Source organism: Kitasatospora purpeofusca (genome assembly GCF_042691725.1).
Taxonomy (GTDB): Bacteria; Actinomycetota; Actinomycetes; order Streptomycetales; family Streptomycetaceae; genus Kitasatospora; species Kitasatospora purpeofusca_B.
On record NZ_CP170483.1, the window covers coordinates 6,283,307 to 6,335,708 of the forward strand.

Consider the following 52,402-nt stretch of genomic DNA (forward strand, 5'->3'; position numbering starts at 1 on the left):
CAGGAGTGGTGGCTGCGCAGGTAGTGCTCGGCGGAGTGGACCTGCATCGGGCGCTGGGCGCGCAGCGCGGCGGCTATGCCGTTGGTGCCGACGCGCTCCTCCACCCAGCGGGCGCCGGTGAAGAAGCCGATCCGGTCGGCGCTGCGGCGCAGGCCGCGTTCGCCCTCCTGCCAGAGGATGTGGCCGTCGGCGTCGGCGATCGCGAGGATCAGCGGGGGCTGCTCGCCCTGCTCGACCAGGGTGCCGCGGAGGATGGGGAGCAGCGGGTCGAGGCCGCTGGCCCGGCGGCGGTGCTCGATCTCGGCGGGGCCGAGGTGGACGGCGGCGGCGCCGGCGTCCGGATCGAGGCCGAGGCGGCGCAGGCGCTCCCAGGAGTCGCCGATCTCGGGGCGGGGCTGCAGGAAGGGCGGGTCGTCGGGGGCGGCGGAGTCCCGGGCGGCGCTGCGGGCGGCGGCCTCGGCGAGGGCGCGTTCGTGGACCCTGGCCAGTTCGGCCGCGCTCTGCGGGATTCGGCGTTCGGGCCGTCGGGTCTGCCGTCCTGGCTGCCGCACTCGTGTCGCTCCTCGCCGCCGTTCGAGGGCGCGCCGGGGCCGACGCGCTGACGAAAGAGTACGGGCGCTACCGGTTCCTGGGGATGGGGTCTGCCAACTCGGAATACCAGGCGGTACGAGAGTGATCATGCCAATGAATGGCGGCGGCCGGTGCCCCGTGACGCCCTATCGGGCGCCGGGTTGCTGCTGGGCGGCCTCGACGCTGTGGTGGAGGTCGGCGGTGGCATCGAGGCTGGTCGCGGCGGTGAGGGCGAGGCAGCCGGCCAGGGCCAGGGCGGCGGTCCGGCGGGCGGCGACCGTCCCGGCGGGGCGCGGGTGGAGCAGGGCGGCGACCCGGCGGGGGACCGGTCCGCCGTGGGCGGCCGGGGCGTGCCGGGGCCGGCCCGGCCAGGGGACCGGCCGGCGGCGAGGGCGGCCCGGCCCACCGCGCGGGCGGTCACCGCGCGGTCGCCGACCCGGGCGGCCGCGGACTCGTCGGCCCAGCGTTCGAGGTGGTAGCCGAGCGGCGCGCGCAGGGCCCGCAGGGCCGGGTGGGCGACGGCCGCGTGGGCGGCGAGGGCGAGGAAGAGGTGGTGGCGGGCGGTCAGGTGGGCGCGCTCGTGGGCGAGCAGCGCCGCGCGCTCGGGGGCGTCCAGGGCGCGCAGCATGCCGGCGGTGACCACGATCCGGCCCGGTTCGACGGGGCGGCCGGGGCGGCGGAGGCGGCCGGGCAGGGCGAAGGCGTCGGCGTGCTCGTCGGGCAGGACGGCGAGTTCGGTGGCGGGCGGAGTGGTGAGCAGCTGCTTGGCGCGCTGGGTCCACGGGGTGCGCGCCCGGCGCATGGGTGCGCGCGGGGGGCGCGTGTCCGGATGCTGGTCGTGCGGGCGGCCGGGTGGACGTTCGGACGCCCGGGCCGGGGCTTCGACGGTGGCTTCGAGGGTGGCCTCGACGGCGGTGCGGGCGGTGCCCAGGTCGCGTCGGTGGCGGCGCGCGGTGCGCAGCGCGAGGGCCGTGAGGACGGCGAGCGCCAGCGCGGCCGGCCCGGCCGCCGCCACCGGGGTGCCCGGTGTCCCGGCGGCGAGCCAGTGCGGCGAGAGGTGGCCGAGGGCGGCGACCGGCGGGAGCCGGAGCAGCCCGGCCGCGGTGAGCAGGCCCAGCGAGCAGAGCGTGCCGCCGGCCAGCACGGTCGCGGTGGCGGCCAGCGTCCAGACGGCGGCGCGCGGCGGCAGCGCCTCGGCGAGCCGGCGGGCGGGCAGCACGGCGAGGAAGGGCAGCAGCAGGGGGGCCCAGACCGCGACGATCACCGGGCGGGGTCCTCGTCGCCCAGCAGGTCGCGCAGCAGGCGCTCGTCCTCCGCCGAGAGGTCGGAGACGAACCGGGCGAGCACGGTCGAGCGGTCGGACTCGCGGCCCAGCTCGGCGTGCATCCGGCGGGCGGCCAGTCCGGCGGGGTCGGCGACGGCCGGGGTGTAGGCGTAGCCGCGCCCGGAGCGGGTGCGGTGCACCGTCCCCTTGTCGTGCAGCCGGGCGAGGATCGTCGCGACGGTGGTCCGGGCCAGGCCGTCGCCGAGGGCGCCCTGGATGTCCTGCGGCGTCAGCGGCCGGTCCGCGGCCCAGAGGGCGGCGAGCACCTCGGCCTCCAGCTCCCCGGCGGGCCGGCGGGCGGACGGTACGTCGGACATGGCGGGGGTTCCTCCAGGTATCGTCTACAGTCGTGTAGACCGTCTACGCGATTGTAGACAGTCGGGTGCGCCCTGCGGTGCCGCCCACCAACGTACGGGAGGTCCGCCGGTCATGGTCCAGTCCTTCGCCGCACCGGTGCCCGCCGCCCCGGGTGTGCTCGGTGCGCTCGGTGTGCTCGCCGGGTCCGTATTCGGTCCATTTGTGACCGATATCGACCGTTACCTGTCGCTCACCCTTGTTCTGGTAGTAGTTGTCTCCATGCTCCCGATTGTTCTCGAAGTGTTCCGCGCCCAGCAGGTCCGCCGTCACGGCGGTGACCTCCGGTGACGGCGTCCAGCGAGCTGGCCGCGTACGACGGCAGCGGCATCGACGGCGGCCTCTACCGCCGGGTGGTCGACTGGGCGGACGCCGCGCCGCACTGGTTCAACCAGATCGTCGAGGTGTGGTCGCTGCTCGGCCTCGGCCTGTTCGCGCTGCTGATGCTGGCCGCCTGGTGGCGGGCGCGCGAAGGCGGGCCGGCGGTGATGGCCCGGGTGCTGGCCTCGCCGCTGATCGTGCTCGTCGCCTACGCGGTGAACTCCGGGTTCAAGAGCCTGGTGGAGGAGGTCCGGCCGTGCGCCCAGCTGCACGTGCGCGACACCCTGGAGGCCTGCCCGGGCGCCGGTGACTGGTCCTTCCCGAGCAACCACACCGTGATCGCCGTCGCGGCCGCCGCCGCGCTCTGGTTCGCCGACCGGCGGATCGGCGCGCTCGCCGCGGTGGCCGCCGTGCTGATGGGCGCATCCCGGGTCTGGGTCGGGGTGCACTACCCGCACGACGTGCTGGCCGGCGCGCTGGTCGGCCTCCTGCTGGCCGTCCCGCTCGCGCTGGCGGCCGGCGCGGCGGGGCCGGCGGTGGAGCGGGCGCGGACCGGTCCGCTGCGGCCGCTGCTCGGCGCGGGTCCGCAGGCGCCGGCGGCGCGGTCCGGTCGGCCGGTCGGCGCCCGGCGGGACTGACGGGCTCGACGACGAGCAGGCCGGACGCCGTCCCGACCCTTGTGTGGCCGGGGTGGCGGGGAGAGCATGTGAGCCGGGCGCGGCTGCCCCCGAGGGGAGCACCCGCCCGGCTCAGTCGTGCCAGGGCGCCGCGCGCGCCGGGCGTGCCAGTGGAGGGAAGTGCTGCCCATGCCGTACCGACTCGACATCACCCAGGGGGACTGGCCGGCCGAGGAGCTCGGCAAGGGCGTCGAGGGGCTGCTGGCCGAGGCGATGGTGCTCACCCTCGCGACCGCCGGCCACGAGCACGGCCCGCACGCCAACCTCGCCTTCTTCGCCTACGACGACGACCTCGTCCTCTACTTCGTCAGTGAGCGCGCCACCCGGCACAGCCACCACCTGGCCGAGGAGGCCCGGGCGGCGGCCACGGTCTTCCTGCCGCCGCCGGTCTTCGGCGAGCAGTTGCGCGGCCTGCAGCTGACCGGCAGCGCGGGCGAGGCGTGGGGGCGCCAGGCGCAGGCGGCGCTGGCCGCCTACCAGGGGCGCTACCCCGCCTTCGCGCAGGACGACGAGGTCCGGCGGCAGTTCCTGACCGGGGGCGGGGCGGCGGCGCTGTACCGGTTCCAGGTGGAGGAGCTGACGGCGGTGGACGAGCCGAAGTTCGGCCGGCGGCACTACCTGCGGGCGGCCGTGCGGCGCTGAGCCGCGGGCCGGTCGGCGGACTGGCCGCCAGGTTGTCTGTACAACTTATCGGCCGGTTCATCTGTGGGCCGTCGCTCGGACGCCCCTCGGACACCTCGCGGCATCAGCCTGGCCGCATGAGAGTCATCGTCGTAGGAGCGGGCGTGCTCGGCACCATGCACGCCTGGCAGGCCGTCGAGCGCGGTCACGAGGTCGTCCACCTGGAGCGCGAGGCCGAGGCGCGCGGCGCCTCGGTGCGCAACTTCGGCCTGGTCTGGGTCAGCGGCCGGGCCCGGGGCGAGGAGCTGGACACCGCGGTGCGGGCCCGCGAGCTGTGGGAGCGGATCGGCGGGCAGGTGCCCGGCCTCGGCTTCCGTGCCAACGGATCGCTCACCGCGATCCGCACCGAGGCCGAGCTCGCGGTCGCCGAACAGGCGCTGACCCTGCCCGACGCCGAGCTGCGCGGCTACCGGCTGCTCGACCCGGAGCAGACCCGGGCCCTCAACCCGGCCCTGCGCGGCAAGCTGCTCGGCGCCCTGCACTGCGAGCGGGACGCCGCCGTCGAGCCGCGCGTCGCCCAGCCCGCGCTGCGCGCCGCGCTGGCCGCCACCGGCCGCTACACCTTCCTGCCCGGCCGCGAGGTCCGCGACGTCGTCGGCGAGAACGCCGTCCGCGACGACCACGGCGACGTCCACACCGGCGACCTGGTCGTCCTGTGCACCGGCGCCTGGCTGGGCGGCCTGGTCCGCGAGCTGGCGCCCGAGCTGCCGGTGCGCAAGGTGCGGCTGCAGATGATGCAGACCGACCCGCTGGGCGAGCCGCTGACCACCTCGGTCGCCGACGGCGACTCCTTCCGCTACTACCCGGCCTTCGCCGGGACCGCCCTGGACCGCCTGCGCGAGGTCCAGCCGCAGCCGCCGGTCGCCGCCGAGCACAAGATGCAGCTGCTGATGGTCCAGCGCCTGGACGGCGGCCTCACCATCGGCGACACCCACGAGTACGACCAGCCCTTCGGCTTCGACGTGGTCGAGGGCCCGTACGACCACCTGGCGGGCGTGGTCGAGGACCTGCTCGGCCGCCCGCTGCCGCGGATCCGCCGCCGCTGGGCCGGCGTGTACGCGCAGTGCGTCGACACCACCCGGGTCGTCCACCGCGAGCGCGTGCGCGACGGCGTCTGGCTGGTCACCGGCCCCGGCGGCCGCGGCATGACCTGCTCGCCCGCCATCGCCGAGACCACGGCGAATCTCGCCAACCTGTAAGCCCGTCGGAGGAACTGAACATCATGTCGTACGACATCCGCCTGGTCGTCCTGGACATGGCCGGCACCACCGTGGCCGACGACGGCCTGGTCGAGCGCGCCTTCCAGGCCGCCGCCGGCTCGCTCGGCGTCGAGGCCGGCAGCCCCGAGCACGCCCGCATGCTCGACCACGTCCGCGCCACCATGGGCGAGTCCAAGATCTCCGTCTTCCGCCACCTGTTCGGCGAGGAGGAGAAGGCCCGGCGCGCCAACACCGCCTTCGAGGCCGCCTACCACGACCTCGTCGACGCCGGTCACTGCGAGGCGCTGCCCGGCGCGGCCGAGGCCATCGCCGAACTCCGCGGCCAGGGCCGCAAGGTGGTCCTCACCACCGGCTTCTCGCGGGCCACCCAGGACCGCATCCTCACCGCCCTCGGCTGGGAGTCGATCGCCGACCTCACCCTCTGCCCCGCCGAGGCCGGCCGCGGCCGTCCGTACCCGGACCTCGCGCTCACCGCGCTGCTGCGCACCGGGACGGACGCCGTCCGCCAGGTCGCGGTGGCCGGCGACACCGGCTACGACATGCTGACCGGCTCGCGCGCCGGGGCCTGCGTCGTCGCCGGCGTCCTCACCGGCGCCCACGGCGAGGAGCGCCTGCGGGCCGACGGCGCGACCCACGTGCTGGCGTCCGTCGCCGGGCTGCCCGCGCTGCTGGCGGGCTGAGCCGGGGGCCGGCGGCGGGGCGGGCCACCGGGATCCGCCCCGTCGCCGGCGTCCCCGGGGCCGGGCTCCTGTGAACGGGTGGGCCTGCGCGTTCGCGCGGTTGCGCCGCGTCCCCGGCCCGCCAGACTGGGGCCATGGAGACCATGGTGACCGTCGCCGGCGGCGAGCTCTGGGCGGAGGACACGGGCGGGGAGGGGCTGCCGCTGGTCCTGGTCCATCCGGGCGTCGGGGACTCCACGATCTGGGACCCGGTCCTGCCCGCGCTCGCCGCGCGGCACCGGGTGATCCGCTACGACTGCCGCGGCTACGGCCGCTCGCCCGCGCCCACCGCCCCGTACTCCCAGCTCCGGGACCTCCTGGCGGTGCTCGACCGCTTCGGGCTGGAGCGGGCGGTGCTGGTGGGCAACAGCAACGGCGGGGCCGTCTCGATCGACCTGGCCCTGACGGCCCCGGAGCGGGTGGCGGGCCTCGCCCTGCTCGTCCCCGCCGTGAGCGGCCACGACCTCACCGGCGCCGAACTGTCCCGGGAGATGGGGCGGTTGGCCGAGGCCGGCGACCGGGAGGGCATCGTCCGGCTCGGGCTGAGCCTCTGGGGGAAGGCCGGCGGCGGCACCCCCGAGGCCGATCCGGTCGCCGCCGCGCACCTCAGGGCCGTGCTGCCGGCCTGGTTCGCCAACGTCGGGTACGTGCGGGGCGAACCCGCCGCCTTCGACCGGCTGGGCGGGATCACCGCGCCCACCGTGCTGGCCCTGGGGGAGCTGGACCGGCCGGTGGTCGTGGAGTTCAACGAGCGGACGGCGGCCCGGATCCCCGGCTGCCGGCTGGTGCGGCTCACCGCCTCCGACCACTACCCGACGCTGCGCGAACCGCAGGCCGTCACCCGGCTGATCGAGGAGCTGTACGCCGACGTGGCGTGAGGCGCGCGTGGTTGCGGCCGAGGGTTCAGCGGGCGGCTCCGTGCGCGGCGAGCAGCGCCGGGAGTTCACGCATGTCCTCGAAGACGACCGTGCCGGGCCCGGCCAGGCGGGCGGCGGGGGTCAGGCCTCCGGCGTAGCCGAACGCACGCATACCGGCGGCGCGCGCGGCCTGCACGCCGGGCGCGCTGTCCTCGACGACGGCGCACGCGGACGGCGGCACGCCCATCCGCCGGGCCGCGTGCAGGAAGAGGTCGGGCTCGGGCTTGCCGCGGGCGACCTCGGTGGCGCTGAAGATGCGCCCGGCGAAGCGGTCGAACAGGCCCGTGCGGCCCAGGGTGTGCGCCATCTTCTCGTGCGAGCCGCTGGACGCGACGCAGGTCGGCAGGGCGATCGCGGCGAGCGCCTCGGGCAGGCCGTCGACGGGCTCCAGTCCCGCGTCCACCTCCACCTCGTGGCGCCGCACGAACTCCGCCCACCACCGGTCGGCGCTCGCCCGGCCGAGCCGGGCGGCGACCTGCCCGTCGATCGAGGCCATCGAGCGGCCGATGAAGCGCTCGACCACCTCCTCCTCGGTCAGCGGCCAGCCGAGTTCGGCGCCGAGCGCGATCTGGACGCGGGCCGCGATCCGCTCGCTGTCCACCAGGACGCCGTCGCAGTCGAAGATGACGAGCCGTATCGCTTCGGTTGGAATGATCACGCCCGAAGGATAGGCACGGGGCCCGCTTGTTGACGAGCGGAAACCTGCGGCCGGATATCCGACATGACGCGGAAACAAAAGCGCCCGGGTATTGCCAGCGTTCGCCGGGAACTCCTACAGTCGCACGCATGGCAGCTGGAGAGTTCCTGGCTGCTCGCCGGCACGTCGATTTCGGACGGCTCGCGAGCGCCCTCTGTACGGCCGCTCCGGCGTGACTCGGCGGCGGGCCCCCGGACGGGTGGGCGGGGGCCGCCGCAGTACGCCGGACCTTCCCGGGGTGGCTCGCCCCCGCACCGTTCGTGCAGGTCGGTGAGGTGCCCCTCGTTCTTCGCCGCGGATCCCCGGTGGACCGCCACGCCGTGAACGCCGTCCGGGAGGCGGGCGCGGCCGTCGTGCGGGCCGGGTGGACCGCTTCCCCGTGAATGGTTCCGGCGCCGCCCCCGGTATTTCCCGGGGCCGCCGCGCCCGGAATCACCGAAAAGCATGGAGGGAAATTCATGAGCGAGATCGGCGATTCGGAAACGAACGGTTCGCCCCGGGTCGGCCGGCGCGGCTTCCTCGCCGGCGCCGCGGCCGCGGCGGCCACCGCCGCCGCCCCGGCGGCGCTCCAGCTCGCGGCCGCGCGCCCCGCGGCCGCGGCCGGGACCGGCGCCACCCGGCCCAACATCCTGCTGATCGTCACCGACGACCAGCCCAAGCAGACCGAGTGGGCCACCCCGCAGATCGTGGACTGGATCGCCGGCCACGGCGTCCGCTTCACCCGAGGCCACGTCACCACGCCGCTCTGCGCGCCCTCGCGGTCCTCGGTGTTCTCCGGCCGCTACGCCCACCACCACGGCGTGCGCAACAACGGCGCCTCGCACAGCCTCGATCAGCACACCACCGTCCAGCGCTACCTGTCGCAGGCCGGCTACCGCACCGGCCAGTTCGGCAAGTACCTCAACTCCTGGGCGGTGGCGGACAACCCGCCGCACTTCGAGGAGTGGGCGCTGCTCCAGCCCGCCTACAACAACGCCACCTGGAACATCAACGGCGACGTCCAGACCCTCACCGGCTACACCACCAACATCATCAAGAACCGCACCCTGGCCTTCCTCGACAAGGCCGCCACCGACCCCCGCCCCTGGTTCGCCTACGTCACCCCGTACGCCTCGCACGAGCCCAACGTGCCCGCCCCCAAGTACGCGGACACCGTCGTCCCGCCGTGGAACGGGCGCCCCTCGGTGCCCGAGGCCGACCGCAGCGACAAGCCCGGCTACATCCAGAACGCCACCGCCACCCTCGCCGACGCCCAGGCCGTGCGCACCCGCCAGCTGCGCACCCTGCTCTCCGTCGACGACGCCGTGCAGGCGATCCACGACAAGCTGGTGGCGCTCGGCCAGTTGGAGAACACCCTGGTCATCTACCTCGGCGACAACGGCTACACCTGGGCCGACCACGGCTGGCTCAAGAAGTCCGTGCCCTACTCCCCGGCGCACGAGGTGCCGTTCTACCTGTCCTGGCCGGCCGGCGGCCTCGGCGCGGGCACCACCGACCACCGGATCGTCGCCAACATCGACGTCGCCCCGACCATCCTCGACGCCGCCGGCATCACGCCCGACACCCCGCAGGACGGCCACTCGCTGCTCACCGCCGCCGACCGCGACCACCTGCTGGTGGAGTGGTGGAAGCAGGGCACGGCGGCGGGCGGTCCGCCCACCTGGTCCTCCTACGTGGCCGCCGACCAGCAGTACACCGAGTACTACGTGCTGCACACCGACGCGAACGGCACGGTGTCCGGCACGGGCGAGGTGAAGTTCCGCGAGTACTACGACCTCGCGGCCGACCCCTACCAGCTGAGCAACCTGCTGTACCAGGCCACCCCGCAGCAGGAACAGGCGCTCGGCATCCCGGCGTTGGCGGCGCAGCTGGCCGCCGACCGGGCCGCCTGACCCTTCCCCAGCGGTCCGGGGGCGGCGGCCGGCCGCCGCCCCCGGACCCCGACCCGAACGAGGAACCACCGTGTCCACCACCAAGCCCTGCTGCACCCCCGGCCGCGACGGCGACGGGCCGGCCGCGCCCGTCGCCCTCACGCTCGCGGCCCCGGGGACCGCCCCCAGGGCCGTCCCGCGGGTCGCGCGGCAGCTCACCGGCCTGCCCGGCGGACGATTCCTGATGGGCACGGACGACCGGGAGGGCTACCCGGCCGACGGCGAAGGGCCGGTGCGCGAGGTCGGGTTGAGCCCGTTCCGGATCGCGCCGACCACGGTGACCAACGCCGCCTTCGCGACCTTCGTCAAGGCCACCGGCCACCGCACCGAGGCCGAGACCTTCGGCTTCTCCTACGTCTTCGAGGGCTTCCTGCCGGAGCGGCTGGCCGCCGCGTCCCCGCAGGTGGCCGCCGTGCCGTGGTGGCGGGCGGTCGCCGGGGCGAGCTGGCGGGCGCCCGAGGGGCCGGGCTCCTCGGTCACCACCCGTCAGAACCACCCCGTCGTGCACGTCTCGTGGCACGACGCGCAGGCGTACTGCGCCTGGTCGGGCACCCGGCTGCCCACCGAGGCCGAGTGGGAGTACGCCGCCCGGGGCGGCCTGGAGCAGGCGCGCTACCCGTGGGGCGACGAACTCACCCCGGGCGGGCGGTACGCGTGCAACATCTGGCGGGGCGTCTTCCCCACCCTGAACACGGCGGCGGACGGCCACCGGGGGACGGCCCCGGTGACCGCCTTCCGGCCGAACGGCTTCGGCCTGTACAACACCGTCGGCAACGTCTGGGAGTGGTGCGCGGACTGGTTCAGCGCGGACTTCCACCGCACCGGCCCGCGCCAGGACCCGCCCGGCCCGCCGCAGGGCGCGGCGCGGGTGATGCGCGGCGGCTCCCACATGTGCCACGCCTCGTACTGCCACCGCTACCGGGTGGCAGCGCGCAGCTCCAACACGCCCGACAGCTCGGCCGGGAACATCGGCTTCCGGGTGGCCGCCGACGCCACCGCTTGACCTTGACACGGTGGCAAGGTCTTGACTGCGGCCGAGGAGGTGGTCCCGATGACCGTGCCGCAGAAGGAAACGACCATGACGCGAGCGCTCCGCGGGCTGGAGCACGCCGACGCCTCGGTCCGGCTGCAGACCGCGCTGGCGGTCGGCACCACGCCGGACCCGAGGTTCGTCGGCAAGCTCGTCGAGCGCTGTGCGATCGAACCCGAGTTCTCCGTGCGGGAGATGCTGACCTGGGCGCTCACCCGCCACGCGCCGTCGGCGACGGTCCCGGCGCTCGTCGGCGAAGTCGGCTCGGAGCGCGCCCAGGCCCGGAGCCAGGCCCTGCACACGCTCTCCAAGATCGGGGACCGGCGGGCCTGGCCCGCGATCACACCGGCGCTGCTGGCCGACGCCGACGACGAGGTGGCCCGGACCGCCTGGCGGGCGGCGGTCGTCCTCGCGCCCACAGGTGAGCGGCCCGGGCTGGCCGTAGAGTTGGCGAAACAGCTCGGCCGCGGCGAGCGGGAGACGCAACTGAGCCTCAGCCGGGCGCTGATCGCGCTCGGGGAGACGACGCGGCCGGCCCTGGACGCGGCCGCCGGGGCTCCGGACCCCCGGGTGCGGGCGCACGCGCTCGCGACCGAACGGCTGTGGCGCGACCCGGACGCCGGCTTCGAGTTCGCGATCGAGGAGGCGAAACGCGTCGTGGCCCTGGGCGGGGCCGGCGGGGAAGGCGGGTAGGCCGTGTTGATCGGCGAGGTCGCGCGACGCTCCGGGGTCAGTGCCCGCATGCTCCGGCACTACGAGTCGCTCGGCCTGGTGCGGCCGACGGGGCGGACCGACGCCGGCTACCGGGAGTACACGGACGGGGACGTCCGGCGGATCTTCCACATCGAGAGCCTGCGGTCCCTGGGGCTGTCGCTGCGCGACGTCGGGCGGGCGCTCGACGACCCCGGCTTCGCGCCCGCCGAACTCGTCGACGACCTCATTCGCGGGACGCGGGAGCGCATCGCGGCGGAGACGGAACTGCTCACGCGGCTGCGCCGGATCGGGGCCGCGGAACCCGCGGGCTGGGAGGACGTCCTGCGGACCGTCGCGCTGCTCCAGGCGCTGGGGTCGACGAGCGCGAGGACGCGCCACCGGGCGGCCCTGTCCGCGACCGAGGACGCCCCGGCGCCGGTGGAGGCGCTGGTCGAGGCCGTGCTGGGCGAGTCGGACCCCAACGTCGCCGGAGCGCTCCGCTGGGCCCTGGCGCACTCGGGGCAGGAGGCGTCGGCCCTGCTGGCGAAGGGCCTCGGCTCGCCCTCGGCCAAGGTGCGCAAGCGTGCCGTCCAGGCCCTCGCCGAGCTGCGCGACGCCGGGGCGACCGCCGTGCTGCGGGAGGCCCTCGCCCACCCCGACCCGGTGGTCCGCGGCCGTGCGGTGCTGGCCCTCGGGGTGCGGGGAGCGGCCGACGCGGTCCCGCCGCTCATCGGCCTGATCGTCGAGGGAACGAACGACGTCGACGCGGCCGAAGCCCTGGGCGCCCTGGCGACCGACGCGGCGTCGGCGGACCGGATCGCCGCCGCCCTCGTCGAGCGCCTCACCCCGGGCACCCCGGGCACCCCGGGCACCCCGGACACCTTGGAAGCGCCTTCCCGTCGCCGCCTGACCCAGGCCCTCGTGGACATCCCGGGCCCCACGGCGACCCGCGCCCTGACCGCCCTGACCCACGACGAGGACCGCGCCGTCGCCCTCACCGCCGCCTACGCCCTCCGGCGGCGCGGCTTCCCGGCCGGCTGACTCAGGGGCCCTGGTCGCCGAAGGCGGCCGCGAACGCCTCGGCGATCAGCCCGGGGAGCGGCGTCCGTCCGTCGCCCTCGGCCCAGCGGACCAGGGCCGTGTGCAGGGCGGCCAGGCAGGCGCCGGTGGCGGCCTGGGTGCGGAAGGTGTCGTTGCCGTCCCCGAGGGCGGTGACGATCGCCTGCTGGAGGGCGTACTGGTTGTCGAGGTGCTTGGCCCGCAGGGCCGGCGTGGTGATCATCAGTCGGAGGCGGGCGAGCAGGAACCGGCCGCCCGCCGTCAGCTCGTCCCCGTCACCGGTCAACTCCGTGGCGGCGTCGACGAGCGCGCGGCCGATGCGGCGGACCAGGGGCTGCTCGGCGGGGGACGCGGCGATCCGCTCGGCGACCAGCCGGGCGTGCTGGTCGGCCAGCACCAGGTCCTCCTTGGTCGGGAAGTGCCGGTAGACCGTCATCGGCGACACCCCCGCCGCCCCCGCGACGTCGGTCACGGCCGTCGCGTCGTAGCCGCGCTCGGTGAACAGCCGTACCGCGTGGGCCTGGATCAGGCGTTGCGTCTCGGCTCGGCGTCGGGCTCGGAGTGTTGAGGGCTGATCGGTCATGTGGTAGACCCTACCTGAATGGTAGTCACTACCAAGTCTGGGGTGATGGGAATGAAGACGGCTCTGGTGACCGGGGCGTCACGCGGCATCGGCCGGGCGATCGCGATCCGGCTGGCGGCCGACGGAGCGGCGGTCATCGTGCACTACGGCACGGACGAGGCCGGCGCGGCGGCGACGGTGGAGACGATCGAACGAGCCGGCGGGACCGCGTACGCCGTGCGTGCGGAGCTGGGTGCGGACGAAGACGTCGACACACTCTTCGCCGGAGTGGAAGCGGCGCTGGCCGGGCGGCCGCTCGACATCCTCGTCAACAACGCGGCCGCCCCACCCGCCGGCCCGCTCGGCGTCACGACCCGGGAGGAGTTCGACCACCTCTTCGCGGTGAACGTGCGGGCCCCGTACTTCACCGTCCAGCGCGCGCTTCCCCTGCTCCCCGACGGCGGCCGCATCGTCACCATCTCCTCCGTGGCGACCCGGATGGCCAACCCCGCCCAGACCTCCTTCGCGATGACCAAGGGCGCGGTCGAGACGATGACCCTGACCCTGGCCAACGACCTGGGCACCCGCGCCATCACGGTCAACGCGGTCGCCCCCGGCGCCACCCGCACACCGACCAACGCCCCGGCCTTCGCAGCCCCGGGCCTGGTCGAGTCGATCACCCGCTCGACCGCCCTCGGCCGCCTGGGCGCCCCGGAGGACGTCGCCGACATCGTCGCCTTCCTCGCCTCCGACGCCGCCCGCTGGATCACCGGCCAGATCATCGACGCCACCGGCGGCCTCTTCCTCGGCCCCCGCGCCTGAAGGTCGCACGACGACCACGAATCCGAGCCGCCACCCGTTGGGGTGGAGCCTGTCCTTCGCGCAGAACGTCGTCTCGTCACCGGTTGACCGGAGGAGAACTGACGATGTGTCAGGACGTGGGCCCGCCGGGAAGCGGGACGGGCCCGGACGGGCGCTCAGTGGCTGCTCTTCAGGTTGAGGACGACGACGCCGACGATCACCAGGGCTATGCCGAGCCACTGCAGCCGGCCCAGGGACTCGCCGAAGGCGACCACGCCGATGCCGGCCACGGCCGCCGTGCCGGCGCCGGACCAGACGGCGTAGGCGACGGAGACCGGGATGTGCTTCAGGGCGCGGCCGAGCAGGACGAACGAGAGCACGTAGCCGATGGCCACGCCCACGCTCGGCCAGAGCCGGCTGAAGCCCTCGGTCAGTTTGAGGCAGCTGGTGGCGCAGACTTCGCTGATGATCGCGAGGGCGAGGAGTACGTAGGGCATGGGGGGTCAAACCCCGGGGGCGGCGGTGAGCTTCCCGAGGAGGGCCAGGTCCGCGTGCTCCAGGCTGTCCAGCAGGGTGACCCGGGAGCTGCCCGGGATCGGGACGTCGCTGGAGGGGACGGCGAGCACCGCGCAGCCGGCGGCGGTGGCGGAGGCGACGCCGGTCGGGGTGTCCTCGACGGCCACGCAGGTGGCCGGGTCCAGGCCGAGCAGGGAGGCGGCGGCCAGATAGGGGTCCGGGGCGGGCTTGGTGCGCGGGGTGTCCTCGGCGGCGAGGGTGACGGCGAACCAGTCGCGGCCGATGGAGCCCAGCACCATGTCGACGACCCGGCGGGGGGAGGCCGAGACGAGGGCGGTGGGCACCCGGGCGTCCCGGAGGGAGGCGAGCAGGGCGAGGGCGCCGGGGCGGGGGACGGTCTGCGCCGCCACCTTGCCGGCGAAGGAGTCGCCGAGGCGGGTGGCGAGTTCGGACTCGCTCAGCGCGGTGCCGCTGACCCGGTGGAGGTGGGCGGCGGTGTGCTCGATCGCCTGGCCGAGGACCTCGGGGGCGTCGGCGTCGGTGAGGCAGTGGTGCAGTTCGTCGGCGAGTTCGGCGGCGGCCTGCCACCAGAGCTGCTCGGTGTCGACGAGGGTGCCGTCCATGTCGAAGAGGACGGCGGCGGGTGGGGGAGTGTGAGGCATGGCGGTACCTTCGCGGCGGTTCAACAGGACGGATCAGACCGTACGACGGTCGACCAGGACCGGCCGTTCCGGGAGGGTCAGGGCGGCGCGCGAGCCGATCGGCAGGGCGGCGGCGGCCTCGGTGGGCAGGTCGGACTTGACCTCGGTGCCGTCGTTCAGGCGGACGGTGAGGCGGGTCACGGCGCCCAGGAAGGACGCCGAGACCACCAGGGCGGCCCCCTGCTCGTCGGGGCTCAGCCGGACGTTCTCCGGGCGGACGAGCACGTGCAGTTCGCCGTCGGCGGGCAGGGCGCCGTCCACGGCGTGGCGGCGGCCGAGGACCTCGACGCCGTCGCCGGAGCGCTCGCAGGGGATGCGGCTCATGGTGCCGACGAACTCGGCGACGAACGCGGTGGCCGGCCGGGCGTACAGCTCGGAGGGCGTGGCGCACTGCTCCAGGCGGCCGGCGCGCAGGACGGCGACCCGGTCGGCCATCGACAGCGCCTCCTCCTGGTCGTGGGTGACGAACAGGGTGGTGATCCCCAGCTCCTGCTGGAGGCGGCGGATCTCCTCGCGCAGCGACAGCCGCACCTTGGCGTCCAGCGCGGACAGCGGCTCGTCGAGCAGCAGCACCCGCGGCTGAAGGGCGAGCGCGCGGGCGAGCGCGATGCGCTGCTGCTGGCCGCCGGACATCTGGTGCGGGTAGCGGCCGGCGTGCTGCGGCAGGCCGACGAGCTCCAGCAGCTCCTGGGCGCGCTTGAGGCGCTCGGCCTTGCCGGTGCCGCGCATCCGCAGGCCGAAGGCGACGTTGTCGGCGGCGGTCAGGTGCGGGAAGAGGCTGTACGACTGGAACACCATGCCCGCGTCGCGCTTGTGGGCGGGGATCGCGGTGATGTCCTGGCCGTCGACCAGGACCTGGCCCGAGTCGTGCTGCTCGAAGCCGGCCAGGATGCGCAGCGCGGTGGTCTTGCCGCAGCCGGAGGGGCCGAGCAGGGCGAGCAGCTCGCCCGGGTGGACGGTGAGGTCGAGGCCGTCCAGCGCGGTGGTGGCGCCGAACGCGCGGCGCAGCGAGCGGAATTCGACGGTCGCGCTGCCGGGGGCGAGGGGGACGCCGGTGACGGGGGCGGTGGCCGTGGTCATGATGGGTGACTCCGGGGGTTCAGGAGGTGGCGGGCTTGTGGCGGCGCTCGCGGCCGACGGTGGCCAGCAGGAGCAGCAGCAGCCAGGTGAGCAGCAGGCTCAGGATGGAGACCGCGACCGACATGTGGGCCTGGCTGTTGCCGACCGAGTAGATCCAGACCGGGAAGGGCTGGAAGCCGAGGATCGAGGCGGCGGTGAACTCGCCGAGCACCAGGGCCAGGGTGAGGAAGGAGGCGTTCAGCAGGGCCCCGCGCAGGTTGGGCAGGACGACGGTGAACACCGCGCGCGGCCAGCTCGCGCCGCAGTTGCGGGCGGCCTCGACCAGGGTGCGCACGTCCACCGAGCGCAGGCCGGCGTCCAGGGCGCGGTAGGCGAGCGGCAGGGCCATCAGCACGTAGGCGATGACCAGCACCAGCGGGAAGTCCGGGTCCTGGACGAACACGAAGGTCTGGAAGAACGGGGTGTCCATCAGGTAGTCGGGGCCCCAGCGCAGCACGCCGATCAGGCCGGCGGTCAGGGCGACCGGCGGGACGACCAGCGGCAGGGTGCAGAGCACGTCGATGACCGGGCGCAGCTTCGGCGAGCCGAGCCGGACGGCGATCAGCGCCGGGACGAGCAGGAGCAGCAGCACCAGGACGGTGACGACGGCGAGGCCGAGGGTCAGCCAGAGGCTGTCCAGGAAGCCGGGGGCGGAGAGCAGCCCGGTGTAGGCCTCGAAGGAGATGCCCTGCGGGTCGTCGATGGAGAACCAGAAGGAGGCCGCGAGCGGGACGACGAAGTACACGCCGGCGAGCAGCAGGACGGCGCCGCGCCACCAGCGCACGGTCCGGCGCCCGGCGGGAGCGGGGGCGGGGGTGGTCAGCTGAGCCATCGGGCGCTCCGGCGCTGGAGGGGGAGGTACACGGCCATCACCAGGACGGCCACGACGATCATGTTGAGGCTGAGGGCGAGGGCGAGGTTGCCCTGGCCGACCAGCACGTTGCCGGAGAGCGCGTCCGCGATCGAGCGGCTGACCAGCGGGACGGTCGCGCCGACCATGGCGGCGGCGGTCGCGTAGGCGGCGAAGGCGCTGCCGAAGAGCAGCACGAAGCCGCCGAGCAGCGAGGGCAGCAGGATCGGCAGGGCCACGTGGCGCCAGTACTGGACGGTGGTGGCGCGGTTGTTCTGCGCCGCCTCGCGCCACTGGGTGCGCAGGCCGTCCAGGGCCGGGGTGATGGTGAGCACCATCAGCGGGACGAGGAAGTACAGGTAGACGACGGTCAGGCCGGTGAACGAGTACAGCGACCAGCCGTGGTCGGTGAGGTGCAGCAGCTTGGTGATCTCACCGGCGTTGCCGAGGGTGGCGACGAACGCGAAGGCGAGCGGCAGGCCGCCGAAGTTGGCGAGCACGCCGGAGGCGGTGAGCACCGCCTGGCGCAGCCAGCCGCGCCGGGAGGTGACGACCGCCTGGGCGAGCGGCAGGCCGATCAGGGTGGCGAGCAGCGCGGTCAGCGCGGAGAGCTTGAGGCTGCTCAGCATGGCGGTCAGGTAGCCGCCCTGGACGGAGGCCGTCAGGTTGTCGAAGGTGAACTGCCCGGCGCCGCTCTCCGCGTCGCTGGACGAGGTGAACGCGCCGATCACGATGGCGACGGTGGGCAGACCGAAGCCGATCAGGAAGAACAGCAGCAGCGGGAGGGTGGCGAGCCAGGAGGCGCCGCCGAGGCGGGCCAGGGGCCGTCGCCGGGGAGTGGGGGTGGTGGTCGTGGCGGTGGCGGACGCCCCCGCGCCGCCACCGGGAACGGTGGCGGCGGGGGTGGTCGGCACCGGGGTGGGAGCCGTGGTCATGAGTGCTTCTTCAGCCCGTTCGATGAGTGCTGACGGTCCGTCAGCCTGCGATGGCCTTGGTCCAGTTCTCGGTGACGACCTTCTTGGCCGCGTTGATCTGGTCCACGGTCGGGAAGGTGGTGAAGGGCTTCTCGACGGTCGGCAGCTTGGCGGCGGCGGTGGCGTCCAGGGTGCCGTCCTTCTTCAGCGCCTCGAAGGTGGACGGGGTGGCGTAGCCGCCGAGGAAGAGGTTCTGGCCCTCGGCGCTGAACAGGTACTCCTGCCACAGGCGGGCGACCGCCGGGTGCGGGGCCCACTTGTTGACGGCCTGGTTGTAGAACTGGGCGTAGGAGCCGTCGACCGGGATGGAGACCTGCCAGTCGATGCCCTTGCCCTTGAACTCGTCGGTGTAGCCGGCGTTCAGGTAGGACCAGTCGATCGAGATCGGGGTCTCGCCCTTCTCGATGGTGGCCGGGGTGGACTCGACCGGGTTGAAGTTGCCGGACTGCTTCAGCTTGCCGAAGAAGTCGATGCCGGGCTGGATGTTGTCCAGCGAACCGCCGTTGGCGAGCGCGGCCGCGTAGACGCCGCCGAAGGCGGAGCCGGACTTGGTCGGGTTGCCGTTGAGGGCGACCTGGCCCTTGTACTCGGGCTTGAGCAGGTCGGCGAAGGTCTTCGGGCAGTTGGCGATCTTCTTGGCGTCGCAGCCGATCGAGACGTAGCCGCCGTAGTCGTTGACGGCGGCGCCGTTGGCGTCCTTCATGGTGTCCGGCACCTTGTCGAAGGTGGCCACCTTGTAGGGGGCGAGGATGCCGTCCTTGACCGCCTGGAGGGCGAAGGCGCTGCCCAGGTCGACCACGTCGGGGGCGCGGTCCTGGCCCTTGCGGGAGTTGATCGCGTTGATCTCGTCCTGGCTGGAGCCGTCCGGGTTCTCCTCCTCGACCTCGATGCCGTACTTGGCCTTGAACGAGTCGATGATCTTGCCGTAGTTCGCCCAGTCCCGGGGCAGCGTGATGACGTGCAGCTTGCCCTCCTTCTTGGCGGCGGCGACCAGGCCGTCCATGCCGCCGAAGTCGGCGGCGGAGGTGGCCTCCTTGGCGTCCTTGGCGCCGGCCTTGGCGGCGTCGCCGGACTTGGCGCTCGACCCGGCGGAGCCGCAGGCGGTGAGGGAGAGCGCGGCGGCGGTCAGGACGGCCGCGAAGGCGGCGGCGCGGGCACGGTGCACGGTCACGGGGAAGTCTCCTGTTAAGGGGGCGTACTGCGAGGGGCGTTCGCGGGGGGTTCCGCGGGCCTGCGTCTCGCGAAGGGCGGCGGGCCGGCCGGGTGCGCGGCCGATCGACGTCGTCCGAGTTGACTAGCCAACTTCGCTGACGTGGGTAAGTACGCCGGAACCCGGTGACGGGAAGGTGAACGGATGGCCCAGTCCCGGGGGCGGCTGCGGGAACGGTCGAATCAGGCCATCGGCGGAGTGTTCGCCGGGTGCGATGCTTCGGGAGCGCAGCGGGATATGGTCGGGCTGTCCGGCGTCGGAAGGGCTGCGCGGGACACCGCCCAGGAGGGACATTGACTGACGTGGCACTGGAGTCGGGGCGCCCGGAGGCCCGTTCGGCCGATGCGTCGGCCGGCGCTTCGGGAACCGAGCGCGGATCCGGTTCGCTCTACCGCAAGGTCGCCGCCGACCTGCGGGAGGCGATCACCACCGGCGCGTTCGGCGAGGCCGGACGGCTGCCCGCCGAGGGCGCGCTCGCCGAGCAGTACGGCGTCTCGCGCGGGACCGTCCGCCAGGCGCTCGCCGTGCTGCGCTCGGACGGCCTGGTCACCTCGCGCCGGGGCACCCGCCGGGTGGTGCTCGGAACGGCCCGGGTGCAGAGCTTCTCCGAGCTGCTCAGCTTCACGCGCTGGGCGTACTCGATGGGGGAGGAGCCCGGCGGCATACTCGACTCGATGGTGCGCCGCCCGGCCGACGCCGCCGAGCGCGAGCAGCTGCGCCTCGAGGAGGGCGACGAGGTCTACGTCATGGTCCGGCTGCGCACGCTCTCCGGGACGCCGGTGATGGTCGAGCGGACCGTCTACCCGCCCCGGGTCGGCGAGATCGTCGCCGAGCTGCCGCCGGACGTCGTCTCGCACACCGAAGTCCTGCGCGAGCACGGCATCCTGTTCACCGACGCCGACCACACGATCGACATCGTCGCCGCCAACGGGGACGACGCCCGGCTGCTCGGCTGCCGTCGCGGCGGCCCGCTGCTGCGCGAGCGGCGCCGGACGACCGACCCGACCGGGACGCCGGTGGAGTGGTCCCAGGACCGCTACCTGCCCGGCACGGTGGCGTTCAGCGTGCACAACTCGCTGGCCACGTCCGCGCTTTCGCGGCACGCCCGGGACCTGGACTGACGGTGGCGGCGGGGCGGCCCGGCCTGCGGGCCGCCCACGCGCCGGGGCGTCGTCAGCGCATCAACGAGGCCAGCAGCGGCCGGAAGTGGTCGAAGTCCGGGGTCTTCGCACCCGCCTCCTTGGCCTGATCGTCCCAGCGGCGCACCGCCACCGCGTCCTCGGCGCCCGGGTGGGCGGCGAAGGCGGCGGCGTCCTGCCCGGACATCGGGCCGCCCTGCACCTGGAGGGTGTACTCGGAGGCCTCGGACAGCCGCGCCCGGTAGTCCGGCTCGACCGCGCACAGGTAGCGCTTGGCCGCCACGTGCAGCCGGATGGGCCCGGTGACCTCCGGGCCGAACCAGCGGGCCAGCCAGGCGGCCCCGGTGTCGCTGTGCCGGTTGTCCTGACCTTCCATCAGATCCCGTCCGTGCAGGGATCCGTGGCCGTGCTGGTCGAAGAAGTGGCCGACGTCGTGCAGCAGGGCCGCCGCGACCAGGTGCGGGGCCGCCCCGGCCGCCTCGGCCAGCGCGCCGGCCTGCAGCATGTGCTCGGCCATGGTGACCGCCTCGCCCAGGTACTCCCCGGCGCCCTCGCCGGCGAACAGCGCGGCCAGCTCGTCCAGCGCGGCCGAACGGCGGTGCAGCACGGCCAGGGTGGAGCCCAGCGAGTCCAGGTCCGCGTAGCAGCCCTGGAGATGGCGGCGGCCGTCCTGCGCGAACGCCGTCCGGGCGTGCATCAGCCGGACGTTGTCGAAGATCAGGCAGTCGCCCGGGTCGAGCCGGAACTCCAGTTGGAGCTCCGGACGCAGGGTGATCGCGGCGAACGCGCGGTAGGCGGCGTAGAACGCCTCCAGCTCCGCCGCCGGGCCGCGCAGGGTGGCGATCGAGCGGTTGTTGAACCGCACCTCGCGGATCCGGCCCAGCGGGTCCACGTCGATCAGCGGCCGGTCGGCGCGCAGTTCGGTGCCGCGGTCGCGGAAGACGAACGGCACGGGCGTGCGGGTCAGCACCGCGAAGTGCTCGGGCGCCTGAGCGCGCAGCAGTGCCGCGGCCCGGAAGCCGTCCACCAGGCCGGAGTCCCCGCCGGTCGCCGAGTTCTCCAGGCAGTGCAGCAGTTGGAGGGTCGGGACCGGGTCGCGGTACGGGTTGTCGGTGTGCGGGGTGATCGCGGCGCTGGTGAACGCCAGGTTGTTCGGGTCCGGCTCGACCCGGACGTCGAACAGCTCGCCGTAGTTGGTGACCCGCACGTGCCCGAAGGTCTCCGCGACCGCCAGCACCTGCCGCTCGCGCACCGGCACCCCGCGCAGCACGGCGAAGCCGGAGCGGCGCACGGCGGCCAGCACGGCCGCCTGCTCGGCCGGGTCGGCCAGGTAGGCCTCCCACCGCGCCTCCGGGAGGCCGCCCGCGAAGTCGGCGGCCTCCCAGAGCCGCTTGTCCGCCTCCGTCCGCCCGTCGCCGTCCGCCTCCCGCGCCGGCACCCCGGACGGGTACCGGGAGCGGTGCCCGTCCGACCAGAGCACCTCCAGGTGCCCCTCCAGCTCGGCCTGCGCGGCGATCGCGAGGTCGTCCGGCAGGTCGGTGATCTGGAACAGCTTCTGCCCGTTGCGCGGGTCGCGGCATTCGGCGCAGGGGCAGTTGTCGCGCAGCCAGTACGGCGGCAGCTCGGTGGTCATGGTCGTCTCCTCGGCGGCCCGGGGGTCGAAGTTGTATAGCCAACTTCTCCGTCGCACAGGACCCTGCCGGGCCATGGTGAGCACCGGGTGCCGAGCGCGTGAACGGCTCGGGAACAGTGCCGGGGCGGTCCCGGGGAGCGAGCGCCGGAACGCGGACCGCCCCGGCCGCTGCGGCGGACGGGGCGGACGGGGCCGATCGGCGGGCCTTGCCGGGGGCGTCAGACGGTGGCGTCCCAGGCCTGGCCGGCCGCGGTGAGGGCGGGGGCGGCGTCGGCGCCGGTCGCGGTGGCGAGGGCGGTGAGGGTGGCGCGGACGGTGCCGAGGGTGGCGGCGGGACCGTAGTGGTTGACCCGCAGCATCTCGGCGGCCAGGGCGCCGCCGCCGGCCTGGACCGGGAGCGACGGGTCGAGGCGGCGCAGCTCGGCGGCGAGGGCGGTGGCGTCCAGGCCGGCCGCGGTGCGCAGGGTGGTGGCGACCGGCGCGGCGTGCGCGTCGTCCGGGACGAACGGGGTGAGCGTGCCGAGCGTGCGGACGCCCGCGCGCAGGGCGCTCGCGGCCGCCCGGTGGCGGGCGATGACGGCGGGCAGGCCGTCCGCCGCGATCCGGTCCAGGCAGGCGCCGAGCGCGAGCATCTCCAGCTGCGCGGGCGCGTGCGGCAGGACGGCGCGCCCGGCGTCCGTCCAGCGCTCCTTCCAGTCCAGCAGCGAGAGGTAGGAGCGGCGCGGGGCGGCCGGGTTGGCGGTGATCCGCTCCCAGGCCCGCGCGGAGACCGAGACGGCCGAGACGCCGGCCGGCCCGCCCATCGCCTTCTGTCCGCCGATCACGCACAGGTCGACGCCCCAGGCGTCGGTCAGCAGCGGCTCGGCGGCCACCGAGGCGACCGCGTCCACCATCAGCAGCGCGCCGTGCTCGCGCACCACGGCGGCGATCTCGGCGACCGGGTTGGTGTTGCCGGTGGCGGCCTCGGCGTGCACCAGCGAGACGAAGTCGATGGCCGGCCCGGCCGCCAGGGCCTCGGCGACCTGCTCGGCGCTCACCGCGCTGTCGAACGGCACGGCGAGGTCGACGACCTCGGCGCCGCAGTCGCGCAGCCAGTTGCCGAAGGTCTGGCCGTACGGGCCGGTGACGATGTTGAGCGCGGTCGAGCCCGGGTGCGCGGCGCCGCGGATGGCGGCCTCCAGCGGCAGCAGCGCCTCGCCCTGGGTGACGATGACGTCGGCGGTGGTGTGCAGCAGCGCGGCGACCTTGTCCTCGATCGCCGCGAAGTCGGCGGCGCTGAGCGGGGGCAGGTCGAGGAAGGGGCTCACGGTCTCTGGGCCTTTCGAGGGGGAGGAAGGGTGCCGGCAGGGAACGAGTCTGCCCCATGTTCGCTGCTTACAGGGAACGGCGCCGTCGGTAGAGTGCGGCCATGAGCGATGGCGCGGTGCTGCACGTCCGGGGTCGGGTGCTGGTCGGTCCGGAGGACGTCCGGGACGAACTCTGGGTGGTGGACGGCCGGGTGACCTTCTCCCGTCCGGCCGCCGTCGGCGCCGCCGCCCCGGACGTCCGGACGGTGGCGGGCTGGGTGCTGCCCGGCCTGGTGGACGCGCACTGCCACGTCGGCCTGGACGCGCACGGCGCCGTCGACGCGGCCACCAGCGAGAAGCAGGCGCTCACCGACCGCGACGCCGGCACCCTGCTGATCCGCGACGCCGGCTCCGCCGCCGACACCCGCTGGATCGACGACCGCGAGGACCTGCCCCGGATCGTCCGGGCCGGCCGGCACATCGCCCGCACCCGCCGCTACATCCGCAACTACGCGCACGAGATCGAGCCCGGCGACCTCGCCGCCTACGTGCGCGCCGAGGCCCGGCGCGGCGACGGCTGGGTCAAGCTGGTCGGCGACTGGATCGACCGCGAGCGCGGCGACCTCGCCGCCTGCTGGCCGGGCGACGCGCTGGCCGAGGCGATCGCGGCGGCGCACGAGGAGGGCGCGCGGGTCACCGCGCACTGCTTCGCCGCCGAGTCGCTGCCGGACCTGCTGGCCGCCGGGATCGACTGCGTGGAGCACGCCACCGGTCTGACCGAGGAGCTGATCCCGGTCTTCGCCGAGCGCGGGGTCGCGATCGTGCCGACCCTCGTCAACATCGCCACCTTCCCGCAGCTGGCGGCCGGCGGGGAGGGCAAGTTCCCGGCCTGGTCGGCCCACATGCGCCGGCTGCACGAGCGCCGCTACGCCACGGTCGGCGCCGCGCACGACGCGGGCATCCCGGTCTACGTCGGGACGGACGCGGGCGGCTCGCTGGCCCACGGCCTGGTCGCGGAGGAGGTCGCCGAGCTGGTGAAGGCCGGGCTCACCCCCGCCGAGGCGCTGTCGGCGGCCAGCTGGGGGGCGCGCGCCTGGCTGGGGCGTCCCGGCCTGGAGGAGGGAGCGCCGGCGGACTTCGTGGTGTACGCGCACGACCCGCGCGCCGACGTCCGGGTGCTGGCCGATCCGCGGCTGGTGGTGCTGCGCGGGCGCCCGGTGGCGTGAGCGCCCGCGGGCGTGCTTCCGGTGTGATCATCTCGGTGAACGGGCTGTCGGTGTAGGCCGATAGGGTTACGCCCATGGCACCGCGTCCACTGAACGAGATCGTCGAGCCCGGATGGGCCACCGCGCTGGAGCCGGTGGCCGGGCGGGTCGCCGCGATGGGTGACTTCCTCCGCGCCGAACTGGCCGCCGGCCGCACCTATCTGCCCTCCGGCCCGAACGTGCTGCGCGCCTTCCAGCAGCCGTTCGCCGAGGTGCGGGTGCTGATCGTCGGCCAGGATCCGTACCCGACCCCCGGCCACGCGGTCGGTCTGAGCTTCTCGGTGGGGGCCGAGGTCCGGCCGATCCCGGCCAGCCTGGTCAACATCTTCCAGGAGTACGGCAGCGACCTCGGCCTCCCGCAGCCGTCCAACGGCGACCTCACCCCGTGGACGCAGCAGGGCGTGCTGCTGCTGAACCGCGCCCTGACCACCGCCCCGCGCAAGCCCGCCGCGCACCGCGGCAAGGGCTGGGAGGAGGTCACCGAGCAGGCGATCCGGGCCCTGACGGCGCGCGGCGGCCCGCTGGTGGCGATCCTCTGGGGCCGGGACGCGCGCAATCTGCGGCCGCTGCTGGGCGAGATCCCGGCGATCGAGTCGGCGCACCCGAGCCCGTACTCGGCGAGCGGGGGCTTCTTCGGCTCGCGCCCGTTCAGCCGGGCCAACGAGCTGCTGGTGCGGCAGGGGGCGCAGCCGGTGGACTGGCGGCTGCCGTAGGCGGCCTGCCGTAGCAGACGTGCGTCAGCGTGGAGCGTCAACTTCACCCCAACGGGTGAAATGACGCTCTGTGCGACTCATGTGACGGATCGTTTGAGAAGACTGGCGGCTCATCCATTCAGCCGTGGGGGTACCGCCATGTCTTCTCGACGAATCGTTTCCGCAGCCGCTGTCGCCCTGGCCTGCACCGTTCTCACCGTTCTCACCGCGCCGCCCGCCGGGGCCGCCGAGCCCGCGCCCGCCGCCTCTCCGACGCCCGCCCCGACGCCCTCGCCGGGCAAGGCGCGCGCCGTCACCGCCGAACTCGACCTGGACGTACGGCTGTTGAACAACGCCGTGGACGTCCCGGTGAACGTCTCGCTGAACAAGGTCGAGTCCCCGGCGCAGCGCGAGGGCACCGTCCTCACCGCCAGGGTCGACGGCGTCGACCAGTCCGGTCCGGTCACCCTGGTCAAGGCGGACGTCGGCAAGTCGGTCACCAAGGTCGACGCCAAGGGCGCCACCGCCTCCGTCACCCTCGCCGACGCCGACGTGCACGCCCCCGGCCTGCCCGCGACCACCCTGCTCGGCCTGGAGGCGCTCAGCGCCACCGCCACCTGCCCCGTCGACGGGCAGCCCACCGCCGACGTGGTCGCGCCCGCAAGGCTCACCGTCCTCGGCAAGCCGGTCACGCTCGGCCTGTACGGGCCGACCAAGGTGGACGTGCCGCTGGTGGGCAGCGTGTCGGTGGAGTTCTCCAAGAAGACCACCACCTCGACGACGGCCGCCGCCTCCGCGCTGGAGGTCCAGGTGGCGGTGGACCCGCTGAACCTCAACGTCGCCAAGGTCACCGGTACCGTCACGGTGGCCTCGGTGAGCTGCGAGAAGCCCGTCCCGGCCGCTCCGGCGGCCACCCCGACGGCCACCGTGACGCCGTCGGCCGGTCCCGCGGCCGCCGTCACGGGGACCCCGACCGCCCAGCCCGTCGCGGACACCACCCCGTCCGCCGCCGTCCCGTCCGCCGCCGCCCCGGCCCCGGCCACCGCCCGCCGGACCGCGTCCCCCGCCGCCCCCACCGCCGCGCCCGACGCCCTCGCCTCCACCGGCGGCAACGACGCGACGGCCCCGCTCGCCGCCGGCGCCGCCGCCCTGGTCGCCGGAGGCGCCTGCGCGCTGTGGGCCACCCGCCGCCGCCGGGCCGCCGCCCCCGCGCACGCCCGCCGGTCCTGACCCCGGGCCCCCGGCCCCCGGCCCCCATGGATGCGGGAGTGCCACCCGCGGCACTCCCGCACCGTAACCGTGCCAGTGCGGACGGTTGGTTCACATGGGCGTTACACGAGAGGAACAACCGGGAAACGGCGGCTTGCAACGCTACGCGGGCACCCACCACTCAGTTTGCGAGGTACACCGCCGTGGCAATCAAGGCCGAGTACATCTGGATCGACGGCACCAAGCCGACCGCCAAGCTCCGCTCCAAGACTCGTGTCCTGCCGAACGCGGACAAGATCCCCACCTGGGGCTTCGACGGCTCCTCGACCAGCCAGGCCGAGGGCCACGCCTCGGACCGCGTGCTGACGCCGGTGCGCGTCACCCCGGACCCGATCCGCGGCGGCGACCACATCCTCGTCCTGTGCGAGGTCCACGAGACCGACGGCACCCCGCACGAGTCCAACACCCGCGCCCTGCTGCGCGCCGTCGCCGAGCAGTACGAGGCGCAGGAGTCGATCTTCGGCATCGAGCAGGAGTACACCTTCTTCAAGGGTTCCCGCCCGCTCGGCTTCCCCGAGGGCGGCTACCCGGCCCCGCAGGGCGGCTACTACTGCGGTATCGGCGCCGAGGAGGTCTTCGGCCGCGAGATCGTCGAGCTGCACCTCGACCGCTGCATCGACGCCGGCCTGGCCATCTGCGGCATCAACGCCGAGGTCATGCCCGGCCAGTGGGAGTTCCAGATCGGCCCGGTCGACGCCCTGACCGTCTCCGACGACATGTGGATCGCCCGCTACCTGCTCTACCGCACCGCCGAGGAGTTCGGCATCGACGCCACCCTCGACCCGAAGCCCGTCCGCGGCGACTGGAACGGCGCCGGCGCGCACACCAACTTCTCCACCAAGGCGATGCGCGAGAACTACGACGCGATCATCACCGCCTGCGAGTCGCTCGGCACCTCCCAGGAGAAGGTCCTGGAGCACGTCACCCAGTACGGCGCCGACATCGAGTCCCGCCTGACCGGCAAGCACGAGACCGCCCCGTGGAACGTCTACTCCTACGGCGTCTCCAACCGCGGCGCCTCGGTCCGCATCCCGTGGCAGGTCGAGGTGGAGCAGAAGGGCTACATCGAGGACCGCCGCCCGAACGCCAACGTCGACCCCTACGTCGTCACCCGGCTGATGATCAACACCTGCTGCGCCGCCCTGGAGAAGGCCGGCCTGGTCTGATCCCGGTCCACCACCGGTAGCACCACGCACGCCCGCAGGGCCTCCCCACCTCACCGGGGAGGCCCTGCGGGCGTTTCCGGCGTCGGGCGGCGCTCTTGATCGGTCCTGGCCGGGGACGGATAATCGCGCGTATGACCGCCTCCGCCGCTGCCTCCGGATGCCTCGTGCGACGCCTGCACGTGGATTTCGCGCGGGTGTGGTCGGCCGCCTGTCGCCGGTGAGCGGCTCACCCCCCTTCCCGCAGGCGGCTCTTCCACGGAGTGTGTGTTCATGACCCTGACGTTCCACTGGTTCCTGCCCACCAACGGTGACAGCCGGCACGTCGTCGGCGGCGGGCACGGGTCGACGCCCGGTGCGGCCGGGGGCGACCGGCCGCCGTCCCTCGGGTACCTGGGGCAGATCGCCCGCAGCGCCGAGCAGTTGGGGTTCGAGGGGGCGCTGACGCCGACCGGGGCCTGGTGCGAGGACGCCTGGCTGACGACGGCGATGCTCACCCAGGCGACCGAGCGGCTCAAGTACCTGGTGGCGTTCCGGCCCGGGCAGATCTCGCCGACGCTGGCGGCGCAGATGGCGGCGACCTACCAACGGCACGCCGGCGGGCGGCTGTTGCTCAACGTGGTGACCGGCGGCGAGTCGGCGGAGCAGCGTGCGTACGGGGACTTCCTCGACAAGGACGCGCGCTACGCCCGCACCGGCGAGTTCCTGTCCGTCGTGCGGCGGCTCTGGGCGGGCGAGACGGTGGACCACAACGGTCCCCATCTGCGGGTCGAGCGGGCGGAGTTGAACCGGCTGCCGGAGCCGGCGCCGCCGGTGTACTTCGGCGGTTCGTCCCCGGCGGCGGGCGAGGTCGCCGCCCGGTACGCGGACGTGTACCTCACCTGGGGCGAACCGCCCGCGCAGGTGCGGGAGAAGATCTCCTGGATCCGCGAACTCGCCGCGCGGGAGGGGCGGGTGGTGCGGTTCGGGATCCGGCTGCACGTGATCACCCGGGACACCTCGGCGCAGGCCTGGGCGGAGACGGAGCGGCTGCTGGCCGCGATGGACCCGCAGCGCGTCCGGGAGACCCAGCGGGCACTGGCCCGCAGCGAGTCGGTGGGCCAGCGCCGGATGCTCGCGCTGCACGCCGGCTCGGCGGAGCGGCTGGAGGTGTACCCCGGGCTGTGGGCGGGCATCGGCCTGCTGCGCGGCGGGGCCGGGACGGCGCTGGTGGGCAGCCACCGGGAGGTGGCCGACCTCGTCACCGAGTACCACGAGCTGGGGATCGACGAGTTCGTGCTCAGCGGGATGCCGCACCTGGAGGAGGCGTACTGGTTCGGCGAGGGCGTGCTGCCGGTGCTGGCCGCCCGCGGGCTGTGGCGCCGGCCGGAGTGAGGGGTCGGCCGGCGCCGGGCCCAGGCCGGGGCTACTGCTCGCCCAGGACCATCCACTTCTCCGGCTTCGCCACCGGCTGGAAGCCCACCTTCGCGTAGACGCCGTGGGCGTCGGCCGTGGCGAGCAGCAGACGGCGCAGGCCGTGCTCGGCGAGCTCGTCGCGGACGCCGGCGGCCAGGGCGGTGCCCAGGCCCCGGCCGCGGGCGGCGGGGGCGATGTAGACGTCGCACAGCCAGGCGAAGGTGGCGTGGTCGGTGACCACCCGCGCGTAGCCGACCTGCCGGCCCGAAGCCTGCTCGTAGAGGCCGAAGTTGAGCGATCCGGCGATCGCCCGGTCCTGCTTCTCGCGGCTGCGGCCGAGCGCCCAGTAGGCGTCCAGGGACAGCCACTGGTGGATCAGCGCGGCGTCGAGGCGCGCGGGGTCGGTGGAGATCTCGTAGCCGTCCGGCAGGCCTGTGTCACTGGTCATGGCCCGGATCCAAGCAGAGGAGCGGGCCGGCCGACCAGCGGTTGTCTCAGTGGACGGGCACGGCGTTCTCCGGCCGGCTGTGCCAGTTGGTGACGATCGGCTTGTCGACGGGGGTCGGGCCGATCGGCAGGCTGACCGGGTCGGGGTCCGGGGTGCCGATGCCCACGATGACGTCGTTGAACTCGACGGCCTGGTTGTCCTTGGTGGTCTTCGTCATGACGCCCGCGTAGGCGGTGTCCGAGCCGCTGAGCTTGATCGGCTGGCCGGCGCCCTGCTCGGCCTTGGAGGCCTCGATGCCGCGCGAGCCGAAGGCGATGACGGGAGGCCGGGGCGGGAGCGTGCAGGTGACGCCGGGCTTGGCCTTGGCGGCGATCAGGATGTAGCCGCCGGCCTGGGACTCCGCCTTGGCGGTGAACACGAGGTCCTTGGCGCCGCAGGTGCCCGCGGGTGCGGCGCTCGGCGCGGAGCTGGAGGGCTTGGTGGTGGCGGACGCCTTCGCCGCGGCGGCCGAGGTCGGGGCGGCCGCGGGCGCGGCGGCCGAGGTCGGCGCGGTGGTCGTGGCGGGACTCGACCCCGAGGACGCGGTGTCGCTGTTCTCCGGCCCGCACGCGGTGGCGGTGACGGCGAGCGCCACGACGGCGAAGGCGGTGAGAGCGAGACGGCGCGAACGCATGCGGATTCCCCCGGAGTCCTGACCGCCGGTGTCGTTCACCGGCGCCCCACGACCGTACGACGGGATCGTTCACGGTCCGGTCCGGGAAACATCCCGATCCTGTCGCAGACCGCGGCGCCCAAAAGGGATGGTCAACGCCCCCGCCGCGCGGGACGATCGCCCCCATGACCGCACTCCCGTTGCTCCTCCTCGACGTCGACGGCCCGCTGAACCCGTACGCCGCCGTGCCGCAGGAACAGCCGCCCGGCTACCGGACGCACCACATCCGGCCGGACTTCTGGCTGAACCGGTTCCCCGGCCGGCCGCCCGAGGAGGCGGAGCCGCTCCGGCTCTGGCTCAACCCCGACCACGGGCCGGAACTGCTGGGCCTGCCCTTCGAGCTGGTCTGGGCGACGACCTGGCAGGAGGAGGCCAACACCTGGATCGCCCCGCTCGTCGGCCTGCCCGAACTCCCGTACGTCCGCTGGCCGCGGATGCACCAGGACGAACCCGACGGCCTGCACTGGAAGACCCGGGTGCTGGTCGACTGGGCGGCCGGGCGGCCGTTCGTCTGGGTGGACGACGAGCTGGGGCCGCAGGACACCGAGTGGATAGCGGCCCACCACCCCGGACCGGCGGCCACCTTCCGGATCGACCCCAGGATCGGCCTGCGGGCGGAGGACTTCGCCGTCCTGCGGGCGTGGGCGTGCGCGGAGCCGGGGCTCGGGGCGTGAAGGTCGGCACGGTCGAGCGGCTGCGGCGCTACCCCGTGAAGTCGATGCTCGGCGAGGAGCTCCGCGAGGCGTCCGTGACGGAGCGCGGCATCCGCGGCGACCGCGCGTACGCGCTGCTGGACGTCGGCACCGGGCGGGTGGTGAGCGCCAAGCATCCGCGCCTGTGGGCGGGCGTGCTCGGGTTCGCCGCCGCGACGGCGCCCGGCGGCGGGGTGGTGCTCACCGGCCCGGACGGCGCCGCCGTCGACGAGGGCGGGCTGTCGGAGCGGCTGGGGCGCAAGGTCCGGCTGGTCGGCGAGCCGCCGCGGGGCGCGAGCGTCGAGCGGTCCGTCCCGGAGGAGGTCCTGGCGCACGGCCCGCACGCCGAGGTCGGGTTCACCGTCAGCGAGCTGGGGCGCGGCGCGCCGCCCGGCACCTTCTTCGACTTCGCCCCGCTCCATCTGCTCACCACGGCCGCCCTCGCCGCGGCGGACGGCGCCGAGGCCGAGCGGTACCGCCCGAACGTGCTGGTCCGGACCCTCGACGCCGCCCCCGGCTTCGTCGAGAACGGCTGGGTGGAGGGCGAGTTGGCGATCGGGGCGGAGCTGCGCCTGCACGTCGTCACCGCGACGCCGCGCTGCGCCGTCCCCACCCTTGCGCACGGTCCCCGGCTGCCGCGCTCGGCGGCGGCGCTGCGGGTGCTCGCGGAGCGCAACCGGCTCGTGCCGCTGCCGGGCATGCCCGCGCTGCCCTGCGTCGGCGTGTACGCCCGGGTGCTGACCCCGGGCCGGGTGGCGGTCGGCGACCCGGTGGTGCTGCACGCCTGACGCGCGGGGAACCGCTTGCCGCTCCCGGGGGTCCCATCGCCACCAGGACGAGACTCCGAGGAGGGGACCGGGATGCGCGCGGACGGGGAGTTCGGTGGCGGGGAGAAGGGGCGGTCGGACGGCCGGTTGGCCTGGGCGGCCCGCTGGGCGGTGGTGGCGGCCGCCGGGACGGCACTGGCCGTGGTGCTGGTGACCTCGGGGGCCGACGACGGCCGGCCGGCCCCCGTCACGGTCAGGCGCACGGCGACGGGGGTGGCGCCCGGGTCGGTGCCCGGGTTGGCGACGGCGACGGCGGTGACGACGGCGGGTACCGCCACCCTGCCGCCGCCGCACCGTGAGGTGACGCCCGGTACGACCCCGGCGGACCCCGGCCCGGCCGCCGCCGTGGGCGTTCCCTACGCGTTCGACTGGAACACCCGTTGCGAGACCAGCCACCTGCGCTTCGCCGGGCGCTCCTGGCAGACCGGGCGGCCGCCGGTCCTGCCGCCCGGTCTGCCCGGCGCGCAGGGCGCCGGCTGGGGGCCTCCCGTCCTGCCCGGCTGGGCGACCCTCACCGCCGTCGACCGGCTCCGCTTCGACGCCCCCGGCTACCTCGCCGACCCGGTGCTGCTCGAACCGGCCGCGCAGCCGGGGATCTGCGAGTAGCCGGGGGCCGTCAGCCGGCGAGCGCCTCCGCCAGGGCGGCCAGGAAGCGGTCCGTGGTGGCCTCGTCCCGTACGGCCACCCGCAGCCAGTCCGGGCCGAGGCCGGGGAAGGTGTCGCCCCGGCGGACGGCGAAGCCGAGGGTGCGCAGCCGGGCGCGGACGGCGTCGGCGCCGGGGAGTTCGAGCAGCAGGAAGGAGGCGGCGGGCTCGCCGTGCACCCGGACGGCCGGGAACGCCGCCAGGCCCTTCACCACGTGCTCGCGCCGGACGGCGAGTTCGTGCGCGGCCAAGTCCGCCTCGGCGAGCGCGGCCGGGGTGGAGCAGGCCTCGGCGGCGACCAGCGCCGGGGTGGAGACCGGCCAGAGCGGCTGGGCCGCGGCCAGGGCGGCGATCAGCGGCGCCGGGCCGAGCACGTAGCCGATCCGCAGGCCGGCCAGCCCCCAGGTCTTGGTGAGGCTGCGCAGCACGACGACCCGGCCGGGCAGGTCCCTGACGGCGGCCAGGGACTCGCGCTCGCCGGGCACGGTGTCCATGAACGCCTCGTCGATCACCAGGGTGCGGCCGGGCCGGGCCAGGGCGGCGACGGCGGCGGCCGGGTGGAGGACGGAGGTGGGGTTGGTGGGGTTGCCGAGCACGACCAGGTCGGCCTCCTCCGGCACGGATCCCTCGGTCAGCCGGAAGCCCTCCCCGGGGGTGAGCAGGACCCGCCGGACCGGGTGCCCGGCGTCCCGCAGCGCGGCCTCCGGTTCGGTGAACTGCGGGTGCACGACCACGATGTGACGTGACGTCAGTGCGCGGGCGAGCAGCACGAAGGCCTCCGCGGCGCCCGAGGTGAGGAGCACCTCGTCCACCGGCCGGCCGTGCCGTCCGGCGACCGCGGCCCGGGCGGCGGCGCCGTCGGGGTAGGCGGCGAGGTCGGCGAGGGTGGCGGCGAGGCGTTCGCGCAGCCACACCGGGGGCGTGCCGGTGCGGACGTTGACGGCGAGGTCGACCAGGCCGGCGCCGTCGGCGCGCACCTCGGCGTCCCCGTGGTGGCGCAGGTCGGGCCCGGCGGGGAACTGCTCGACGGGGGAGTGGGGGCTCACGGCTGCTCTCCTGGGTTCGGTCGGTCGGTCGTGCGGACGGCGGGGCGCACGGGCGACGGCCACCGTCGCGGCCGCCGACTTCCGTTTGGGGACCACGAGCTCGGCGCGCCCGCCGCCGGCTCCCGCCAGCGCCGCGGCCTCGGCCACGCCGGCCGTGCCGACCGCGGCGCCGACGACGCCGGACGGGTTCGGCACGGGGACCGCGGCCAGTGCCCCGGCCGGGTACTCGGCCACCGGCACGCCGAGGGCCGCCGCGGCCGCGCGGACGGCGGGGTGGCCGCCCTTGCCGGCGAGGGTGGCGAGGGCGCCGACGGCACCGGACGGCAGCCCGGCCGCGGCCAGCGTCCGCCGGATCAGCTCCAGCAGCTCCGCCTCCGTCGCCGAGCCGCGCACGCCCACCCCGACGACGAGCGGACGCGCGCCGCCGCCGGCCCCGTCGTCGCCCCCGTCGCCGCTCCCGCCGTCACCCGAATCGGCCAACGCGCCGGAACCGATGTGCCGCGAACCGTTCCCGTCCGGACCCCTCACGCCGCGCTCACGCCCTGCCCACGTCCCATTTCTCCACGTCACCCGCCCGACACCTGCCCGAGGGCCGTGCGCCGACCGGCCCCGGCCGGCCCGCTCGGAGCGGCCGAAACCCGCCACTGCCCGTCGGCCGGAACGCCCAGGTCAGGCGGGTACCGGGCGCCGGGGGCCGCCGAAATCCCACCACGCCCGTGACGGACGGGTCAATCGCGAAGGTCGTGACGTACGCCGGAGGGCGATCCTCGGCCAGCGATCGCTGTTCGCCTTTTCGTCATGTGGCCGCCGGGGCCCGCGCCACCGCGCCGCTCCTATTGTTTGCGGCGCTCCGAAACCGCCGGTGCCCCGCTCGGCGGTCCTCTCCCACCCGGCAGTTCCCGCGCGGCCGGGCCACCTCCCCGGCCCGGCCGCCCCCGACGCACGGAGGACACCATGCCCGAAACCCCGGAGACTGTTGACATGAGCGCCACGACCCCCGCCACCGGGGGCGCCGCCCCGCGCCGCCCCCGCCGCCGTTCCCTCACCGCCTCCGCCGCCGGCCTCGGCCTGGTCGCCGGCTCGCTCGGCCTCTGGGCCGCCACCGGCACCACCGCGCAGGCCGCCGGGCTGCCGACCCCGGACCACGTGGTCGTCGTCGTCATGGAGAACCACGCCTACACCCAGGTGATCGGCAGCTCCAGCGCGCCGTACATCAACAACACCCTGAAGGCCGGCGGCGCCACCCTCACCCAGTCGTTCGGGCTCACCCACCCCAGCGAGCCCAACTACTACCAGCTGTTCTCCGGCTCCAACCAGGGCCGCACCGACGACAGTTGCGTGCCGGTCGGCTCCATCAACCAGCCGAACCTCGCCTCCGAGCTGATCGCCGCCGGCCAGACCTGGGGCAGCTACAACGAGGGCCTGCCGAGCCAGGGTTCGACCACCTGTTCCAGCGGCAAGTACGCGCAGAAGCACAACCCGTGGTTCGGCTTCGGCAACGTGCCGACCAACACCGCGTTCACCATGACGCAGTTCCCGACGAACTTCGCGAACCTGCCGAAGGTCTCCTTCGTCGTCCCGGACCTCTGCAACGACATGCACGACTGCTCGGTCGGCACCGGTGACACCTGGATCCAGAACAAGCTCGGCGCCTACGCCGCCTGGGCCAAGAACAACAACAGCATCCTCGTCATGACCTTCGACGAGGACAACAAGCTGTCCGGCAACCGCATCCCCACCGTCTTCTACGGCGCCCACGTCACCCCGGGCGCCACCACCGCCACCACCTACAACCACTACAACGTGCTGCGCACGCTGGAGGACCTCGCGGGCCTGACCACCCACGCGGGCAACGCCGCCACCGCCGCCACCATCACCGGCATCTGGAACTGACGCCCGTGTACGTCGCGGACTCCCGCAGCTCCAAGGCCCCCGCCGCCCCGGCCGCCACCCGGCCGGGGCGGCGGGAGGCCGCCGACGGCGCCACCGGCCGGGCAGCGCGGGCGGCCGTCCCCGGCACCGTGCTGGTCCTGGGCGTGGTCAGCCTGGTCACCGACATCTCCTCCGAGATGGTCAGCGCCGTCCTGCCGCTCTACCTGCTCACCGGCCTCGGCCTGTCCCCGCTCGGCTTCGGCCTGCTCGACGGCATCCAGAACGGCTTCAGCGCCGTCGTCCGACTGGCCGGCGGCCACCTCGCCGACCGGCGCGGGCGCGACGGCGCCCCCCGGCACAAGGCCGTCGCCGCCGTCGGCTACGGCCTGTCGGCGCTCTGCAAGCCGCTGCTGCTGCTCGCCCACACCGTGCCGCTGATCGGCGCCGTGCTCGCCGTCGACCGCACCGGCAAGGGCCTGCGCACCGCCCCGCGCGACGCGATGATCTCGCTCGCCACCGAACCCGCCCACCGCGGACGGGCGTTCGGCGTCCACCGGGCGATGGACACGGCCGGCGCGCTGCTCGGACCGCTCACCGCCTTCCTGGTGCTGCGGACGGCCGGCGGCCCGCTGCTCGCCGACGGCGGCCAACAGCAGGGCTACCACGCGGTGTTCGCGGTCAGCGCGTGCGTCGCGGTGCTCGGCGTGCTCGTCCTGCTGCTCTTCGTGCCGAACCGCCTCCAAGCCGACGACCCGTCGACCGCGCACCCCCGGCTGCGGGACGGACTCGCGCTGCTGCGCATCCCCGGGCTGCGCCGGCTCACCGTGTGCGCCGTGCTGCTCGGCCTCACCACCGTCAGCGACTCCTTCCTCTACCTGCTCGTACAGCGCCGGCTCGGCCTCGCCACCGAGTACTTCCCGCTGCTCCCGCTCGGCACCGCCGGCGCCTTCCTGCTGCTCGCCGTCCCGCTCGGCGCGCTCGCCGACCGGATCGGCCGCCGCCGGCTGTTCCTGGCCGGCCACGGCGTCCTGCTGCTCGCCTACGGGCTGCTGCTCTCCCCGTTCGACGGGCTGCCGGTGGTGGTCTGCGTGCTGGTGCTGCACGGCGCCTTCTACGCCGCCACCGACGGCGTGCTCGCCGCCGCCGCGGCCGACACCGTCCCCGCCGGACAGCGCGGCGCCGGACTCGCCCTGGTCGGCACCGGGCAGGCGCTCGCCCGGTTCGCCTGCTCGCTGGCGTTCGGCGCGCTGTGGAGCGCCGTCGGCGGCACCACCGCGCTGACCTGGTCGGCGCTGGCGCTGGCCGGCTGCGTCACCGGGGCGGCGTTCGTCCTGCGCGAGCCCGCCGTTGTCGACCCCTCCGACCCCGAGGTGCCCCAGTGACCACCGCCCCCCTCCGCGACCGCACCCGGCTGCTGATCCTGCTGGTCGCCGTCGTCCTGCTCGGCGCGGTCGGCACCGGCGCCGTGCTGTGGGCCGCCGACCGCTCCGCCGAACGCGACCGCGTCCAGGCCGGCGGCCCCGTCGTGACCCCCGGCGAGGTCACCCTCGAGGCCCCCGCCGCCCGGCAGCTGCTCTTTCGCAACATGGCCTGGGGTCCGCACCGCGACGAGATCGCCACCGTCCCCGCCGACCACCCCGACGGCCCGCGCACCTCCTCCGGCGTCCAGTGCCTGCGCTTCTACGCCGCCGCCGGCACCGGCATCTGCCTGCGGGCCGACCGCGGCGCCCTCCAGGACACCTACCGGGCCGTCGTCCTCGACGACCACCTGCGCGAACTGCGCTCCTTCCCGGCCGCCGGCGTCCCCACCCGCTCCCGGGTCTCGCCCTCCGGCCACCTCGCCGCCTGGACCGTCTTCGTCAGCGGCGACTCCTACGCGGGCACCGACTTCTCCACCCGCACCTCGATCGTCGACGTCCGGGACTGGAACCTCCGGGAGAACCTGGAGGAGTTCGACGTGATCAAGGACGGCAGGCCGTACCGCTCGCCCGACGTCAACATCTGGGGCGTGACCTTCGTCGACGACAACGCCTTCTACGCCACCGCCGCCACCGGCGGCCAGACCTACCTGGTCCGCGGCGACCTCGGCGCCCGCACCCTCACCACCCTCCACCAGAACGTCGAGTGCCCCTCGCTCTCCCCGGACGGCACCCGGCTCGCCTACAAGAAGCGCATGCCCGGCGCCTCCGAGGACGCCCCCTGGCGCCTGTACGTCCTGGACCTCGCCACCATGACCGAGACCCCCACCGCCGAACAGCGCAGCATCGACGACCAGGCCGTCTGGTCCGACGACCACACCCTGCTGTACGCCATGCCCGGCGACTTCGGCGCCGACCTGTGGACCGTCCCCGCCGACGGCACCGGCTCCGCCCGGCGGCTGCTCGACGCGGCGGTCGCCCCGGCGTACCTGGGCTGACGGGACCGGCGCGGCGGCCGGGCGGACGGGGCCGGCCGGGCCGGGTGGTCCCGCGCGGAACTCGGAGCGTAGGGTCCACGTCGAGCACTATGAGTGGCCGCTCAGCGCCGGGCCGCCACGACGACTGACCGGGGGAGCAGGAACAGTGAGGCAACGAGGGCCCGATCGAGGGCTGTCGCCGGAACGCGTGCCCAGCGACTCGTGGCCGGCGCTGCACGGCAGACCCGTGCTGCGCCGCACCGTCGCGATCGGGCTGGTGGTCTTCGTGTCGGTGCTGGCCGCCCTGGCCGTCCGGGGCGTCAACGCCCTCACCGTCGGCCGCGGCGCCGTCGAGACCGACCGCGACCGGGCCGAACTGCTGGCCGGCCTCCACCCCTCCCAGCACCCGGGCGCGGGCCGCTACTACGTCCCGGTCGGCGCCGTCTACACGCGCACCCCGGACGGCCTGCCCGTCGCCTACCTGCACTACCGGCTGGCCGGCGGGCGCGAGGTCGGCATCGGCGACTTCCTGCGCACCTACGACCTGGCCGCCCCCGGGGCCCTCGCCCCGCTGCCCGCCGACCTCGCCGAGGCCCTCGGCGGCGACGAACCGGCCCAGGCGCACGAGGTCGGCGTGCCCGACCCGTCCGCCTCGCCGTCCCCGTCCGCCTCCCCGTCCGCCTCCCCGTCGCCGACGTCGACGCCGTCCCCCTCCGCCCTCCCCGACGAGACCCCCGCCCCCACCGCGGAGCCCGAGCCCACCCCCTCGGAACCCGCCGAACACGTCGCCCCGGTCGCCGACCCCACCCCCGCCCCCGAGGACACCCCCTCGCCCACCCCGACCCCCACCGCCGACCCCACCCCCACCGTCAACCCCGCCGTCACCCCCACCCGCGCCCGCCGCATCTACGTCGCCCCCGACCCCGTCGGCCTCCCCGGCGCCGCCGACATCTACGTCCGCGCCACCGGCTGATCGCCTGCTGGCGTACGGTGGCTGCTGTACCTCGAAGGAGCCTGCAGAGAGGGAGAAGCCGTGATCACCCATGACCGGCCGCAAATGAGCCTTGAGGCGTTCGAGTCCATCGCCGAGGCCGCAGCGCTCCAAGACATCGCGCTCGAGTTCATCGACGGTGAAATCGGAGTCAAGCCCGTGCCCGACGGCGACCACGGTCAGATCATTGCGTGGCTTCAGCGGATCTGCCTGCAGCAGCGCCCCGACCTCTGGCTCTTCGCCGAACAAGGGCTGCGCATCCCGTCCTACGAGAACGGCGACGCGCGCCCGGACGGCACCCTCGCGCCGGCGGAGTACTTCGCGGGCCAGGGCGAGTGGGCCGACGCGGGCGGCGTCCTGCTGGTCGCCGAGGTCACGTCGTTCGACCGGCGGGCCGACGAACGCGACCGCGTCAAGAAGCCCCGGGCGTACGCGGAGAGCGGTATCCCCGGCTACCTGCTGGTCGACCGCGACAGCGACACCGTGACCGTCCACAGCGAGCCGGTCAAGGGCCGCTACCGCGAGATCCGGAGCTACGACTACGGGGAGCGGGTGGAACTTCCCGGCCTGGGCGTCGTCCTGGACACCGAGGTCCTCAAGAACTACAGCCGCTGAGCCAACCCCTACGACGAGTCGTAGGGCGCCGCCGCGGTCGTCCGCCGGGACGGCGTGGCCGACCGGGACGAGCTCACCGTCCGCCGCCTGGAGGCCCGGGACCCCGGGGCCTCCCGCGCGGGAGGGCCCGGCCGCCACCGGATAGGGTCGCTGCGCGGGCCGATGTGCGGTGCGCGGATGGACCCGAAGGAGCTGACGTGGGCGAGGCGGCCTCCCCCGAGACCGGTGCCGACACCGTGGACCCCCGCCGGGGCGCGGCGCTCGCGGCACGCTGGTGGAAGTGGGCGCTGTCCGCCCCGATGGAGCGCAGCCCGGTCGCCGACACCACCGGCGAGTTCGCCGGCTGGCGGCAGCCCTCCGACGTCTGGTTCCTCGCCGGCACCTACGGCGGCCGCGTCGTGCGCCGCTGCCCGATCGCCGCCGGGAAGCCGGTCTTCTTCCCGGTCTTCAACACCCAGCGCATCGCCCTCGGCCTCTCCTCCGCACCGTGGCGCGTCGAGGCCTCCGCGGCCGAGGCGACCCTCAACGGCGTCCCCCTGAAGGTGCACGAGTTCGCCTCCAAGCGCTTCCTGGCCACCGGCATCCCGCGCGTCGCCTGGGGCCTGTGGTGCGCCCTCGACCCGCTGGCCCCCGGCCAGTACGTGCTCTCCATCAAGGCCGACGCGGGCGGCTTCGCGGTCGACACCACCTACCACCTGGACGCCGTCGAGTTCTGACCCGCGCCGCCGCCCGGCTCACAGCGCCGCGAGCAGCTCGCGCAGCGGCGCCGGCTCCCGCCCGGCGTCCAGCGCCCCGACCAGCAGATGCCCGTAACGGATCTTCCGCCCCTTCTTCGTCCCCAGGAACCGCCGCAACTGCCGCTCCGGCACCCCGCCCTGGTGTGCGGGCTGCCGGACGAAGGTCTGCCAGGCGGGCAGGTCGCCCTCGGCCTCGACGATCTCCTCCACCCCCGCCACGCCCAACGCGCGGATCAGCTCCTCCTCGAGGTCCGACACGCACACGAAGAAGCCCTCGCCCGGCGCACCCGCCCGCTCCAACCCCCGCTGGTAGAAGCCCTGTTCGTTCTCGTCGCAGAGCCCGGCCAGCCGCAGCCCCAGTCCGGGCGGCCCGAGCAGGCCCGCATAGCGGGCGACGTTCATCGCCCCGCCCATCGAGACGACGCACACCCCCTCGGCGGCCAGGTCCCGGCCCCGGCGCGCGGCCAGCGTCTCGACGGCCGCGAGGTCGCTCGGCCCCTCCACCAGCACCGCCGTCCGCACCCCCAGCCGCCCGGCGAGCTCCCCCGCCGCCCCGCCGGGACCACCCGCCGCCCAGTCCGTGACCGCGTCCCGGAACGCCTCCATGTCCACCATGGGGCCGATTCTGCCCTCGTCCGAGCCGCCCGGCCCGCCATTTTCCCCTCCCTCGCCGCCGCTGCGCCCCACCGCGTCAGCGACGGCTGAGGTAGGTGAGGACGGCGAGGACGCGCCGGTGGCCGCTGTCGGCGGGGGAGAGGCCGAGCTTGGCGAAGATGTTGCCGATGTGCTTGTGGACGGCGTTCTCGGTGATGACGAGCCGGGCCGCGAGCGTCGCGTTGTCCTTCCCCTCCGCCATCAGGGACAGGACTTCGCGTTCGCGCGGGGTGAGGGCGGCGATCGGGTCGTGGGCGGGGCGGGTGAGGAGCTGGCCGATCACCTCGGGGTCCATGACGGTGCCGCCGGCGGCGACCCGCCGCAGCGCGTCGATGAACTCGCTCACCCGGCTCACCCGGTCCTTGAGCAGGTAGCCGACGCCGCCGCGGCCGTCGGAGACCAGCTCGCCGGCGTACTGCTGCTCGACGTACTGGGAGAGGACGAGCACGGGCAGGCCGGGGTGGAGGCGGCGGACGTGGATGGCGGCGTGGATGCCCTCGTCGCGGAAGGACGGCGGCAGCCGGACGTCGACGATGGTGACGTCCGGGCGGTGTTCGGCGACGGCGTCGACGAAGCCGGGGGCGTCCTCGGCGATCGCGGCGACGTGGAAGCCGGCGGCGGTCAGCAGGAGTTCCAGCCCGCTGGAGAGCAGGACGTTGTCCTCGGCGATCACGACCCGCACGGCAGGCTCACGGTGATCGTGGTCGGGCCGCCGCCGGGGCTGTGGAGGTGGACGGTGCCGTCGAGCGCCAGGACGCGCTGGCGGATTCCGGCGATTCCGGTGCCCAGCGCCTCGTCCGCGCCGCCGACTCCGTCGTCGGCGACCCCGATCGACAGCCGGTCGCCGTCGCGGGCCACCCGGACGGTGGTCCGGGTGGCCCGGCTGTGCTTGGCGGCGTTGGTGAGCGCCTCGGAGACCGTGAAGTACGCCACCGTCTCGACCGCGGCGGGGATCGTGCCGAGGCCGCCGATGTCGAGGGTGGTGTCGATCGCGGACCGGGCCCCCAGGGCGGTCAGCGCCCCGGTGAGGCCGCGGTCGGCGAGGATCGGCGGATAGATCGTCCGGATCACCGCCCGCAGTTCCGCCATGGCCTCCTCGGTGCTCTCGTGCGCCTCCTCCAGGAGCCTGGCCAGCATCACCGGGTCCTCGCCCTGCACCTGACGGGCCAGGCCCAGCCGCATCGCGATGGCCACCAGCCGGGCCTGGGTGCCGTCGTGCAGGTCGCGTTCGATCCGGCGCAGTTCCAGGCCGTGCGCGTTCATGGCTCCGGCCCGGCTCTCGGTCAGCGTCTCCACCCGCCGCGCCAGTCGCGCGGCGGCCGAGGGGGACAGCAGCGCCACACAGGTCCGGGCGTGCAGGCGTGCCAGCAGGGGGACCAGCCAGACGGTCAGGGCCGCGAAGGCGAGGAACTGCGCGGTCCCCAGGGTCAGCGCCGTGCCCCACCCGGTCAGCGGGACCCCGGCGCCGAAGCCGCCCGCGCGGGTACCGGCGGGCAGCGCCCACCAGAGCGGCACCGTGACGGCCGTGGTCACCGCGTTGCCCGCGCACAGCACCGCGACCAGCCCGAACGCGGGCCCGCTCACGACGCAGGCGCCGAGCCACCCGAGCACCCGCCACGCGCCGACCCGGACGGGCCCCGAACCCGGCTCGCGCAGCAGCCGCTCGGCGCGGCGACGGTGCCAGGACGCCCACGCGCGCGCCGTCCTCGGCACGACGACGAGGACGGGCAGCGCGGCCAGGGCGACCGCGGCGGTCGCCAGGCTTCCCAGGAGATAGCCCAGCGCGCGCCACAACGCCGAAAGCCGACCCGGCCCATGATGGTTCATTCGGGCAAGTCTGAGCCATCGCGAACGGCCCGGCACTACAGCCCGCCACCCTCTTTTCCCGCCCGTGGGCGGTAGCGCCTGTGCACCCCGGCCGGACCTACGGTCGACGACCATGACGATCCGATCCCTCACGCGGAGCCTGGCCCTGGCCGCCATCGTGACCGCGACCCTCTCCACCACCGTGCCCGGCGCGACGGCCGCCGAGCGGCCGCAGGCACGCCTCCAACGCGACGCCGACGCGATCACCGCCCTCGGCGTGACGGGCGTGCAGGCCCGCCTGGCCACCTCCGACGGCGGGAACGTGACCGCCGTCAGCGGCGTCGCCGACCTGACGGACCCGCGGCCGGTCTCCGCGGACGGCCACTTCCGGATCGCCAGCGTCACCAAGTCCTTCGTGGCCACCGTGGTCCTGCAACTCGTCGGCGACGGCAGGCTCTCGCTGGACGATTCGGTCGAGCGGTGGCTGCCCGGCGTGGTGTCCGGGAACGGCAACGACGGCGGCGCGATCACCGTCCGCCACCTGCTCCAGCACACCGGCGGCCTCCACGACGACTACCCGGACTACATCTCGGCGGACGACTTCCGGCAGCACCGGTACGACAGCTACACGCCCGAGCAGACCGTCGCCCGGGCGATGGGCCACCGCCCGGACTTCCGTCCCGGTGAGCACTGGAGCTACGGCAACACCGGCTACGTGCTGCTCGGCATGATCATCGAGCGGGTCACCGGGCAGCCCTGGCACGCGGAGGTCCGGGACCGGATCGTCCGGCCGCTCGGCCTCGACCACACCTTCTGGCCGGGGACGTCCCCCACGCTGCCCCGGCCGCACGCGCGGACCTACCAGAGCTTCAAGGCCGGCGAGCCGGCGGTGGACGTCACCGAGCAGGTCGGCCCGGGCACCAACGGGGAGGCCGGCCTCGTCTCCACCACCGCCGACCTCGACCGGTTCTTCGGCGCCCTGCTCGGCGGCCGGCTCCTGCCGCCGGCGCAGCTGGCGCAGATGAAGAGGACCGTCCCGGTGAGCAAGGAGTTCAGGAAGCTCATGCCGCGCGCCCGGGACGGTCTGGGGCTCTTCTCGCGCCCGCTCTCCTGCGGCGGGAGGTACTGGGGCCACGAGGGCGGCGACGCGGGCTGGATCACCGCCTCCGCCGTCACCGCCGACGGCCGGCGCAGCGTCACGGTCTCGTTGTCGGGCGTCCACGCCCCCTCCGAGGACGACGTCCTGCGCGTGGAGCAGGCCATGAGCAGGCTCGTCGACGACGCCCTGTGCGGGCGTCCGGCCACGCGCTCGTAGCCCGGGGGGCGGAGTAGGAAGTCGGCGGGGCCGACTTCCTACTCCGCGCTCGTCGTTCCTGCCGTTCCTGCCGTTCCCGCCGTGACGCGGTCGAGTTCGGCGGCCGGGTACGGCGTCAGCTTGCTCTCGGTGAGGAGCCGGCGCTGGAAGCCGTCCAGGACGACGGCGGTCCGGGCGTGCCGGTCGACGACGGCCGCGACCTCCGGGGGGACGCCGTCGGGCCGCCGGCCCGCGAGCCACTGCTCCAGGAAGGCGGCCGCCCCCGTGTCGCCCCGGTAGCGGCTGAGGAGGTGGTGGCGGAGCAGGTGGGCCGCGGTGTAGTCGCGGTCGTAGGCCCGGTGGTGGGCGAGGAACCGCCGTTCCTCCGGCGAGAGTTCGAAGTCCTCGCTCAGGGCGAGCCCGAAGTCCGCGAAGTAGATCCGCGAGCCGTCCGTGAGGAGGTTGTCGAAGTGGGCGTCGAAGTGCACGAGCCCGCGCGAGCGCATGAACGCCGCGCCCCGCGCCACGGCCTCCTCCGCCCACCCGTACGGGGCCGCGTCCCGGTCCAGGTGGGCGGCGAGCGTCTGCGGCACGTGCTCCAGGAAGAGCACCAGACTGTGCGCGGCCCGGCCGATGGCCTCCAGCCGCGCGCGTACGGCGGGGGAGCCCTCCCAGTGGGCGACGGCGCCGTCGACGCCGCCGAGGAAGTCCGTGAAGCCCTCGGGTGCGGTGTCGGGCAGGACGCGCCAGTGGTACATCAGCGGGAAGCCGTCGTACGCCCCGTCCAGGACCCAGTGGGTGGTCATGGTGTGGACGGCCAGCTCCCGCCAGGCGCCGAACCCGGCCGAGCCGATCCCGTACTGGTAGAAGACGGGCAGGCCGAAGAGGTTCGCCGTGGAGCGGACGTGCTCCGGCCGGAGTTCGAGGTCCGTCAGCGGCACCTTCTTGACGAACACCCGCGTCCCGTCGACCTCCAGGGCCGCCGACGTCCCCCCGATGCCGGACCCGAGCCGGGGAGCGGACGCCACGACCTCCCCGAGCCGCCGGTCGCTCAGCAGCGACAGCCGGCCCGCCACGGCCCCGTGGGCGGCGAGCCGGGCCGGGTCCGGCGCCCCTTCGACGTGACGCATCGCCAACTCCTCGCTCGGTGACCGTCCCACCGTAGGCGATGCCGTCCCGGCCGGCGGACCGTTCAGGGCGGTGGAGCGCCGGTGAGCCGGGCGGCGTACTCGTCCGTGAGGGCGGCGCAGGTGCACCAGTCGCCCGTGCACGGGGTGCCGGCCTCGGCGCCGTACGGGCCGAGGCCGGCCATGAGACGGAGCACCTCCGTACGCTCCGGTGCGCCCAGGACGGGGCGCGCGCCCCGGCCCGACAGCCGCCAGGTGGCCGGGGCTTCCTCCAGGTCGCAGCGGACCTCGCCGTCGATGAACAGGGTGTAGAGCGGATGGTCGGGGAAGCCGTTGAGCCGCAGGACCCACCACCGCCCGCCGACCCGGGCGGCATGGGGAAAGGCCCCCGAGTCTGTTTCGTGCCAAGGGACTTGGGCGGGCAGCGTGCCGTGCTCCATGCCCCCATTCTGCCCGCCTCCGGCACCCGCCGGACCCCTACGGCCGGAGGCGGGCGAAGCGGTGGAGGACGGGGGACAGGTAGTCGGCGTGCGGGCCGGGCAGGCCCGGCAGGTCGGCGGGGGAGCGGACGAAGGCCAGCTCGACCAGTTCCCGTTCGGGCGGCGCGAGGGCACCGAAGCGCTCGCGCAGCACCGGCTCGGGCAGCGGCGGGGCGAGGAAGAGCACGCCGACGCTGCCGTACCGGCCCCGGGTGACCGCCCAGAGCGCCAACTCGCCCGGGGTGGCGGCCACTCCGGTCTCCTCGGCCAGCTCCCGGACGGCGTTGCGGCGCAGGGCGGCGAGGTCGAGGCGCTCGCCGTCGGGCGGGGGTTCGACGCCGCCGCCGGGCGGTTGCCAGCGTCCGGGCGCGGCCGTGGAGGGGGACATCCGGCCGACGAGCAGGCGGCCGTCGTCGGTCGGTTGGAGGACGCTGACCGAGAGGGAGGCGGTGGGGGCGGTGGAGCTGGTGACGCGGCGGAGCGCGTAGTGGCGGTACGTCATGTGGAACCAGAACACGTGGAGCTCGCCGGGGCGCGGCCACGAGGTGCCCGCGCACGCGACCACCGGGCCGTCGAAGAGCGTGGGATTGGCCAGGACCATCTCCGCCCAGGCGCGGTCCCGTTCCCGCCGCTCCTCGGCGGTCAGGCGGGGGGCGGGCACTTCGACGAGCCGGATGCGGCGGACGCCGAGCACCTCGGCGGGCGGCGGGAGGAGCGGCACGGGTGTCTCGGGCATCCGCCCATGGAAGCAGGAACGGGCCCTGCGGGTCAGGTCGGCGCGACGGGAGGTGTCGGGGAGCCGTAGGTCCGGTCGGAGGCGGTCGTCACCCAGAGCGGGAACTGGTCGAGCGGGATCGGCGGGGAGGCGGCGACGTCGGGGCGCAGCACGGCCGGAGGGAAGAAGGCGACCCGGCAGCGGTGGCAGAGCCAGGCGGCCTGCCAGACGAAGTGGTGGCGCTGCCAAAGGGCTTGCTGAGCGGGGAGGGTCTCGGTGAAGCGGCGGCGCTGGCCCTTGCGGGAGACGGCGTGCAGGACCACCGCTATGAGGAGGAGCAGGAAGGGGATCAGGAACGGGCCGATGAGGTAGCCGGCCACGTAGGCGGGCTCTGCGCCGTCGAGCTGCTCGGCGTCACGGTTGCCGAGCAGGGAGAGGACGGCGAGCAGGGTGAAGACGCCGGCGAGCGCGTAGCAGGTGATCGTGCCGCCGTTCAGCCGGAGCCGGCCCGGCTGCGGTGCGGGCGGCGGGAGGAGCTGGACGCGGGCCACCTCGTCGAGCGGCGGCCGGGCGGCGGGCGCGAGGGCGTGCGGGACGGCGACGGACTGGTCCGAGGCGGAGCACTGCGGACAGGTGGCGCTCATCGGGCGGTCGGCTCCTGGGGCGCGGGCGAACGGGGCGTGCGAAGTACAGCACAGGAGCCGCGCGGACCGCCTCCGATTAGAGGAGGTCGAACTCGTCGGCCTTGACGGCGGTGACGAAGGCGCGCCAGGCGTCGGCGGGGAAGAGCAGGGCGGGACCGGCCGGGTCCTTGGAGTCGCGGACGGGGACGACGCCGGGGTGGCCGTCGGCGACTTCGAGGCACTGACCGCCGTTGCTGCTGTAGGTGCTCCTGCGCCAGTGGGTACCGGACATCGTCGCGGACTCCTTCCGTGGACTCCCGGTCCACGGTAGGTGGTCGGAAACGCGGGGGACAGGGCGCGTACGGATGGGATACGACTGTCCGGTGAAGTTGAGCACCACAGTCCACCGGGTCCGGCACGGTGGCGAGGAGTACCGGGTGGTGAAGGCGGGCTCCCGGTCGGGGCGCGCCGTGCTGTACGACCACGGCTGGTCGCTGGACATGTACGTGGACCGGACGGCGGCGGAGAGCCTGGCGGCGGCGGTGGGGCTGGCCGCGCGGTCGCGACGGTCGCTGGTGTACCTGCCGCTGAAGGCGGGGCGCGAGGGGCCGAAGGGGATCGGCGAGTGGCGGCGGTCGCCGGTGGCGTTGGACCTGGTGCTGGTGCAGCACAGCCTGGGGTTCCCCCCGTCGCGGTGGAAGGCGGTGCGGGGGCGGTTGGGCGCGGGGAGGCCGCACACCGCGGAGATCCCGGAGACCGACTTTCGGAAGTACGAGGAACTCGACCACGAGCCGAGGCACCACGCGGGCTGGCGCGACGAGCTGCGGTTCGGATTCGCGGCGGAGACGCTCTTCCTGACCGGCAGCGCCGAGGCGCTCCGGACCACCGGCTCGCTGGTGCACTCCCTGGTGACGGACGGCCCGGCCCGCGCCCTGGAGTACCCGGGCTCGCACGACTGCGTCACGCTGGACGACGACGGCCCCAGGTTCGGCCGCCCGCAGCGGCGGAGGACCGGCCCGGGCACCCTGCACATCGCGTACGCCCACGGCTGGAAGGCGGAGTGAGCAGCCGGCCCCCGACCGGCAAGTCCGGTCGGGGGCCGCGGAGGACGGGCGATGGCGCTGCCGTTCAGCGGAACGGCAGCGCCTGGGTGCTGCCGCCCGCCAGCACGCGCCGGTAGGCGTCCTCTTCATCGAGCGGGCGGTACGCCATCACGGGGTCGCCGGCGCGCACCAGGGCGGTCGCGCAGTCGAGACACCATGGTTTCGGCGGCTGCACGTCGAGATCCTCGATCACCGCCGGAGTGGTGCGGCACTCGGCACAAACAGCCATGGCGTCCTCGCGGCTCTCAGGACCAGGTCGAGCCGCACTGGGTGCAGCCCCACCGGCCGTCCATCGTCTGGAACGTGGACGTCGACCCGCACACCGGGCAGGTGCGGGCGCTCGCCTCACGCTCCCTGTCACGAAGAGTATCGGTCTCGGGCTTCGCGGTGGGCTGGGTCCGGGAAACGGGCCTGGCGAGCAGAACCGAGCTCATGGGGATCTCCTCGGGTTGAGGTGATGCAGGGAGTGCGCCGGCCGGGCACCACCAGACAACCCGGCTGCTGGTCCGACCGGGGGATTCCGGGTGCGCTGCGCAAGCCCTGTGCGTGCCACGCATACGCCATGCGCGCCCTCCCCTGGGGCCTCGGTCGGCCAGTAGCGTGACCGACCGAACCAGCTCACGTAGTTGGAGGTCGCGACGTTGTCGACGTTGGAGCCTCGCCGGCTCGGGACGGTCATCAGGGCCGCTCGTGCGGCGCATCGAATGACTCAGGTGCAGCTGGGCCGGAGATGTGGGTACTCGGCGTCGGCGATCAGCCGTGTCGAGGCCGGCCTGCTACGCCCTGCCGAGCGAACGCTCGCACTCATGGCCGAGGCCCTCGATCTCTTGCCAAGCGCCGTCGGACTGGAACGACCGGATACGCTGGAATCCGATGTGACGCTCGGTCAGGAGGGTGCGATGCTCCGCAGAGAGCTGCTCGCGGCAGGCGTGGCTGCTGCTGGGGTCTCGATGCTTCCGTCACCTGCCGGTGCGGCTCAGCAGGATCCGGCCACGCGGATTCTCGGCGCACTCTACGAGCCGAAGGACACTGAGCCTGTCGCGGGTCGACAACTGGAGGTTCTGCTCCATGAGGCGCGTGACCATTTCACCGCCGCGCGCTACCAGGCTCTCGGCGCAGTGCTTCCGAACTTGCTGGGGGCTACGGAGGCCACCCGGGACTCCCTGATCGGCCGGGCTCGCGAAGAGGCACACGGGTATGTCGCGCGTGCCTGGGTCCTGGCCACCGAGTTGGCGGTCAAGTCCCATGCGGATGTCGCCTGGGCCACCGCTGATCGGGCCCTGGCGGCGGCCCAGGCAAGTGGCGATCCGGTGATCCGCAGTGAGGCGGCGCGCGTCCTGGCGATCACGATGCGGCGTGCCGGTCGGCCGGCCGCTGCGGTGGACCTTCTGCGTCGTAGCGCCGATTCTCTTGCGGGTGACCGAACGGCCGAGTCGCAGGCCGTGGGCGCGACGCTCCTGCTGACGGCCGCATACACGGCGGCCTGCGGACAGCGTCGTAGTGACGCCCTCGACCTGATGGCCGGCGCGGAGAGCGCGACGGCTCGCCTTGCCGCAGACCGCCGTGCCCCGCAGGGGCGGCTGTTCACTGTGGACGCCACCGAATCGCAGGTTGCCCTCTACTGGATCGGGGTCCACAACGCGCTGGGCACGCCCGACCAGGGCGTTCCACACGCCACTGGCATTGCTCCGCAACAACTGCCCTCTGCCGAGCGGCGTGCGCGGTTCGGTACGGACAGCGCGCGAATGTGGCATCGCCTGGGCGACCACCGTCGGACCTTCGCCGCACTGCGGTTCGTCGAGCACGTGGCGCCGGAGGAACTGCGCCGACCGGCGCTGAGGGCGCTCACCGCTGACCTCCTCTACGCCCCGGCGGTACTTCCCGGAGTCCGCGAGTTCGCCCGGCGGACCGGCGCTGTCTGACACGAGGTCCGGTTCAGATGATGCCGAACTCGCCGGCCTGGACGGCGGTGACGAAGGATCGCCAGGCGGAGGTGGGGAAGACGAGGGCAGGCCCCTGGGGGTCTTTGGAATCGCGGACGGGGACGATGCCCGGGAAGTCGGCAGTAATTTCCATGCACTCACCGCCCTGGCCGCTGTACGTGCTCTTGCGCCACCGAGCGCTGGCGAGGTCAAGGTGCTGCATGGCTCTCAAATTCCTTCCGTACTGCTCTGATCAGCTCCAGTGAGCCGGCTCGGGACAGGGATTCGACCTGCAGTCGATCGTAGTCCCTGGCCCAGGCTGACAGTATCTGGGCGTCACGCTCCAGGAAGCCTGTTTTGTGGCTCTCCGTGTAACCCAGCATCTTGCCGTTCGTCATGGTCAGCAGGTTCACCGGATGAACGAAGGGTCTGTCCTCCCCAAGATGGAGCGGGGCCACCTGGAGGGTCACGTTGGGTTGTTGAGCCAGCTCCTCCAGAAACTGAAGCTGCCTGATCATGACAGCTCGGCCACCGATCGGTCGTCGTAGGTTCCACTCGTCAAGCACAGCCTGGATGAAAGGGGGAGGTGTCCGCTTCAGTGTGGCTTGGCGGTTCAACAGGAACTTCACGCGTGCCTCTGCTTGCTGCGAAGTAGCTGCACCGCGCCTGACCGAGGCCAACTCGTATGCCGCGGCATACTCCTGCGTCTGTAGCAGACCGGTGATCAGGCCCAGGTGGAACAGGCGGATGGTTACCGCTTTGGCTTCCTGTACGACGTACTCCGGGAGCCCTTCCTTGAGGACAACATGCTCAAGTTGGTCGAGCATCAGCTCGATGGTGCCCCCGGTGTCGAGCGCACGGTCGACTTCCTGTGCCAGACGTCGGCTCGGAGGTTCTACCCCTCGTTCAATTCGCGAGATGTAGGACGCCGAGAACCTGGTGATCTCGCCGAGCTGAGGCTGTGTGAGACCTCTCGCCTTGTTTAACCTGCGAATTTGAACGCCGATGGGGGAAACGGGGATGATGCCGGATCGAGTTTGCGCTCGTTCATGGTGGCTCCAACTGAACCCAGGACAGATTCGCCATTTCCTCGGCTTCCAATCGTAGCCGCGATCACCTCGCCATGGACACGGGTCGTAGTGATCCCTATGCACAGCGCAACCAGGAGCCCCCATGCCCAGCCGCCCCCGCATGCCCGTCCACACCCCCGTCGTCGGCGAGGTCGTCCGCGACCTCGGGCACCGGGACTTCGCCGGAAACCCCGTCGAAGGCGTCTACATGGACACCCTCGCCGGGCTCGCCTACCTCCGTCACGAGCGCGGCGGCTGCGAGTGGACCACCAAGCCCGAGCACATCCAGGCCCTCACCACGCCCCGCTTCCTCACCGTCCAGCACCCCAGCCGGCCCCGCACCGCCGACGTGGCGTGAACCGCCCCCGCAAGCTGGTCGCCACCGCCCTCGGCGTCCCCGCCCTCAGCACCCTCGCCGCCGCACTCGTCTGCTGGCCGATCCACGACGGGCCCCTCGGCCCGCAACTCATCACCTCCCCACCACCCTCACCAACCCGCCCCGCCGCCGACTCGGCCACCAGGCCCTCATCCTCAACCGCGACGACGCCATCCTCCTCGTCGGCACCGCCTACCGATCCGGCCTCATGCTCCCCGGCGGCAGCGCCGAAGCCAACGAACTCCCCCACCTCGCCGCCCGCCGCCACACCGAAACCGACACCGGCCTCGTCCTCCCCCTCCGACACATCCTCGCCACCGACTACATCGACGCCAAGCACCTCCCCGAAGGCGTCAACTTCGTCTACTGGGGCGGCCGCCTCACCCCCGCCCAGGAAAGCATCGTCGCCCGCCACCGCCCCCCGCACACCATCACCGCCGTCCACTGGCTCCACGCCACCCAACTCCCCGACGCCATGCCCCCCGAACAGCACCACCGCATCACCCACGCCCTCGCTGCCCTCGCCCGCGGCGCCCACCTCCCCCTCCTCCTCCGCGGCACCCCCGCCGAATAGCCACAGCACGCTCCGGGCGACGGCCTGCGCCACCTGGCGCAGGCCGTCGCCGAGTCGGCACTTCTGGAGGCTCTGAGAAGTTTCTCCACGGGCGTTTCGGAGGGAAGTTGGGAGTCCGGAGTGAAGATCTCCAAAGCCAGGGCTATCGATCTCATTGCATCTCGGCTGGCCGAGGACCGTGGCGAGGGACCTGAGCTGGCGATTCTCGGGGTGAGCGAGACCCCTGTCGGATGGTTGGTGGGCTGGAACTCGGCCAGGTACAAGCTGAACCATGCGCTTGAGGACTTCTTGGTGGGCTGTTGCCCGTACCTCGTCGACGGGGATGACGGAAGCATCTACGTGATCCCCGGGGAGACCCTCCGGACCAGCGAGTGGCAGACCATGTTCCTCGCGCAGTACAAGGGGGTTCCGCTGCCGGACGTTCTGCTTGAAACCACACGCTTGCAGTTCCGGAAGAGTGGCCGCATCCCCGCGATGCGCCATCTGCGTCGCAACGCACCCATGCTCGGTCTCTCGCAGGCGGACCAATACGTGCACGCGATCCAGCGAGGGGCCCGCCCGCCGGAGGAGCTGGTACTGCTGACGCGTGTGCCCGAGAAGTGCCCTCCGCTCCCGATTCGGAGACTTACGGGGCCGGCCGTGTGAGTCCGGCGCGCCCGGGGCCCGGAACCGAGCGGTTCCGGGCTCCGGGGATGTCCTGCGCGTCGACGTTCTGGGTCTGGGACGTGTCGGCCGACGGCTTGCCGTCGGACAGGCGCGTCAGAGCCGGGCGTCCGCCCCCGCCGGGCCGTCCTCCGTCGCGCCGTGCAGGATCCGGCGGGCCTCCTCGGCCGACGCCGACGGGGTGTCGCCGCCGCGCCGGGCCACCTCGGCCAGGGCCGCGCGGTGGGCCGTCTCGTGGGCGCGGGCCGG

The 52,402-nt window shown here is 74.2% G+C and carries 60 protein-coding genes and 1 pseudogene (2 of these 61 cut by a window edge); 32 read left to right on the top strand and 29 right to left on the bottom strand.

Annotation, left to right across the window (positions count from 1 at the left end; translation table 11 throughout):
- The 3 genes from ACFCLZ_RS27095 to ACFCLZ_RS27105 all read right to left on the bottom strand — a co-directional run.
- On the bottom strand, window positions 1–551 hold the 5' portion of the coding sequence (locus ACFCLZ_RS27095) for a GAF domain-containing protein (protein WP_380280100.1). It extends 937 nt beyond the left edge of the window; the window shows 551 of its 1,488 coding nt (coding positions 1–551); its start codon is at window positions 549–551; its stop codon lies beyond the left edge, outside the window.
- A 125-nt stretch (window positions 552–676) separates the two neighbouring features.
- A complete protein-coding gene (locus tag ACFCLZ_RS27100) occupies window positions 677–1,834 on the bottom strand; it encodes a M48 family metalloprotease (RefSeq protein WP_380280102.1) in 1,158 nt (385 codons plus the stop codon).
- Complete coding sequence (locus ACFCLZ_RS27105) at window positions 1,831–2,211, bottom strand: BlaI/MecI/CopY family transcriptional regulator (protein ID WP_380280104.1); 381 nt, start codon at window positions 2,209–2,211, stop codon at window positions 1,831–1,833. The genes ACFCLZ_RS27100 and ACFCLZ_RS27105 overlap by 4 nt, the downstream gene beginning before the upstream one ends.
- 112 nt (window positions 2,212–2,323) lie before the next feature.
- Here ACFCLZ_RS27105 and ACFCLZ_RS27110 point away from each other — a divergent pair, with 112 nt between their 5' ends.
- The 6 genes from ACFCLZ_RS27110 (at window position 2,324) to ACFCLZ_RS27135 (ending at window position 6,744) form a co-directional block, all read left to right on the top strand.
- Window positions 2,324–2,539: a hypothetical protein gene (locus tag ACFCLZ_RS27110; protein ID WP_380280106.1), complete on the top strand. Its 216-nt coding sequence runs from the start codon at window positions 2,324–2,326 to the stop codon at window positions 2,537–2,539.
- Window positions 2,536–3,207 (top strand): phosphatase PAP2 family protein, encoded by a 672-nt coding sequence (locus ACFCLZ_RS27115; protein WP_380280108.1) that lies wholly within the window; start codon window positions 2,536–2,538, stop codon window positions 3,205–3,207. Before ACFCLZ_RS27110 ends, ACFCLZ_RS27115 begins: the two co-directional genes overlap by 4 nt.
- A gap of 168 nt (window positions 3,208–3,375) precedes the next feature.
- Window positions 3,376–3,888: a pyridoxamine 5'-phosphate oxidase family protein gene (locus ACFCLZ_RS27120; RefSeq protein ID WP_380280110.1), complete on the top strand. Its 513-nt coding sequence runs from the start codon at window positions 3,376–3,378 to the stop codon at window positions 3,886–3,888.
- Between the two features lie 116 nt (window positions 3,889–4,004).
- On the top strand, window positions 4,005–5,126 hold the full coding sequence (locus ACFCLZ_RS27125) for a TIGR03364 family FAD-dependent oxidoreductase (RefSeq protein ID WP_380280112.1): 1,122 nt from the start codon (window positions 4,005–4,007) through the stop codon (window positions 5,124–5,126).
- Between the two features lie 23 nt (window positions 5,127–5,149).
- Window positions 5,150–5,827 (top strand): phosphonatase-like hydrolase, encoded by a 678-nt coding sequence (locus ACFCLZ_RS27130; protein ID WP_380280114.1) that lies wholly within the window; start codon window positions 5,150–5,152, stop codon window positions 5,825–5,827.
- A 134-nt stretch (window positions 5,828–5,961) separates the two neighbouring features.
- On the top strand, window positions 5,962–6,744 hold the full coding sequence (locus ACFCLZ_RS27135; RefSeq protein ID WP_380280116.1) for an alpha/beta fold hydrolase: 783 nt from the start codon (window positions 5,962–5,964) through the stop codon (window positions 6,742–6,744).
- 25 nt (window positions 6,745–6,769) lie between these two features.
- On the opposite strand, the gene ACFCLZ_RS27140 is transcribed toward ACFCLZ_RS27135, so the two are convergent.
- On the bottom strand, window positions 6,770–7,441 hold the full coding sequence (locus tag ACFCLZ_RS27140) for an HAD family hydrolase (RefSeq protein ID WP_380280118.1): 672 nt from the start codon (window positions 7,439–7,441) through the stop codon (window positions 6,770–6,772).
- A 497-nt stretch (window positions 7,442–7,938) separates the two neighbouring features.
- On the opposite strand from ACFCLZ_RS27140, the gene ACFCLZ_RS27145 reads away from it, so the two are divergent.
- The 4 genes from ACFCLZ_RS27145 to ACFCLZ_RS27160 all read left to right on the top strand — a co-directional run bounded on the left by ACFCLZ_RS27145 (window position 7,939) and on the right by ACFCLZ_RS27160 (window position 12,175).
- Window positions 7,939–9,372, top strand: coding sequence for a sulfatase (locus ACFCLZ_RS27145; RefSeq protein WP_380280120.1), 1,434 nt, complete (start codon window positions 7,939–7,941; stop codon window positions 9,370–9,372).
- A gap of 70 nt (window positions 9,373–9,442) precedes the next feature.
- Window positions 9,443–10,414: a formylglycine-generating enzyme family protein gene (locus ACFCLZ_RS27150; protein WP_380280122.1), complete on the top strand. Its 972-nt coding sequence runs from the start codon at window positions 9,443–9,445 to the stop codon at window positions 10,412–10,414.
- A 75-nt stretch (window positions 10,415–10,489) separates the two neighbouring features.
- Window positions 10,490–11,134, top strand: coding sequence for a HEAT repeat domain-containing protein (locus tag ACFCLZ_RS27155; protein WP_380280124.1), 645 nt, complete (start codon window positions 10,490–10,492; stop codon window positions 11,132–11,134).
- Window positions 11,135–11,137: 3 nt separating this feature from the next.
- Window positions 11,138–12,175 carry a HEAT repeat domain-containing protein gene (locus tag ACFCLZ_RS27160; protein ID WP_380280125.1) on the top strand — a complete coding sequence of 346 codons (1,038 nt, stop codon included), beginning with the start codon at window positions 11,138–11,140 and terminating at the stop codon, window positions 12,173–12,175.
- Between the two features lies 1 nt (window position 12,176).
- Here the strand turns inward: ACFCLZ_RS27160 and ACFCLZ_RS27165 are convergent, their stop codons facing one another.
- A complete protein-coding gene (locus tag ACFCLZ_RS27165) occupies window positions 12,177–12,776 on the bottom strand; it encodes a TetR family transcriptional regulator (RefSeq protein WP_380280127.1) in 600 nt (199 codons plus the stop codon).
- 51 nt (window positions 12,777–12,827) lie between these two features.
- Here ACFCLZ_RS27165 and ACFCLZ_RS27170 point away from each other — a divergent pair, with 51 nt between their 5' ends.
- The gene (locus tag ACFCLZ_RS27170) at window positions 12,828–13,577 is read left to right on the top strand and encodes an SDR family oxidoreductase (RefSeq protein WP_380280128.1); all 750 of its coding nucleotides are present in this window, start codon (window positions 12,828–12,830) and stop codon (window positions 13,575–13,577) included.
- Window positions 13,578–13,732: 155 nt separating this feature from the next.
- Here ACFCLZ_RS27170 and ACFCLZ_RS27175 read toward each other — a convergent pair whose 3' ends face one another.
- Genes ACFCLZ_RS27175 through ACFCLZ_RS27200 form a run of 6 tightly spaced genes read right to left on the bottom strand, consistent with a single transcriptional unit; the run spans window position 13,733 to window position 18,887 of the window.
- On the bottom strand, window positions 13,733–14,053 hold the full coding sequence (locus ACFCLZ_RS27175) for a DMT family transporter (protein ID WP_380280130.1): 321 nt from the start codon (window positions 14,051–14,053) through the stop codon (window positions 13,733–13,735).
- A 6-nt stretch (window positions 14,054–14,059) separates the two neighbouring features.
- Window positions 14,060–14,734 (bottom strand): HAD family hydrolase, encoded by a 675-nt coding sequence (locus ACFCLZ_RS27180; RefSeq protein ID WP_380280131.1) that lies wholly within the window; start codon window positions 14,732–14,734, stop codon window positions 14,060–14,062.
- 33 nt (window positions 14,735–14,767) lie between these two features.
- The gene (locus ACFCLZ_RS27185; protein WP_380280133.1) at window positions 14,768–15,853 is read right to left on the bottom strand and encodes an ABC transporter ATP-binding protein; all 1,086 of its coding nucleotides are present in this window, start codon (window positions 15,851–15,853) and stop codon (window positions 14,768–14,770) included.
- Window positions 15,854–15,872: 19 nt separating this feature from the next.
- Window positions 15,873–16,724 (bottom strand): ABC transporter permease, encoded by an 852-nt coding sequence (locus ACFCLZ_RS27190; protein WP_380280135.1) that lies wholly within the window; start codon window positions 16,722–16,724, stop codon window positions 15,873–15,875.
- The gene (locus ACFCLZ_RS27195; RefSeq protein WP_380280137.1) at window positions 16,712–17,677 is read right to left on the bottom strand and encodes an ABC transporter permease; all 966 of its coding nucleotides are present in this window, start codon (window positions 17,675–17,677) and stop codon (window positions 16,712–16,714) included. Before ACFCLZ_RS27195 ends, ACFCLZ_RS27190 begins: the two co-directional genes overlap by 13 nt.
- A 40-nt stretch (window positions 17,678–17,717) precedes the next feature.
- Window positions 17,718–18,887 carry an ABC transporter substrate-binding protein gene (locus tag ACFCLZ_RS27200; protein WP_380280139.1) on the bottom strand — a complete coding sequence of 390 codons (1,170 nt, stop codon included), beginning with the start codon at window positions 18,885–18,887 and terminating at the stop codon, window positions 17,718–17,720.
- A gap of 341 nt (window positions 18,888–19,228) precedes the next feature.
- Here ACFCLZ_RS27200 and ACFCLZ_RS27205 point away from each other — a divergent pair, with 341 nt between their 5' ends.
- Entirely contained in the window at window positions 19,229–20,047 is an 819-nt protein-coding gene (locus ACFCLZ_RS27205) for a GntR family transcriptional regulator (protein ID WP_380280141.1), read from the top strand.
- 52 nt (window positions 20,048–20,099) lie between these two features.
- Here ACFCLZ_RS27205 and ACFCLZ_RS27210 read toward each other — a convergent pair whose 3' ends face one another.
- Window positions 20,100–21,698 carry a phosphonate degradation HD-domain oxygenase gene (locus ACFCLZ_RS27210; protein WP_380280142.1) on the bottom strand — a complete coding sequence of 533 codons (1,599 nt, stop codon included), beginning with the start codon at window positions 21,696–21,698 and terminating at the stop codon, window positions 20,100–20,102.
- Between the two features lie 218 nt (window positions 21,699–21,916).
- Window positions 21,917–23,005, bottom strand: a complete 1,089-nt coding sequence (locus tag ACFCLZ_RS27215) for a pyridoxal-phosphate-dependent aminotransferase family protein (protein ID WP_380280144.1) — start codon at window positions 23,003–23,005, stop codon at window positions 21,917–21,919.
- 101 nt (window positions 23,006–23,106) lie between these two features.
- Here ACFCLZ_RS27215 and ACFCLZ_RS27220 point away from each other — a divergent pair, with 101 nt between their 5' ends.
- From ACFCLZ_RS27220 to ACFCLZ_RS27240, 5 genes are all read left to right on the top strand, one after another.
- A complete protein-coding gene (locus ACFCLZ_RS27220; RefSeq protein ID WP_380280146.1) occupies window positions 23,107–24,210 on the top strand; it encodes an amidohydrolase family protein in 1,104 nt (367 codons plus the stop codon).
- A gap of 74 nt (window positions 24,211–24,284) precedes the next feature.
- Entirely contained in the window at window positions 24,285–24,962 is a 678-nt protein-coding gene (locus ACFCLZ_RS27225) for a uracil-DNA glycosylase (RefSeq protein WP_380280148.1), read from the top strand.
- 138 nt (window positions 24,963–25,100) lie between these two features.
- Complete coding sequence (locus ACFCLZ_RS27230; RefSeq protein ID WP_380280150.1) at window positions 25,101–26,171, top strand: SCO1860 family LAETG-anchored protein; 1,071 nt, start codon at window positions 25,101–25,103, stop codon at window positions 26,169–26,171.
- Window positions 26,172–26,353: 182 nt separating this feature from the next.
- Window positions 26,354–27,376, top strand: coding sequence for a glutamine synthetase GlnII (glnII, locus tag ACFCLZ_RS27235; protein ID WP_380280152.1), 1,023 nt, complete (start codon window positions 26,354–26,356; stop codon window positions 27,374–27,376).
- A gap of 270 nt (window positions 27,377–27,646) precedes the next feature.
- Entirely contained in the window at window positions 27,647–28,747 is a 1,101-nt protein-coding gene (locus ACFCLZ_RS27240) for an LLM class flavin-dependent oxidoreductase (RefSeq protein WP_380280154.1), read from the top strand.
- 31 nt (window positions 28,748–28,778) lie between these two features.
- Here ACFCLZ_RS27240 and ACFCLZ_RS27245 read toward each other — a convergent pair whose 3' ends face one another.
- Together ACFCLZ_RS27245 and ACFCLZ_RS27250 are read right to left on the bottom strand one after the other, a co-directional pair.
- Complete coding sequence (locus ACFCLZ_RS27245) at window positions 28,779–29,216, bottom strand: GNAT family N-acetyltransferase (RefSeq protein WP_380280156.1); 438 nt, start codon at window positions 29,214–29,216, stop codon at window positions 28,779–28,781.
- A gap of 46 nt (window positions 29,217–29,262) precedes the next feature.
- A complete protein-coding gene (locus ACFCLZ_RS27250) occupies window positions 29,263–29,889 on the bottom strand; it encodes a hypothetical protein (protein WP_380280158.1) in 627 nt (208 codons plus the stop codon).
- Window positions 29,890–30,053: 164 nt separating this feature from the next.
- Between ACFCLZ_RS27250 and ACFCLZ_RS27255 the strand changes: the two genes are divergently transcribed.
- The 3 genes from ACFCLZ_RS27255 to ACFCLZ_RS27265 all read left to right on the top strand — a co-directional run bounded on the left by ACFCLZ_RS27255 (window position 30,054) and on the right by ACFCLZ_RS27265 (window position 32,053).
- Window positions 30,054–30,602: a hypothetical protein gene (locus tag ACFCLZ_RS27255; RefSeq protein WP_380280160.1), complete on the top strand. Its 549-nt coding sequence runs from the start codon at window positions 30,054–30,056 to the stop codon at window positions 30,600–30,602.
- Complete coding sequence (locus ACFCLZ_RS27260; protein ID WP_380280162.1) at window positions 30,599–31,408, top strand: MOSC domain-containing protein; 810 nt, start codon at window positions 30,599–30,601, stop codon at window positions 31,406–31,408. The genes ACFCLZ_RS27255 and ACFCLZ_RS27260 overlap by 4 nt, the downstream gene beginning before the upstream one ends.
- A gap of 72 nt (window positions 31,409–31,480) precedes the next feature.
- Window positions 31,481–32,053 carry a hypothetical protein gene (locus ACFCLZ_RS27265; RefSeq protein WP_380280164.1) on the top strand — a complete coding sequence of 191 codons (573 nt, stop codon included), beginning with the start codon at window positions 31,481–31,483 and terminating at the stop codon, window positions 32,051–32,053.
- 10 nt (window positions 32,054–32,063) lie between these two features.
- On the opposite strand, the gene cobC is transcribed toward ACFCLZ_RS27265, so the two are convergent.
- Complete coding sequence (gene cobC / locus ACFCLZ_RS27270) at window positions 32,064–33,536, bottom strand: Rv2231c family pyridoxal phosphate-dependent protein CobC (protein ID WP_380286299.1); 1,473 nt, start codon at window positions 33,534–33,536, stop codon at window positions 32,064–32,066.
- A 582-nt stretch (window positions 33,537–34,118) separates the two neighbouring features.
- On the opposite strand from cobC, the gene ACFCLZ_RS27275 reads away from it, so the two are divergent.
- The 6 genes from ACFCLZ_RS27275 to ACFCLZ_RS27300 all read left to right on the top strand — a co-directional run bounded on the left by ACFCLZ_RS27275 (window position 34,119) and on the right by ACFCLZ_RS27300 (window position 39,726).
- Complete coding sequence (locus ACFCLZ_RS27275; protein ID WP_380280166.1) at window positions 34,119–35,030, top strand: alkaline phosphatase family protein; 912 nt, start codon at window positions 34,119–34,121, stop codon at window positions 35,028–35,030.
- 5 nt (window positions 35,031–35,035) lie between these two features.
- On the top strand, window positions 35,036–36,391 hold the full coding sequence (locus ACFCLZ_RS27280) for an MFS transporter (RefSeq protein ID WP_380280168.1): 1,356 nt from the start codon (window positions 35,036–35,038) through the stop codon (window positions 36,389–36,391).
- On the top strand, window positions 36,388–37,425 hold the full coding sequence (locus tag ACFCLZ_RS27285) for a TolB family protein (protein ID WP_380280170.1): 1,038 nt from the start codon (window positions 36,388–36,390) through the stop codon (window positions 37,423–37,425). Before ACFCLZ_RS27280 ends, ACFCLZ_RS27285 begins: the two co-directional genes overlap by 4 nt.
- 187 nt (window positions 37,426–37,612) lie before the next feature.
- On the top strand, window positions 37,613–38,377 hold the full coding sequence (locus ACFCLZ_RS27290; RefSeq protein WP_380280172.1) for a hypothetical protein: 765 nt from the start codon (window positions 37,613–37,615) through the stop codon (window positions 38,375–38,377).
- A gap of 84 nt (window positions 38,378–38,461) precedes the next feature.
- On the top strand, window positions 38,462–39,010 hold the full coding sequence (locus tag ACFCLZ_RS27295) for a Uma2 family endonuclease (RefSeq protein ID WP_380280174.1): 549 nt from the start codon (window positions 38,462–38,464) through the stop codon (window positions 39,008–39,010).
- A 197-nt stretch (window positions 39,011–39,207) separates the two neighbouring features.
- On the top strand, window positions 39,208–39,726 hold the full coding sequence (locus ACFCLZ_RS27300) for a hypothetical protein (protein ID WP_380280176.1): 519 nt from the start codon (window positions 39,208–39,210) through the stop codon (window positions 39,724–39,726).
- 18 nt (window positions 39,727–39,744) lie between these two features.
- Here ACFCLZ_RS27300 and ACFCLZ_RS27305 read toward each other — a convergent pair whose 3' ends face one another.
- From ACFCLZ_RS27305 to ACFCLZ_RS27315, 3 genes are all read right to left on the bottom strand, one after another.
- On the bottom strand, window positions 39,745–40,362 hold the full coding sequence (locus tag ACFCLZ_RS27305) for a TOPRIM nucleotidyl transferase/hydrolase domain-containing protein (protein ID WP_380280177.1): 618 nt from the start codon (window positions 40,360–40,362) through the stop codon (window positions 39,745–39,747).
- A 76-nt stretch (window positions 40,363–40,438) separates the two neighbouring features.
- Window positions 40,439–41,083, bottom strand: coding sequence for a LuxR C-terminal-related transcriptional regulator (locus tag ACFCLZ_RS27310; protein WP_380280179.1), 645 nt, complete (start codon window positions 41,081–41,083; stop codon window positions 40,439–40,441).
- On the bottom strand, window positions 41,071–42,228 hold the full coding sequence (locus tag ACFCLZ_RS27315) for a sensor histidine kinase (RefSeq protein ID WP_380280181.1): 1,158 nt from the start codon (window positions 42,226–42,228) through the stop codon (window positions 41,071–41,073). The genes ACFCLZ_RS27310 and ACFCLZ_RS27315 overlap by 13 nt, the downstream gene beginning before the upstream one ends.
- Window positions 42,229–42,340: 112 nt before the next feature.
- Between ACFCLZ_RS27315 and ACFCLZ_RS27320 the strand changes: the two genes are divergently transcribed.
- Entirely contained in the window at window positions 42,341–43,522 is a 1,182-nt protein-coding gene (locus ACFCLZ_RS27320; RefSeq protein WP_380280183.1) for a serine hydrolase domain-containing protein, read from the top strand.
- A 38-nt stretch (window positions 43,523–43,560) separates the two neighbouring features.
- Here the strand turns inward: ACFCLZ_RS27320 and ACFCLZ_RS27325 are convergent, their stop codons facing one another.
- The 5 genes from ACFCLZ_RS27325 to ACFCLZ_RS27345 form a co-directional block, all read right to left on the bottom strand.
- Window positions 43,561–44,631, bottom strand: a complete 1,071-nt coding sequence (locus ACFCLZ_RS27325) for a protein kinase family protein (RefSeq protein WP_380280184.1) — start codon at window positions 44,629–44,631, stop codon at window positions 43,561–43,563.
- Window positions 44,632–44,693: 62 nt separating this feature from the next.
- Window positions 44,694–45,068: a hypothetical protein gene (locus ACFCLZ_RS27330; protein ID WP_380280185.1), complete on the bottom strand. Its 375-nt coding sequence runs from the start codon at window positions 45,066–45,068 to the stop codon at window positions 44,694–44,696.
- A 37-nt stretch (window positions 45,069–45,105) separates the two neighbouring features.
- On the bottom strand, window positions 45,106–45,843 hold the full coding sequence (locus tag ACFCLZ_RS27335) for an NUDIX domain-containing protein (RefSeq protein WP_380280186.1): 738 nt from the start codon (window positions 45,841–45,843) through the stop codon (window positions 45,106–45,108).
- Between the two features lie 32 nt (window positions 45,844–45,875).
- Entirely contained in the window at window positions 45,876–46,466 is a 591-nt protein-coding gene (locus tag ACFCLZ_RS27340; RefSeq protein ID WP_380280188.1) for a hypothetical protein, read from the bottom strand.
- A gap of 76 nt (window positions 46,467–46,542) precedes the next feature.
- Window positions 46,543–46,737: a DUF397 domain-containing protein gene (locus ACFCLZ_RS27345; protein ID WP_380280190.1), complete on the bottom strand. Its 195-nt coding sequence runs from the start codon at window positions 46,735–46,737 to the stop codon at window positions 46,543–46,545.
- A gap of 91 nt (window positions 46,738–46,828) precedes the next feature.
- On the opposite strand from ACFCLZ_RS27345, the gene ACFCLZ_RS27350 reads away from it, so the two are divergent.
- On the top strand, window positions 46,829–47,509 hold the full coding sequence (locus ACFCLZ_RS27350; RefSeq protein WP_380280191.1) for a hypothetical protein: 681 nt from the start codon (window positions 46,829–46,831) through the stop codon (window positions 47,507–47,509).
- Between the two features lie 64 nt (window positions 47,510–47,573).
- On the opposite strand, the gene ACFCLZ_RS27355 is transcribed toward ACFCLZ_RS27350, so the two are convergent.
- Entirely contained in the window at window positions 47,574–47,741 is a 168-nt protein-coding gene (locus ACFCLZ_RS27355; RefSeq protein ID WP_380280193.1) for a hypothetical protein, read from the bottom strand.
- A gap of 457 nt (window positions 47,742–48,198) precedes the next feature.
- Here ACFCLZ_RS27355 and ACFCLZ_RS27360 point away from each other — a divergent pair, with 457 nt between their 5' ends.
- Window positions 48,199–49,470, top strand: coding sequence for a helix-turn-helix domain-containing protein (locus ACFCLZ_RS27360; protein ID WP_380286300.1), 1,272 nt, complete (start codon window positions 48,199–48,201; stop codon window positions 49,468–49,470).
- Window positions 49,471–49,483: 13 nt separating this feature from the next.
- On the opposite strand, the gene ACFCLZ_RS27365 is transcribed toward ACFCLZ_RS27360, so the two are convergent.
- The 3 genes and pseudogenes from ACFCLZ_RS27365 to ACFCLZ_RS27375 form a co-directional block, all read right to left on the bottom strand.
- Entirely contained in the window at window positions 49,484–49,693 is a 210-nt protein-coding gene (locus ACFCLZ_RS27365; protein WP_380280194.1) for a DUF397 domain-containing protein, read from the bottom strand.
- The gene (locus tag ACFCLZ_RS27370) at window positions 49,680–50,297 is read right to left on the bottom strand and encodes a DUF5753 domain-containing protein (RefSeq protein ID WP_380286301.1); all 618 of its coding nucleotides are present in this window, start codon (window positions 50,295–50,297) and stop codon (window positions 49,680–49,682) included. Before ACFCLZ_RS27370 ends, ACFCLZ_RS27365 begins: the two co-directional genes overlap by 14 nt.
- A gap of 24 nt (window positions 50,298–50,321) precedes the next feature.
- A pseudogene (locus tag ACFCLZ_RS27375) lies at window positions 50,322–50,663 on the bottom strand (helix-turn-helix domain-containing protein); the annotation flags it as partial.
- Between ACFCLZ_RS27375 and ACFCLZ_RS27380 the strand changes: the two are divergent.
- From ACFCLZ_RS27380 to ACFCLZ_RS27390, 3 genes are all read left to right on the top strand, one after another.
- On the top strand, window positions 50,644–50,898 hold the full coding sequence (locus ACFCLZ_RS27380; RefSeq protein WP_380286429.1) for a hypothetical protein: 255 nt from the start codon (window positions 50,644–50,646) through the stop codon (window positions 50,896–50,898). The pseudogene ACFCLZ_RS27375 and the gene ACFCLZ_RS27380 sit on opposite strands and share 20 nt — an antisense overlap.
- Before the next feature lie 169 nt (window positions 50,899–51,067).
- A complete protein-coding gene (locus ACFCLZ_RS27385) occupies window positions 51,068–51,490 on the top strand; it encodes an NUDIX domain-containing protein (protein WP_380286302.1) in 423 nt (140 codons plus the stop codon).
- Window positions 51,491–51,610: 120 nt separating this feature from the next.
- Window positions 51,611–52,135, top strand: coding sequence for a hypothetical protein (locus tag ACFCLZ_RS27390; protein WP_380280196.1), 525 nt, complete (start codon window positions 51,611–51,613; stop codon window positions 52,133–52,135).
- A 114-nt stretch (window positions 52,136–52,249) separates the two neighbouring features.
- On the opposite strand, the gene ACFCLZ_RS27395 is transcribed toward ACFCLZ_RS27390, so the two are convergent.
- Window positions 52,250–52,402, bottom strand: the 3' end of a protein-coding gene (locus ACFCLZ_RS27395; protein WP_380280198.1) for a S41 family peptidase. 855 nt of this gene lie beyond the right edge of the window; only the last 153 of its 1,008 coding nucleotides appear in the window; the start codon falls outside the window, past its right edge — the gene reads right to left on this strand; the stop codon is at window positions 52,250–52,252.

What these genes read in the sequence shown, in the direction of transcription:
- ACFCLZ_RS27105 (WP_380280104.1), bottom strand. Translation starts at nt 2,211, where the DNA reads ATGTCCGACGTACCGTCCGCCCGCCGGCCCGCCGGGGAGCTGGAGGCC.
- ACFCLZ_RS27110 (WP_380280106.1), top strand. Translation starts at nt 2,324, where the DNA reads ATGGTCCAGTCCTTCGCCGCACCGGTGCCCGCCGCCCCGGGTGTGCTC.
- ACFCLZ_RS27120 (WP_380280110.1), top strand. Translation starts at nt 3,376, where the DNA reads ATGCCGTACCGACTCGACATCACCCAGGGGGACTGGCCGGCCGAGGAG.
- ACFCLZ_RS27125 (WP_380280112.1), top strand. Translation starts at nt 4,005, where the DNA reads ATGAGAGTCATCGTCGTAGGAGCGGGCGTGCTCGGCACCATGCACGCC.
- ACFCLZ_RS27130 (WP_380280114.1), top strand. Translation starts at nt 5,150, where the DNA reads ATGTCGTACGACATCCGCCTGGTCGTCCTGGACATGGCCGGCACCACC.
- ACFCLZ_RS27135 (WP_380280116.1), top strand. Translation starts at nt 5,962, where the DNA reads ATGGAGACCATGGTGACCGTCGCCGGCGGCGAGCTCTGGGCGGAGGAC.
- ACFCLZ_RS27145 (WP_380280120.1), top strand. Translation starts at nt 7,939, where the DNA reads ATGAGCGAGATCGGCGATTCGGAAACGAACGGTTCGCCCCGGGTCGGC.
- ACFCLZ_RS27155 (WP_380280124.1), top strand. Translation starts at nt 10,490, where the DNA reads ATGACGCGAGCGCTCCGCGGGCTGGAGCACGCCGACGCCTCGGTCCGG.
- ACFCLZ_RS27165 (WP_380280127.1), bottom strand. Translation starts at nt 12,776, where the DNA reads ATGACCGATCAGCCCTCAACACTCCGAGCCCGACGCCGAGCCGAGACG.
- ACFCLZ_RS27170 (WP_380280128.1), top strand. Translation starts at nt 12,828, where the DNA reads ATGAAGACGGCTCTGGTGACCGGGGCGTCACGCGGCATCGGCCGGGCG.
- ACFCLZ_RS27175 (WP_380280130.1), bottom strand. Translation starts at nt 14,053, where the DNA reads ATGCCCTACGTACTCCTCGCCCTCGCGATCATCAGCGAAGTCTGCGCC.
- ACFCLZ_RS27180 (WP_380280131.1), bottom strand. Translation starts at nt 14,734, where the DNA reads ATGCCTCACACTCCCCCACCCGCCGCCGTCCTCTTCGACATGGACGGC.
- ACFCLZ_RS27185 (WP_380280133.1), bottom strand. Translation starts at nt 15,853, where the DNA reads ATGACCACGGCCACCGCCCCCGTCACCGGCGTCCCCCTCGCCCCCGGC.
- ACFCLZ_RS27190 (WP_380280135.1), bottom strand. Translation starts at nt 16,724, where the DNA reads ATGGCTCAGCTGACCACCCCCGCCCCCGCTCCCGCCGGGCGCCGGACC.
- ACFCLZ_RS27195 (WP_380280137.1), bottom strand. Translation starts at nt 17,677, where the DNA reads ATGACCACGGCTCCCACCCCGGTGCCGACCACCCCCGCCGCCACCGTT.
- ACFCLZ_RS27210 (WP_380280142.1), bottom strand. Translation starts at nt 21,698, where the DNA reads ATGACCACCGAGCTGCCGCCGTACTGGCTGCGCGACAACTGCCCCTGC.
- ACFCLZ_RS27220 (WP_380280146.1), top strand. Translation starts at nt 23,107, where the DNA reads ATGAGCGATGGCGCGGTGCTGCACGTCCGGGGTCGGGTGCTGGTCGGT.
- ACFCLZ_RS27225 (WP_380280148.1), top strand. Translation starts at nt 24,285, where the DNA reads ATGGCACCGCGTCCACTGAACGAGATCGTCGAGCCCGGATGGGCCACC.
- ACFCLZ_RS27230 (WP_380280150.1), top strand. Translation starts at nt 25,101, where the DNA reads ATGTCTTCTCGACGAATCGTTTCCGCAGCCGCTGTCGCCCTGGCCTGC.
- ACFCLZ_RS27240 (WP_380280154.1), top strand. Translation starts at nt 27,647, where the DNA reads ATGACCCTGACGTTCCACTGGTTCCTGCCCACCAACGGTGACAGCCGG.
- ACFCLZ_RS27245 (WP_380280156.1), bottom strand. Translation starts at nt 29,216, where the DNA reads ATGACCAGTGACACAGGCCTGCCGGACGGCTACGAGATCTCCACCGAC.
- ACFCLZ_RS27250 (WP_380280158.1), bottom strand. Translation starts at nt 29,889, where the DNA reads ATGCGTTCGCGCCGTCTCGCTCTCACCGCCTTCGCCGTCGTGGCGCTC.
- ACFCLZ_RS27255 (WP_380280160.1), top strand. Translation starts at nt 30,054, where the DNA reads ATGACCGCACTCCCGTTGCTCCTCCTCGACGTCGACGGCCCGCTGAAC.
- ACFCLZ_RS27265 (WP_380280164.1), top strand. Translation starts at nt 31,481, where the DNA reads ATGCGCGCGGACGGGGAGTTCGGTGGCGGGGAGAAGGGGCGGTCGGAC.
- ACFCLZ_RS27275 (WP_380280166.1), top strand. Translation starts at nt 34,119, where the DNA reads ATGAGCGCCACGACCCCCGCCACCGGGGGCGCCGCCCCGCGCCGCCCC.
- ACFCLZ_RS27295 (WP_380280174.1), top strand. Translation starts at nt 38,462, where the DNA reads ATGAGCCTTGAGGCGTTCGAGTCCATCGCCGAGGCCGCAGCGCTCCAA.
- ACFCLZ_RS27305 (WP_380280177.1), bottom strand. Translation starts at nt 40,362, where the DNA reads ATGGTGGACATGGAGGCGTTCCGGGACGCGGTCACGGACTGGGCGGCG.
- ACFCLZ_RS27315 (WP_380280181.1), bottom strand. Translation starts at nt 42,228, where the DNA reads ATGAACCATCATGGGCCGGGTCGGCTTTCGGCGTTGTGGCGCGCGCTG.
- ACFCLZ_RS27320 (WP_380280183.1), top strand. Translation starts at nt 42,341, where the DNA reads ATGACGATCCGATCCCTCACGCGGAGCCTGGCCCTGGCCGCCATCGTG.
- ACFCLZ_RS27325 (WP_380280184.1), bottom strand. Translation starts at nt 44,631, where the DNA reads ATGCGTCACGTCGAAGGGGCGCCGGACCCGGCCCGGCTCGCCGCCCAC.
- ACFCLZ_RS27330 (WP_380280185.1), bottom strand. Translation starts at nt 45,068, where the DNA reads ATGGAGCACGGCACGCTGCCCGCCCAAGTCCCTTGGCACGAAACAGAC.
- ACFCLZ_RS27335 (WP_380280186.1), bottom strand. Translation starts at nt 45,843, where the DNA reads ATGCCCGAGACACCCGTGCCGCTCCTCCCGCCGCCCGCCGAGGTGCTC.
- ACFCLZ_RS27340 (WP_380280188.1), bottom strand. Translation starts at nt 46,466, where the DNA reads ATGAGCGCCACCTGTCCGCAGTGCTCCGCCTCGGACCAGTCCGTCGCC.
- ACFCLZ_RS27345 (WP_380280190.1), bottom strand. Translation starts at nt 46,737, where the DNA reads ATGTCCGGTACCCACTGGCGCAGGAGCACCTACAGCAGCAACGGCGGT.
- ACFCLZ_RS27365 (WP_380280194.1), bottom strand. Translation starts at nt 49,693, where the DNA reads ATGCAGCACCTTGACCTCGCCAGCGCTCGGTGGCGCAAGAGCACGTAC.
- ACFCLZ_RS27370 (WP_380286301.1), bottom strand. Translation starts at nt 50,297, where the DNA reads ATGCTCGACCAACTTGAGCATGTTGTCCTCAAGGAAGGGCTCCCGGAG.
- ACFCLZ_RS27380 (WP_380286429.1), top strand. Translation starts at nt 50,644, where the DNA reads ATGCCCAGCCGCCCCCGCATGCCCGTCCACACCCCCGTCGTCGGCGAG.